Below are 57,340 nucleotides of genomic sequence, written 5' to 3' on the forward strand. Positions count from 1 at the left end.
TCCACCCATGATCGGCCGCAGGAGCCGAGAACCCGATCACGACCTTGGTACCCGGCTTGTCGTTGTCAGTGCCGCCCGCGGCCGCCGCAGGGGCGGCGGCGGAACTGGCAGGAGCCGCAGCGGGCTCGTTGCTGGTGCAGGCGCTGACGAGGGCACCCGCGCCGACGACGGCTCCGCTGACGAGGAACCCTCGCCTGGCGACGCGCTTATCCATATGACTTTCTCCTTCTGGTTTCGGGGGGTCGCGGGCCTCGGCGCGAGAAACGCGTTCCGGGCCTGCGGGCTGGGGCTGCGAGCAGGACCGCGGGCCCGAGGTCGTGGGCCTGAACCGGGCAGGCGCGGTGACCTGCCTACGTTCGCGATTCCAGGCTTCGCCGCTGCAGCAGCACCGCGATCACGATGATCAGTCCCTTGGCGATGAGCTGATCGCTGGTGTTGAGGCCGTTGAGGATGAACAGGTTGGTGATGACCGTGAAGATCAGCAGCCCGAGGATCGAGCCGATGATGGTTCCCCGGCCACCGGTGAGCAAGGTTCCCCCGATGATGACCGCGGCGATCGCGTCGAGCTCGTACAGATCGCCGTGCGTGCTGGAGCCCGTGGTCGTACGGGCCATGATGATCACCGCGGCGATGCCGCAGCACAGGCCGGACAGCGCGTACAGCGTCATCGTGTGACGCCGCACGTTGATGCCGGCGAGACGGGCGGCCTCCGGGTTGCCGCCGACCGCGTAGGTGCGCCGTCCGAAGGTCGTGCGGTTGAGCACGAGCCACCCGATGGCGACCACCAGCGCGAAGATGTAGACCAGCAGAGGCAGGCCGAGCACCCGTGTGGTGGACAGTTCCACGATGGCGCTGTTGTCCGGCTGCACGAGCTGGGTCCTGCGGTCGGACATGCGCTGCGCGAGGCCTCGCGCCGCCACCAGCATGGCGAGCGTCGCGATGAACGGCACCATCCGCCCGTAGGAGATCAGGAAGCCGTTGAGCAGTCCCGCGCCCGTGCCGACCAGGATGGCGCAGATCGCCATCACGACCGGCCCGTACGCCTGCGTGGCGAGCGTCGTCGCCCACACCGACGCGATGGCCATGATCGCCCCGACCGACAGGTCGATGCCGCCGCCGATGATGACGAAGGTCATGCCGACGGTGATGACGCCGATCGTCGAGGCCAGGGCGAGAATGCTGACGAGGTTCGAGGAGGTGGCGAAGCTCTCGGGAGTGGTCACCAGGCCGACCACCGCCAGCAGCGCCAGAGCCACCACCAGGCCGAGATGGCGGGCCTGCCCCACCCGGCCCAGCACACCGGGGCCGGAGGCGGCCGCGGTGGCCCGCGCCTGATCCTCCACGCGGGTGTGCTCGTCGGCGGGCGGCCGAGCCTCCTCGGGCGTGCGGTCGTCCTGAGATGTGCCGCCGCCGGGCGCGCGGTCGTCCTGCGGGGCCGGCTCGCCGACATCGCGCGGAGTGCCGCCGTCCGAGGCGCGTGCGTCCGTCACAGCGCGCTCCCTTCCATGATCATGTCGAGGACGCGCGGCTCGTCGAGATCGCGTGCGTCCGACTCGTGAATGACCTTGCCTTCGCGAAGGACCAGGACCCGATCGGCCAGGCCGAGCACCTCCGGGACCTCGCTGGACACCAACAGCACGCCCACTCCCTCGTCGGCCAGCCGCCGGATCACGGCGTACAGCTCGGCGCGGGCGCCGACGTCGACGCCGCGGGTCGGCTCGTCGAGGATCAGCAGCTTGCGGTCCTCGATGAGCCACCGGGCGAACACGGTCTTCTGCTGGTTGCCGCCCGAGAGGGTCCTGACCGGACGACCCGGGTCGGGGGGGCGGATGTCGAGCGACTTGACCAGGCTCGCGGCCGCGGCGTTCTCTCCCCTGCGGTCCATCCAGCCCAGCCAGGAGTACTTCGTCAGCCCGGCGATGGTGATGTTGCGGGCGACCGTCTCGTTCATCAGCAGGGCCTGTGACTTGCGCTCCTCCGGCGCGAGCCCCATGCCGAGCCGTACGGCCCGGCCGGTGCTGCCGGGCGTCACGGGCCGGCCTTCGAGGAGCACCCGCCCCGCGGCGGCCTTGCGGGCTCCGTAGACGGTCTCGACGATCTCCGACCGGCCGGAGCCGACCAGGCCCGCGAAGCCGACGATCTCGCCCGCCCTCACGCTGAACGAGACGTCGGCGAAGTGGCCGGGCAGCGTCAGGCCTTCGACCTTCAGCACCTCAGGACGGTCGTCGTGCGATCCGGGCGCGGGCCGTGGCGGGAAGACGTACTCCACTTCCCTGCCCGTCATCAGCGACACGACCGTGGAGGTCGGCGTCTCGCGCGCCGGAAGCCCGACGGCGGCCGTCCTGCCGTCCTTGAGCACGGTGACCCGGTCGCCGATCTCGCGGATCTCCTCCAGCCGGTGGGAGATGTAGACGACGGCCACACCCTGCGCGGTCAGGTCCCTGATGACGCGGAACAGGTTGGCCACCTCGTCGTGCGCGAGGGCCGCGGACGGTTCGTCCATGACGATCAGCCGGGCCTTGTGCGACAGGGCCCGCGCCATGCTGACGATCTGCTTTCCCGCCGCGGAGAGCCGCCCGACCTCGGTCGCGGGCCGCATCTCGCCGTGGCCGAGCCGGTTGAGCAGCCCGACGGCGGCCCGGTTCATGTCCCGCTTGCGCGTGAATCCGAACGCGGCGTGCTCGTGGCCGAGGAAGATGTTCTCCGCGATCGACAGCCCGTCGACCAGGTCGAGTTCCTGGTAGATCGTCGAGATGCCCGATTTGATGGCCGCGATGGGCCCGGCGAAGCGCACCGGTTCGCCGCCGAAGGTCACGGTGCCCTCGTCCGGCCGGTGCGCTCCGGCGAGGATCTTGATCAGGGTGGACTTCCCCGCGCCGTTCTGCCCGAGCAGGCAGTGGACCTCGCCCGCCCGGACGTCCAGGTCGACGCCGTCCAGGGCGCGGACGCCGGGGAACTGCTTCACGATCCCGCGCATGATCAGCAGGTCGCTCACGGGGCCTCCGAAGTGGATCGGGTGGGGGGTAGGGGTGGGGAGTAACAAGTCACGGTGCGGGAGAGGCTAGCGGGGTGGGAGAGGCGGGTGAAAGGGTCATTTTCCGGTGAATCGGGGCGGTGGCCCCGGGGGCCGGTCCCGGCACGGGCGGCTATGGGGCGGTGAAGACGTGGTCGCTGATCAGACGTGCGCCCCCGATGACCCCGGCGGCGCCGCCGAGTTCGGAGAGCACGATCGGCAGGTTCCCCGTGGCCAGCGGCAGCGATCTTCGGTAGACGACGCTCCTGATCTCCGCCAGTAGTACGTGGCCCAGTTGGGCCACGCCTCCAGCGATGATCACTAGACCGGGGTTGAAGAAGCTGACCAGGCCGGCCATCACCTGTCCCACCTGCCGTCCGCCGTCCCGGATGAGCTGGATCGCGGCCGGGTCGCCGAGGGTCGCCGCCGCCGCCACGTCCTCGGCGGACAGCTTGCCGCCGAAGGCCAGCCGTTCGGTGAGGTACGGCGACCGCGGGGCGATCCTGACCGCCTCCCTGGCGAGCGCGGCGCCGCCGAAGTAGGCCTCCAGGCAGCCGGTGTTGCCGCACGTGCAGATCGGCCCCTGGTCGTCGACCCGCATGTGGCCGATGTCGCCCGCGCTGCCCGACACGCCCCGGTAGATCTTGCCGTCGACCACGATGCCGCAGCCGATGCCGGTGCCGATCTTGATGAGCAGGAAGTCGTCGACCTGTTTGGCCAGGCCGGTGTGCAGTTCGCCGAGCGCCATGAGGTTCACGTCGTTGTCGACCATGGTGGGACAGCCGAGCTCCTGGCTGACGGCCTCCCTCACCGGGTAGCGGTCCCAGCCGGGCATGATCGGCGGCGAGAACGGCACGCCCTCGCGGAAGCTCACCGGACCGGGCACTCCGATGCCGGCCCCGTGGAGCTGGGTGAACAGCCCCTGCTCGCGGAGCTTGGCGAGCAGCTCCATCGCCACGCCGAGCACCGCCACGGGTCCCTGCCGCACCTCGCACGGCTCGCTCACGTGGCCGAGGATCTCCAGCTCGCCGTTGGTGACCGCCACGTCCACCGAAGTGGCGCCGATGTCGATGCCGGCGAACCGCATCGCGGACGACAGCTTGACCATGCCGGAGCGCCGCCCGCCGCGTGAGGCCGCCAGGCCGGCCTGCTCGACCAGACCTGTCTCGATGAGGCGGTCCAGCTCGAGGTTGAGCTTGGAGCGGGAGAGCGCGATGTCGTCCCCCAGCTCCGCGCGCGACCGGCCGCCATCGCGCAGCAGGCGCAGCAGAGCCGCCTGGTGCACGTTGTCCGGCCGTACGGGCATGCGTTTCACAGCACCTCCGGTTCGGAGTGATGTGACGCTGAAGCTAGTTCACTTCCGCCGTGCTGAAAAGCACTTTTTGATGACGATCCACAACTTTCGCTGTTATCAACAAAAGCTCGTGACCCAGGTCACCCCCGCTGTCCAACCCCTCCCCCCACCGGGGAGCCCCCGCGAACGACGAAGCCGCGCGGTCGCGGGAGACGTCCGTGATCGCGCGGCCCCTTCAGAGCATCGTCGGACGCGTGGTCAGAGCATGGCCTTCATGGAGGCGGTGGCCTGCTCGCCCAAGGTGGTCGGCCGCAGGTAGGGCTCCTCGGCGAGGATGGCCTCCCAGTTGTCGCGGATGGCCTCCACCGTCAGGTCGTCGGTCCGCCAGCCCGGCCCTTCCGCCACGAAGACGCGGGCGATGCGGCCCGCCCCCACGCTGAAGACCTCGCCGCTGGTCTCGCAGCTCTCGTGGGCGAGGAACGCGACGAGCGGGCTCACGCGGTCGGCGGTGAACCTCTCCTCGAACTCGGCCGGCAGCAGGGACTCGGTCATGCGCGTCCAGGCGATCGGCGCGATCGCGTTGGCCTTGATGCCGGCGCGGGCGCCCTCGATGCCCAGGGTCTTGGTCAGCCCCACCAGGCCCATCTTGGCGGTGGAGTAGTTGGCCTGGCCGAAGTTGCCGAACAGGCCGGCGGGCGAGGAGGTGTTGACGATGCGGCCATACTGCTGCTCCTTCATGTGCGGGAACGCCGCCCGGCTCACCAGGAACGAGCCGCGCACGTGCACGGCCAGCACGGCGTCGAACTCCTCCACGGCCATCTTGCCGAGGGACTTGTCCCGCAGGATGCCGGCGTTGTTGACCACGATGTCCACTCGTCCGAACGCGTCGCGGGCGGCCTGGACGACCGCCTCCGCGCCCTCGGGCGTCGCCACGTTGTCGGCGTTGGCGACCGCCTCGCCGCCGTTCTTGGTGATCAACTCGGCCACCTCGGCCGCGGGACCCGCGGACGCGCCGGTGCCGTCGAGCGCGCCGCCGAGGTCGTTGACCACGACCTTGGCGCCGCGTTCGGCCAGCAGGAGCGCGTGCGACCGGCCGAGACCGTGTCCGGCCCCGGTGACGACCGCGACCTTTCCGTCGAACCTGAGTTCCGACATGCCGCCCACCCCTTCGAGGGAATCCAGGAGAATAAGATTCTAGAAAGCTGATCTCAGAATATCGCGCGATGCCGTCATCCCCCAGACCCCCGCGGAACAACCCGCATCCGCACGTAGCGGATAGTGATCGGACGCGGCCGGTTCTGCTAGAGTTTCTGCCCCCCAGGGCGAGGGTCAGCGTCGACCCCTATCTCCGCACGGCCCCGTCCGAGACATGCCGGGCTGGAGGCTCGCATGCCCGCACAGCCGCCTCTCCGCGTGATCCAGTGGGCCACGGGCGCCGTGGGCGGCTACGCACTGCGCAGCCTGATCACCCGGCCCGAGTTCGAGCTCGCCGGGGTGCTCGTGTACGACCCCGACAAGGTCGGCCTGGACGCCGGCGGGCTGGTCGGACTGCCCGAGACCGGCGTCCTGTGCCACGACGACGTCGACCGCGTCATGGCCACCGAGGCCGACTGCGTGCTGCACATGCCCCTGCCCGCCGCCTACTTCGGCGGCCACTACGCCTCCGACCTGCGGACGGTCTGCGCGCTGCTGGCCTCGGGCAAGAACGTCATCACCACCACGGGGTTCATCTACCCGCAGGTGTACGGCGCCGGCGTCGTCGGTCAGCTGGAGGCCGCGTGCGAAGCCGGCGGCACCTCGGTGCACGGCACCGGCATCAACCCCGGCTTCATGAGCGACCTGCTGCCGCTGGCCCTCACCGGCCTGTCGACGCGGCTCGACCACATTTACGTGCGCGAGTCCTCCGACTACCAGGGGCACCCGTCACGGCGGATCGTCATGGACCTGATCGGCTTCGGCCGCCCGCCCAAGGACTACGCGACGACCGTGCGCCCCTTCAGGGCCGTCCAGCGCGCGCTGTTCTCCGAGAGCGTCCAGCTCGTCGCGGAGGCGCTCGGCGTCAAGCTCGACGAGGTCGAAGAGACCGACGAGTACGAGCTGGCGGCCGAGCAGCTGGAGATCACCGCCGGCGTCATCCGTCCCGGCACGGTCTGCGCCTCGCGGTGGATCTTCTCGGGGCTGGTGCGGGGACGACCGTTCATGACGGTGGAGTGCGTCTACAAGGCCGACGCCGCCAAGGTCCGCCGGTGGCCCGAGCCGGGCTTCGCCATCCACATCGAGGGTCGCCCGCAGTTCATGCTCAAGATCGACGAGATGTCCCACGGGCTGGCGGGCGCCGCCGCGCACGCGGTCAACTCGATCGCCGCGGTGTGCGCGGCCCCGCCCGGCATCCGCACCCTCCTCGACCTCCCCATGGCCACCGGCCGCAACACCACCCGCCTCCCCTGACCGGCCGGCCTCGCGGTCACGACAGGTGCTGGATGATCTGGGCGAGCAGGGCCTTCTGCGCGGTCGCGGTGGCGCGGGCGAGCCGGACGGTCCTGGCGTCCTTGCCCTCGGCGCCGGCCTTCTCGGCGAGCCGCACGCCGTAGTCGGTGTGCCGGGCGAGCGTCGTGAGCCAGAGGCGGTCGAACTCGGCGCCCGACCTGCCCTTGAGCAGCAGCAACCGGGCGGGGGACAGCATGCCCTCCATCTGGTGCACCGGCGGGTTGCCGGAGTCCGGCACCGAGAACTCCCAGGTCCTCAGCGAGCCGGCCAGCACGTCGATCTGGGCGCCCTCCTCTTTGACGATCCGGTCCGCCAGGCCGCGCACGAACGGGTCACGGCTGCGGCCTGGGACGAGCCGCGCCATCGTGATCGCCTGCCGGTAGTGCAGGATCATCTCCCGCGAGAACAGCACGTCCGTCAGGTTGTAGGGGATGGCGTAGGTCGCGGCCACCGAGACGGCACGGCCGCCGGACGCCGAGGCGCACCCGGTGAGACCGGTCACCCCGCACACGCCCAGCAACGCGGCGAGCGCGACCGCTGGAATGCCCGACGTCCTGCCCATGCTGCGTCCACCTCGCCCTTGTGCCGTTCTCACCGCGCCGCGCGCGACATCCCCACGGCTGGTTCGTACCGGGATACGAGCATTCGGCGCGCGGCGTTCACCGGAAAGGCGAAGCCGCCGGCTCGTCCGCCGGGTGCCACAGGTCTGGCTCGTCCTCCCTCGCGCCGGGGACCCGGCGGACCCGTCCCCGCGCCTCCAGGTACACCAGGTGGGCGAGGGTCTCGTTCGTGGCGGCCCTGCGCATGAACGCCGGGATCGTCTCCCACGGCCGTGACCAGGTGAGCCGGGTGGTGATGTCCCAGCACGCCGCCCCCCGCGACCCGGCCACCGCCGCCTCGATCTCCGCGAGCCGGCGGACATGGTGCGCGGTCACGTAGTCGACCCGGTCGGCGAGCTCCAGGAAGCGGAACTCGTGCGCGGGCAGCACCTCGTCCACCGCGAGATCCCTGACCGACGCCAGGGCGGCGAGGTAGTCGGCGAGCGGGTCCGGCGCCGACTGCGAGTGGACCGCGACGATCGGCGTGATCCTCGCCAGCACGTGGTCGCCGGAGAACAGCACCCGCCGGGACGGGGAGTAGAAGCACAGGTGCCCCGGCGAGTGCCCGGGAGTCCAGGCGGCGCGCAGGTCCCATCCGGGCAGGTCGAGGACCTCCCCGTCCTCGATCAGCCTGTCGGGCCCGGCCATCGTCACGTACTGCCGGATCATCTTGGACGCCCCGCTCAGCTCGTCCACGCTGACCGGCGGCACGCCGCCGCGCACGAGCTGCGCCCGCTCGCGCTCGACCAGCGCGTCGATCCTCGACTCGTCGTAGCGCTCGTGGAGCAGCGCGGCGTCCGCCTCGTGCAGGCCGATCCACGCGCCGGACGCCTCCCGGACCCGCCCGGCCAGGCCGTAGTGGTCGGGGTGGATGTGGGTCACCAGCACCGCGCGCACGTCGGTCATCGCGTACCCCGCCACGCCGAGGCCGCCGGCGAGCGCCGCGTACGCCTCCTCGGTGTTCCAGCCCGCGTCGATGATGGCGACACCGCCGGGAAGCTCCAGCGCGTACACCAGGACGTACCTCAGGGGATTGACCGGGATCGGCACCGGGATGGACCACAGCCCCGGACGCACCTGTTCGACCTCGGGCATGGCCCCGCCGAGCCAGGCGTCCCGCTGCGCCGGGTTGGCCGGGGTCACCCGCCTGCCCGGCTCGGCCGCCGCGTCCCGCGCCGCCTCGACGGCGGGCCCCGCCCCCTGCTCGCCCATTCGCGCTCCCTCCGGACTTCGACGCCTGCCGCCGGCACCGGCATCCGCGACCGGCCCGACGTCCACGATTGTGCACCGGCCACCGAATGTTGTTCTACTCGGGGGTGGTCGCCGCCGGTCTAGGCGGGCTCCGGTTCCTCTTCGCGGACGAGCTCGTGCCCGGCCCGCGGCCCGGCTCCGGCCGGCGGGAGCCGCAGGTACAGCGGGGCGGAGAGCAGCAGCACCCCGGCCGCGACCCACCATGCGGCGGCCGTGCCCGCCCTTTCCGCCAGCAGGCCGAGGCCGAGGGAGCCGGCCAGGCCGCCGAGCTGGAGCTGCAGCGAGTCGACCGACATCAGGGTGGCGCGCCGCGAGGAGGCGACCCGCTGGTGCAGCATCTCGGCGCGCATGATCTCGGCGACGGAGACCGCCGCGAACATGACGACGTAGGCGCCGCCGGCCGCCACGATGCCCGCCGTCCCGGACAGCGCCACCGAGGCCGCCAGGAAGGCCAGCGCCACCGCGCCGGCCACCGTGCCCGCGACCGCCGCCGCGACCGGCCCGCGCATCAGCCGGGCCGCCCGGGGAGCGAGCCAGGCCCCGAGGCCGCTGGCGCCGAACCCGGCCGCGGCGACGAGCGCGTACACCGAGCCACCGGATTCCACCGTGCCGGTGAGCGCCGCCAGCCTGCCCGGGGTGAGCATCTCGACGGCGCTGAGCCCGACGCCGAGGACGCACGCCATGAACACCAGGCGGCGCAGCCCGGCGCGGGTGAACGCCAGTTCAAGGCCCGAGCCGACGGTGACCGGCACGTCCCGCAGCACCGACCTGAGCGAAGGACGCGGGCGCGGCGGCTCGGGCATCGCGAAGAGCACGACGACGAACAGCACGGCCGCCGCCCCCGCCGAGGCGACCATGGAGGCGGCCAGGCCGCCGGGCGCCAGAAGCGGCAGGAAACCGCCGATGAGGGTGGCGACGCACAGCGCCGCCGACCCCATGGCCTCCCCCCTGCCCAGGCCCGGCTTGAGATCGGCCTCGGGCCCCTCGGCCGCGTGCAAGGTGTCGACGTACCAGGCCTCGGCCGGCCCGCTGGAGAGCGCACGCGCGACGCCCTTGAACACCGCCACCACGACGAAGGCCCAGAACGAGCCGGCCACGGCCATCAGGCTCATGGCCACGACGCTGAACAGGGCGGAGGCGGCGAGCACGACCCGCCGGCCGAGGACGTCGGCCAGACCGCCGGTGGGCAGCTCCAGGACCGCGGCGGCGACCGAGAAGACGGCGGTCACGACGCCCACCTGCGCGAGGTCGAGCCCGCGGGAGGTCATCAGCAGGACCATCGACGCCAGCATCAGGCCGGTCGGGAACCACGTCAGGAAGCTGACGAGCAGGTAGCGCCGCAGCGCGGCGCCGGCGGAGAGCGCGCCGCGGCCGGAGGCGGCGGGGCGGCCGGCGCTCATGCCGCGCACCCCCCGCCCGGGAAGGCCGCGGCGGCGGGGCTGTCGGCGCTCATTTGACGAACCTCCTGATCGGGAAGGCGGCGAAGTGCAGCATGACCCGCTCGGCGGCGGGGTCGGCGGCGTCGGCGGCCTCCATCTCCTTGACCATCGCCTGGACGCGCCGGTACAGGAGCTTGAGCGACGCGGGCGTGAGCCGCGCCAGGTCGTCCGACTGGCCGGCGGCGTCGATCCATTCCGGGCCCCAGGCGTCGCGCTCGCGCTCGAACGCCTCACGGTTGGCCATCAGCACCTCTGTCTGCCTGTCGCGCATGAATCCCGCGGCCTCCCGGCCCTCGGCGGTGCCGCCGATCTCCAGCTCGCTCCACGAGGTGTAGACGTGGACGGACCGCCAGCGGCGCTCGCGCGCGTCGCGCTGTTCGGGATCCTGCTCGACGAAGCCGTATCGCGCGAGCTGCCGCAGGTGGTAGCTGGTCGAGCCGGAGCTCTCGCCGAACCTCGTGGCCAGTTCGGTGGCCGTTGCCGGCCCGTCGACGCGCAGCGCGCCCAGCAACCGCACGCGCAGCGGATGGGCCACGGCTTTCAGTGCCTGCGGATCGCTCACCCGGTAGGTGTCGGAGTCCTCGCTCATATCGCAAAGATACCTTTGCAAAGCTGACTTTGCAAAGGTATCTTTGCCGTATTCGACGCGATGATCCCCTCACTCCTCGCGACCTGGATGCCTGAAACTTTCAGCGGGACGCCGCAGCGGCCGCAGACCGGCGACCGGCGACGCGGCGACCTCCGAGAGGCAGTCCGCACACCTCGGGGACCGGCGGGCGTCACACCGGTGACCGACCCCGGCCGCGCCCGATCGCGCGGCGGCCACAAGGGCGGCACCGTTCCATTGACGGTCCGGACACGCATTGGAAACATCACGGGAACCGTCGTCTTGGGAGCGCTCCCACACGCGTTCTCGCAGACGCTCCGACCTTGACACCTGGGGAAATCGCGTGATCAGACCATCCCGGCGGTGGGCGGCCTCACTGGCCGTCACCGCGGCGGCCGCGCTGGCCGCGTCCGCCCTTTCCAGTCCGGCCGCCCAAGCGTCCGGTACGAACACGACGCCCGCGAAGGCGCGGACCGCCGCCGCGAGCGCCGCCGCCCTCGACGGACCCGAGCAGATCCGCAACGGGACCTTCGACAGCGGCAGCGACCCCTGGTGGCACACCGAGAACATCACCTTCGACACCACCGGCGGGAAGCTCTGCGCCGACATCCCCGGCGGCACGATCAACCCGTGGGACGTCATCATCGGCCAGAACGACATCCCCCTGGTCCAGGGCGAGACCTACGCGTACGGCTTCTCCGCCTCCGCCGACCCGGCGAAGGTCGGCCGGGCGCTGGTGCAGTTGCCCGTCGACCCGTACACGGCGTACCTGACCGCCAACCCCGAGCTCACCCCGGACGGCGGCGACCACGCCTTCACCTTCACCTCGCCGGTCGACCTGGCCACCGGCCAGGTGGTGTTCCAGCTCGGCGGCAGCGCCACGCCATGGCGGTTCTGCCTGGACAACGTGAGCCTCAAGGGCGGCGCCGAGCCGGAGGTGTACGTTCCGGACACCGGCCCGCGCGTCCGCGTCAACCAGGTGGCCTACCTGCCGAAGGGCCCGAAGAACGCCACCGTGGTCACCGAGGCGGCCGCCGCCCTGCCCTGGCGGCTGAAGAACTCCGCCGGCAAGGTCGTCGCCTCCGGCGCCTCCACTCCGCGCGGCGTCGACGCCAGCTCCGGGCAGAACGTCCACTCCATCGACTTCGGCGCCTACACCAAGCCGGGCGCCGGTTACACGCTGACGGCCGACGGCGAGACCAGCCGGCCGTTCGACATCGGCGCCGGCGCGTACGAGACCCTGCGCTCCGACGCGCTGAAGTTCTACTACCCGCAGCGCAGCGGCATCGCGATCAGTGACGACCTGCGCCCCGGCTACGGCCGTCCCGCCGGCCACGTCGGCGTCGCGCCGAACCAGGGCGACACGACCGTCCCCTGCCAGCCCGGGGTCTGCGACTACACCCTGGACGTCTCCGGCGGCTGGTACGACGCGGGCGACCACGGCAAGTACGTCGTCAACGGCGGCATCTCGGTCGCCCAGCTGATGAGCGAGTTCGAGCGCACCAAGAACGCCCCGACGGCCAAGCCCCTGGGCGACGGCGCGCTCCGGCTGCCGGAGAGCGGCAACGGCGTCCCCGACATCCTGGACGAGGCCCGCTGGGAGCAGGAGTTCCTGCTGAAGATGCAGGTCCCCGACGGCAAGCCGTACGCGGGCATGGCCCACCACAAGATCCACGACCAGGCCTGGACCGGGCTGCCGACGCTGCCGCACCTCGACCCGCAGAAGCGCGAGCTGCACCCCGTCTCGACCGCCGCCACGCTGAACCTGGCCGCGACCGCCGCCCAGGCCGCCCGGCTGTTCGCCCCCTACGACGCGGCGTTCGCGGCCAAGAACCTGACCGCCGCCCGCAAGGCCTGGGCCGCCGCCAAGGCCAACCCCGGCCGGCTCGCCTCGCCCTCCGACGGCACCGGCGGCGGGACCTACGACGACGCCGACGTCAGCGACGAGTTCTACTGGGCCGCGGCCGAGCTGTACATCACGACCGGCGAGAAGGAGTTCAACGACTACGTGCTCGCGTCGCCGCTGCACACCGCCGACATCTGGGGCGAGCGCGGCTTCGACTGGGGCCACGTCGCCCAGCTCGGCCGCCTGGACCTCGCCACGGTGCCGAACGCGCTGCCCGGCCGCGACCAGGTGCGCGCCTCCGTGGTCGCCGGCGCGGACAAGTACCTGGCGACGCTCACCGCGCACCCGTACGGCGTGCCCTACAACCCGCCCACCTACGACTGGGGCTCCAACAACCTCGTGCTCAACAACATGGTGGTCATGGCCGCGGCCTACGACATCACCGGCACGCGCAAGTACCGCGACGGCGTGCTGCAGGGCATCGACTACATCTTCGGCCGCAACGCGCTGAACCAGTCGTACGTCACCGGGTACGGCGAGGTGAGCTCGCACAACCAGCACAGCCGGTGGTACACCCACCAGCTCGACGCCACGCTGCCGAACCCGCCCAAGGGCACCCTGGCCGGCGGCCCGAACTCCGGCATCCAGGACCCGCTCGCCGCGGAGAAGCTGAAGAACTGCAAGCCGCAGTTCTGCTACATCGACGACATCAACTCCTGGGCCACCAACGAGCTGACGATCAACTGGAACTCGCCGCTGTCGTGGGTCTCGGCGTTCGTCGCCGACCAGGGCGACGGCACCGTGAAGGCCCCCGGCACGTGCCAGGTCACCTACACCACGCACGGCCAGTGGCCCAGCGGCTTCACCACCCAGGTCACCGTCAAGAACACCGGCGGCACGACGGTGGACGGCTGGAGCCTCAAGTGGTCGTTCCTCGGCGGGCAGAAGGCCGGCCAGTCCTGGAACGCCGGGCTCACCCAGAGCGGCGCGACCGTCACCGCGAAGAACGTGTCCACCAACTCCAAGATCAGGCCGGGACAGTCGATCACGTTCGGCTTCCTCGGCACCACCTCCGGCGGCGCCAACCCCAACCCCGACCTGTTCACCCTCAACGGCGCCGCCTGCGCCTGACCCCTTCCCTTCCCGCCCCGATCGCCCCTGACCCGGCCGGCCGCCTCCCCCGGCCGGCCGGGAACGGGCCCGCAGCGGCAGGCGTTATGGTCGTGCGCATGATCGGAGCCATCTGGGTCGACGAGGCGGTCACCCTCCTGCGGCCGGACTTCCACGTCCTCGCCATCGGCGCGTACGGCCTGCGCAACGGGCCGTCCGACGAGCGTTCGCGCGCGTGGCTGGCCGAGGCGGCGGCGACCGCGGCGCGGCCCGACCACGAGAAGATCCTGGCCTGGCAGGACGCCTACCGGGCCTTCGGCGCCAAGCCACAGCGCACCCGCCCCTCGGTCGACGCGCTGGTGCGCCGGATGCCGCCTCCCGAGATCAACCTGGTCGTGGACGCCTACAACTCGGTCAGCATCCGCCATGTCCTGCCCGTCGGCGGCGAGGACCTGGCGCACTACGAGGGCACGGCAAGGCTCGTCCGGGCGAGCGGCGACGAGCCGTTCGACGCCGTCGAGAAGGGGGAGACGGTCATCGACCATCCCGAGATCGGCGAGGTGGTCTGGCGGGACGACCGCGGGGTCACCTGCCGCAGGTGGAACTGGCGCCAGTGCGTGCGCACCCGCATCACCGAGAGCACCGTGGACGCGCTGTTCCTGCTCGAGCGGCTCGCGCCGATGTCGCTGGAGGAGCTGTCGGCGGCGGAGGACGAGCTCCGCGGCCTGCTGCGCGAGATCACGCCCAGCGTGCGCGTCGAGTCACGGCTCGTGGGCCCCGCCTGAACTCCCGCCCTGTCCGCGCCGGGCCACGGCTCGTGGGCCCGCCTGTCCTTCCGCCATGTCCGCGCCCGCGCAAACCCGCCGGGCGGGCATGTGGCGACGCCGCGAGAGCGACGGTCCTGAAGGTGAGCATGGCCTCACCCCCCGGACTGACTACCTGGGCGTGACCAGTTTGAACGGTCCTGGGATGATCGGGCGTGAGCCCGGCCACAGAGCGCACACGTTACTTCTGCGGGCGAGTAGCCTTGGACAGGTTCTTCAATCAACAACGCCGATCTGCGGAAGAGGGCGATTTCCGCCGTGTCGTCTGAGTCGTCGCGGACAAACCCCATGACCAACTTTGGCCAGAACGAGTGGCTTGTCGACGAGCTGTACCAGAAGTACCTCCAGGACCCCGAGTCTGTCGACCGCGCCTGGTGGAACTTCTTCGCTGATTACAACCCCAACTCCGGCACGAGCCGCACGCAGGCGCCCGAGGGGTCCAACGGCACGACGGCCGACGCCGCAGCCGCGACCGCGACCGCACCGCCGCCGCAGCCCGCGCCGGCGAAGGCCGTTCCCCCGGCCGCCCCGACGACTCCGGCTCCTAGCGCGCAGCCCCAAAAGGCCAAGCCCGCGCCGGCCACCCCGTCCGGCGCCGAAGAGGTGCGGCTGCGCGGGGCGGCCGCCCGCACCGCGCAGAACATGGACCTCAGCCTGGCGGTCCCCACCGCCACGAGCGTCCGCGTGGTCCCAGCGAAGCTGCTCATCGACAACCGCATCGTCATCAACAACCACCTCTCCCGCGGTCGCGGCGGCAAGGTGTCGTTCACTCATCTCATCGGGTTCGCCATAGTCAAGGCGCTCGCCGCGATGCCTGACATGAACCACTCCTATGCCGAGATCGACGGCAAGCCGACGCTGATCAAGCCCGAGCACGTCGGCCTGGGCCTCGCCATCGACGTGCAGAAGAGCGACGGCACCCGCCAGCTCCTCGTCCCGTCGATCAAGAACGCCGGAACGTTCGACTTCCGCCAGTTCTGGACCGCCTACGAAGAGATCGTCCGCAAGGCCCGCAGCGGCAAGCTCGGCGTGGACGACTTCGCGGGCACGACGATCAGCCTGACCAACCCCGGCACCATCGGCACCGTCCATTCGGTCCCGCGCCTGATGCCGGGCCAGGGCACGATCATCGGCGTCGGCGCGATGGAGTATCCCGCCGAATACCAGGGCGCCTCCCCCGAGACGCTCAACCGCCTGGCGGTCAGCAAGGTCATGACGCTGACCAGCACCTACGACCACCGCATCATCCAGGGTGCGCAGTCGGGCGACTTCCTGCGCCGCATCCACCAGCTCCTGCTCGGCCAGGACGGCTTCTACGACGAGGTCTTCCAGTCGCTGCGCATCCCCTACGAGCCGGTCCGCTGGGTCCAGGACATCTCGGCCACCCACGACGACGACGTCGCCAAGTCGGCCCGCGTCATCGAGCTGATCCACGCCTACCGCGTGCGCGGCCACCTCATGGCCGACACCGACCCGCTCGAGTACAACCAGCGCAAGCACCCCGACCTGGACATCAAGTCGCACGGCCTCACCCTGTGGGACCTCGAGCGCGAGTTCGCCACCGGCGGCTTCGGCGGCAGGCCGCTGATGAAGCTGCGCGACATCCTCGGCGTGCTGCGCGACTCCTACTGCCGCACGGTCGGCATCGAGTACATGCACATCCAGAACCCCGAAGAGCGGGCCTGGATCCAGAGCATGGTCGAAAAGCCGCACGCCCGGCCGAGCCGCGAAGAGCAGTTGCACATCCTTCGCCGGCTCAACACCGCCGAGGCGTTCGAGACCTTCCTCCAGACCAAGTACGTCGGGCAGAAGCGCTTCTCGCTGGAGGGCGGCGAGTCCCTGATCCCGCTGCTCGACTCGGTGATCAGCGACGCCGCCGACGAGGAGCTCGACGAGGTCGTCATCGGCATGGCCCACCGCGGCCGGCTGAACGTCCTCGCCAACATCGTCGGCAAGTCCTACGCCCAGGTGTTCGGCGAGTTCGAGGGCAATCTCGACCCGCGCAGCGCCCACGGCTCGGGTGACGTGAAGTACCACCTCGGCGCGTCCGGCGACTTCACCACGCCCCGCGGCAAGAAGATCGCCGCGTCGGTGGTGGCCAACCCCTCCCACCTGGAGGCCGTCGACCCGGTGCTCGAAGGCGTCGTCCGCGCCAAGCAGGACCTCCTCGAGCGCGGCGAAGAGGGCTTCACCGTCCTGCCGGTGCTCGTGCACGGCGACGCGGCCTTCGCCGGGCAGGGCGTGGTGGCCGAGACGCTCCACCTGTCGCAGCTGCGCGGCTACCGCACGGGCGGCACGGTGCACGTCGTGGTGAACAACCAGGTCGGCTTCACCACCTCCCCCGCCTCCTCCCGCTCAAGCGTGTACGCCACCGACGTGGCGCGTATGATCCAGGCGCCGATCTTCCACGTCAACGGCGACGACCCCGAGGCCGTGGTCCGCGTGGGGCAGCTGGCCTACGAGTACCGCAAGAAGTTCCGCAAGGACGTCGTCATCGACCTGGTCTGCTACCGCCGCCGCGGGCACAACGAGGCCGACAACCCGAGCTTCACCCAGCCCCTGATGTACGACCTGATCGACGCGAAGCGCTCGATCCGGAAGCTGTACACCGAGGCGCTGATCGGGCGCGGCGACATCACGGTCGAAGAGGCCGAGCAGGCGCTGCGCGACTACCAGGAGCAGCTCGAGCGGGCCTTCACCGAGACGCGTGAGGCCGGCAAGAAGCCCCTGGAGCCGGGCGCGGTCGTCAAGCCGGCCCCCGACGAGGTGGTGCCGTGGTCGCACGACGACACCCCGTCCGCGATCTCCGAAGAGACGATCAAGCGGGTCGTCGAGACGCAGCTCACCCTGCCCGAGGGCTTCACGGTGCACCCGCGTCTGGCCCCGGTGCTGCAACGCCGCGGCCAGATGATCACCGAGGACGCCGTCGACTGGGCCATGGGCGAGACGCTGGCCTTCGGCTCCCTGCTGATCGACGGCCATCCGGTCCGCCTCGTCGGGCAGGACTCCCGCCGGGGCACCTTCGGCCAGCGGCACGCCGTGCTGGTCGACCGGGTCACCGGCGAGGACCACACGCCGCTGAAGGCCTTCAACCAGGGCACCACGAAGTTCTACGTCTACGACTCCCTGCTGTCGGAGTTCGCGGCCATGGGCTTCGAGTACGGCTACAGCGTCGTGCGACCGGACGCCCTGGTCGCCTGGGAGGCGCAGTTCGGCGACTTCGCCAACGGCGCGCAGTCGATCATCGACGAGTTCATCTCGTCCGGCGAGCAGAAGTGGGGCCAGCGCTCCTCGGTCGTGCTGCTGCTGCCGCACGGCTACGAGGGCCAGGGGCCCGACCACTCCTCCGCCCGCATCGAGCGGTTCCTGCAGATGTGCGCGCTGGACAACATGACGGTCGCCCAGCCGACCACGCCGGCGAACTACTTCCACCTGCTGCGCTGGCAGGTGCTGTCGAACCGCCGCAGGCCGCTGATCGTCTTCACGCCGAAGTCCCTGCTGAGGCACAAGGCGGCGGCCTCGGCGACCGCCGAGTTCACCTCCGGCGCCTTCCGCCCGGTGATCGGCGACGCCACCGTCACCCCGTCGAACGTCAGGCGCGTGGTGCTCTGCTCCGGCAGGGTCTACTACGACCTGGCGGCCGCCCGTGACAAGCAGGAGCGCACGGACGTGGCGGTCGTGCGGCTCGAGCGCATCTACCCGTTCCCGGCCGAAGAGCTGCGCGCCGAGCTGTCGCGCTACGGCGCGGACACCGAACTGGTCTGGGCGCAGGACGAGCCCATCAACATGGGCCCGTGGCCGTACCTCACCCTGAAGTTCACCGAGGAGCCCGGCCTGCTCGACGGCCGGCGGCTGCGCCGGGTGTCGCGTGCGGCCAACTCCTCCCCGGCGGCCGGCTCGCACGCCACGCACGACGCCGAGATCGAGCACATCGTCGCCGAGGCTCTCGGCTGACCGATCACGCCGGTCATCCGCATCACAGAAGTCCCCCACAGGCGTCCTGTGGGGGACTTCCCCATATGTCTGCCTATGCCATGGAGGATCGATGTATTTCACTGACAGGGGCATCGAAGAGCTGGTCGAGCGGCGCGGCGAGGAGGAGGTCGGCATCATCTGGCTGGCCGAGCGGCTGCGCGAGTTCGTGGACCTCAACCCCGAGTTCGAGGTCCCGGTCGAGCGCCTGGCCACGTGGCTGGCCCGCCTGGACGACGAGGACGACTGACGGCGACGACCTTCGCCGAACGCGATACATCTTGACTTCTCGCCAACGCGATATATCGTGTCCAGTGGAAGCATCCACAACGTCGTCGAAGGGCGAGACCATGCCCAGATGGACCATCGACAAGCCGGAGAAACTCACGTTCGAGGCGGTGAGCGAGCTGAGCGTCCGCATCGTCGCCGGCCGCCTCGCCGTGCTCGCCAGTGACGGGCCGCCGAGCCTCGAAGTGAGCGACATCGAGACGCCCCCGCTGATCGTCGAGCATGACGAGAACGGCCGGCTGACGGTGGCGTACAAGGATCTCACCTGGGACGGCATCCTCGGCTGGCTGCGGCCCGGCCGGCGCGACACCACGCTGACCCTCACCGTCCCCAAGGACTGCCCGGTCCAGGCCGGGGTGATCTCCGCCTCCGCGGTCGTCGCCGGCTTCGAGAGGCGCACCAACGTCAAGAGCGTGTCCGGCGAGATCGTGCTCGACGGCGTCAGCGGCCAGATCGAGGCCGAGACGGTGTCCGGCGCGGTCGAGAGCCGGGGGCTGGCCGGAGACCTGTCGTTCACCAGCGTCGGCGGCGAGCTCACCGTGGCCGGCGGCACGCCGCGCCGCCTGCGCGCCAACACCGTGTCCGGCCGCATCACAGCCGACCTCGCGCTGCCGCCGACCGGCCACGTCACCCTGCACAGCGTCTCCGGTGCCATCGTCGTGCGGCTGCCGGGCACCGTCGACGCCGACGTGTCGCTGCGCTCGACGTCCGGCCGGTTGAACAGCGCGTTCGCGGGCCTTGACAACAGCAACCGCCCCGGTGCCAAATCGATGTCCGGCCGGCTCGGCGGAGGCATGGCCTCCTTGTCGGCGGTCACGGTGTCGGCCGACGTGACGCTTCTGAGGAGAGACCAGTGAGCCCCGTTTTCGCCCATGGCCGCCTCCGGCTGTACCTGCTCAAGCTGCTGGAAGAGAGCCCGCGGCACGGCTACGAGGTGATCAGGCTGCTGCAGGACCGCTTCCTCGGCGTCTACTCGCCCTCCCCCGGCACGATCTACCCGCGGCTGGCCCGCCTGGAGGAGGAAGGCCTGGTCACCCACGAGGTCGTGGACGGCAAGAAGGTCTTCACGATCACCGCCAAGGGCCGCGCCGAGCTGGAGGCGCGCATGGACGAGCTGGCCGACCTGGAACAGGAGATCTCGCAGTCCGTCCGCGACATCGCCCGCGAGGTCAAGGAGGACGTCCGCGACACCGTGCGCTCCCTGCGCGACGAGCTGACCCAGATGGCCCGGGAGGTGCGCCAGACCGGCCGCGAGGAGCAGCGGGAGGCCAAGGACGAGTTCCGCACCGCCAAGGAGGACTACCGCCAGGCCTGGCGCGAGCAGAAGCAGGTGTGGAAGGAGCAGAAGCAGGAGTTCGAGCGGCAGAGGCGGGTCTGGAAGGAAGAGACCCAGCGCTGGAAGCAGGACTGGCTGCGCGGGGCATGGGGCGGCGCCTGGCAGGGGCACGGCTCACGCGACCGCGACGCCGAGCTCGGCCGCATGCTGGCCGAGTTCGTCGAGGAGATCCGCGGCGCCGCGGCGGCGTCCTCGGTGAGCGACGAGGCCCTCGCCACCGCCCAGGACGCCCTGTACGAGGCGGCCACCCGCATCCGTTCCACGCTCCGATGATGATCCTGTACGGCTTCCGCCCCCCGCTGCTCCGCCTCGGCGCCCACCCTCAGTCGTGCGCGCCGTGGAACGACCAGCCGGAAGCCGTCCAGCAGGACGAGGCCGCCGAGCAGGACGGCCTCGCCGGGCGTCTCACCCGCCCGCGGGCAGCGTGAAGACGACCTTCCCGAACACCTCACCCCTCTCCAGCGCGGCGAACCCCTCCTCGGCCCGGCCGAGCGGCAGCACGCGGTCCACGATGGGACGCACACCGGTCTGCTCCAGGAACGTGGCGAGCCGCCCGAGCTGGTCGCGCGTGCCCATCGTCGAGCCGACCACCGACAACTGCAGGAAGAAGACGCGGTTCAGATCGGCCGGCGGCACCGCGCCGCTCGTCGCCCCCGAGACGACGATGCGGCCGCCCGGCCGCAGCGATTTCAGGGAGTGGTCCCAGGTGGCCTGCCCCACCGTCTCCATCACCGCGTCGACCCGCTCGGGCAGGCGGGCTCCCGAGGCGAACACCTGGTCGGCGCCGACTTCCAGCGCCCCGGCCCGCTTGTCCTCCGAGCGGCTGGTCGCCCACACCCGATAGCCGCCCGCGCGGCCGAGCGCGATGAGCGCGGTGGCCACCCCGCCGCCGGCCCCCTGGACGAGCACGGTGGACCCGGGTTGCAGCCCGGACTTCTCGAAGAGCATCCGGTAGGCGGTCAGCCACGCCGTCGGCAGGCAGGCGGCCTCCTCGAACGAGATCGCGGCCGGCTTCGGCACCAGGTTGGCGCGCGGGACCACGACCCGTTCGGCGAACGTGCCGTCGTGGACCTCCGACAGCAGCGAGCGTCTGGGGTCCAGCGTCTCGTCGCCCTCGACCGGGGTGCCGATCACCGCGTGCACGATGACCTCGTTGCCGTCCTCGTCCACGCCGGCGGCGTCGCATCCGAGGACGATGGGGAGCCGGTCCTGACGGATGCCGACGCCCTTGAGCGTCCACAGATCGTGGTGGTTGAGCGCGGTCGCCTTGACGGTGACCACGGCCCACCCGTCGGGGGCCTTCGGCTCGGGATGCTCGCCGAGGGCGAGCCCGGCGAGAGGGTTGTCTGGGTCGGTGCTTGCGCATGTCACGGCGAACATGGCCGCACCCTACCGCCGAGATCGACCTTGTCCCGCGCTCCCACCCCTCGCGCGCGAGGCCGCGCGCCCCTGGTTCGGCTCTCCACGGGAGGAGAAACCCGTCGATATCATCGCGAAATCCCGGAAAGCCTCCCTTGGGGCCAACCGCTTCGCCACGGCGTGTTCGCCGACGCCTGCGGCGATTGTCCGAATAAGACCGCAATCACGGACAGATCATCACAATACGCATCCGCCGACACGCGCACACCACAGAAATTTCACGCTGCCACGCTGAATGGCTGATGCGGGTCGTCCGATTTTTACCCGGAGCCGCTTTCCGCGCTGTGGCAGGGCTTCCAGCGCTTGGAGCAGCCCGAACGCCGCCCGACTTATCACGAAAAATGGCCGAGTAGCCGCCTTCTGTTTTTTGCAATTACCGCGCCGCTTACGCGAATCTCCCGCATGTCGGACAACGGTATTGAGGTCGACCATGAGTAGGGTCGGACATGCAGGCGCGCCAGCATCGAGGTGCTCCTTTACTTTGAACTGCAGAAAGAAAAGGACCGCTTTATGATAGACGTCGGTCATCCACGCTCTCTCCAACGTAATGTCGGTCGTTCATGGCTGACGGCAGCTCTCACGGGCGCTCTCGCGATGGGCGCGCTCGCCGCGGCACCCGCCAGTGCGAGCGCGGTCACGGCCCCGCAGGACCTCGGCACGAAGGCGGCATCCCTGCTTCCGGCCGGGCCCGTGAAGCCCGGGTTCACCGTCACCGTGCGGCGGGCCATCGCCACGACCACGACACTCACCTCGTCACGCACCACGTCCCGGCGAGGCGACGCGGTCACCTTCACCGCCACGGTGACGGCGACCGGTACCAGCATCCTTCCGACCGGCAAGGTCGTCTTCAAGAACGGCACCGTGGAGCTCGGCACCGTCGACCTCCTGACCGGCGGCCAGGCGACCCTGACGACGACCACCCTGGCCGAGGGCACCCACGCCATCACCGCCCAGTACCTGGGCAACACCTCCTTCGACCCCAGTGGCATCGCGACGCTCGTCCATCGAGTCGAGTCCGAGAAGAAGGAAGCGGCCAAGTCCGACCACGATGACGAGTGGGACGACCAGGACGACTCCAAGCTCAGCCGCCACGACGACGAGGACGAGCGTCACTGCAGGCGCCTGAAGGACGCCGAGGACCGCCACGGCATCTCCTCGCACCACACCAAGGAGGAGTGGGAGAACCTGCGCCGCCGCTGCGACAAGTGGTGGCACGACGAGAACGACAAGACCATCCTGCTCGACAAGGGCATCCGCCGGCACATCGAGGGCTGGTTCGACCACGGCGGCGGTCACCGCGAGTACTGGGACTCCAAGCGTCACCGGTGGGTGCCCATGCACAGGCACCACGAGAAGCCCTACCACCACAAGAAGCACTACAAGAAGGAGCGGCCGCGGCCGGTCCATCACTTCGCCGTGACGGGTTGATCCACCGTCCCGGGGCCACGAGGGCCCGTCCGATCACCTGGACGGGCCCTCCGGCTCGCCTCCCGCGAACCGCGAAGAGCAGCAGCCAGTAATTCCGGGGGTCCCCATGTACGTTCGCCGCCGATCCACGCGCACCTTCGTCATCGTCGCCGCGGTCGTCGCCACGGTCCTGCTGGGCCTGGCGATGCTGGTGATCTTCACGAACTGGAAGTTCGACCGCGAGCTCGCCACCCCGCCGGCCACGCCCACCCCGGTCAAGCCCATCCCTCCGGCGAAGGTGACCGCCAAGCAGTTCGCCGCCCTGCCTCGATCGACGACGTGGACCACGATCAGCAAGGCCGGACCCGACCCGGAGCCCTACGCCGCCAATGACGGCCACGTCGTGCACCCGCGCGCCCCCAAGGTGGTCTACGCCGAACCCGGCGGCCCCGCCATCGCCGTTCTCCCCACCACCCAGCTCGACAAGCCCACCTGGCTCCCGGTGGTGGAGACGCGCCCCGGCTGGATGCGCGTCCTGCTCCCGAGCAGGCCCAACGGCTCCACCGGCTGGATCCACACCGGCGACGGCAAGACCACGGAATCGCACAGCCCCTACGAGGTGCGCATCGACCTGTCGACGCGCCGGCTGACCGTGCACGAGGACGGCCGGGAGACCGGATCATGGCGGGTCGCCATCGGCACCAAGCAGACGCCCACGCCCGTCGGCCGCACCTTCCTGCTCGCCGCGCTCTCCCCCTCCGGCGTGGACTACAGCCCGGTGATCCTGCCGCTCGGCGCGCACTCGGAGAAGCTCAAGACCTTCGACGGCGGCCCCGGCACCGTGGGCCTGCACGGCTGGCCCGACAAGAGCGTCTTCGGCCAGGCCATCTCCCACGGCTGCGTCCGCCTCCCCAAAGCCGCCCTCGACGCCGTCACCCACCTCCCCCCCGGCACCATGATCATCATCACCGACTAACCCCTCCCCTGTGGCCCCTCCGCGACGACAAGCCCGTCATTTCCGCACCCCCGGAAGATCAGCACTCCGCGATCGGTAATGCACAGAACGTCACATCGACCGACGGTCAGCAGAAGCGGCCGTCCTGCTCCCTTGCGTACTTCGTTCAGGAGACGGAGTCCGTGTGGAAGTGGACGGCTGAGCCGTCCCTTTCAGCTTCAGCGGGGGCTGCGACCGCTCGGCGGTAGGCGCCGGGGGTCACTCCGTAGCAGCGGGCGAACCAGCGGGTCAGGTGGCTCTGGTCGGTGAAGCCGGTCGCCGCCGCGGCGTCCGCCGGCGACCGCCCCTGGGCGAGGAGCCTGCGTGCCGCGCGCAGCCGGAGCTGGCGCTGATAGTCACTGGGCGACATGCCGTACATCTCGTGGAACGCGCGGTAGACGGCGAACCGGCTGCGCCCGGTGGCCGCCGCGAGGTCGTTCGCCGAGACCACGTCGCCCTCCAGGTCGTGCAGCAGCTCCCGCGCCACGCGCGCCGTACCGGCCTCCGCGGGGCCCGCCCTGCCGCCGGCGCCCGGCCACACGGCCGCAAGGTCGGACGGGCGCCGGCCCCGCCCGGCGAGGGACACCGGCACGCGCCCGCTCGCATGGCGCACCATGGCCGGCACGGCCGCGTCGAGCACCTCGTCCCGGCGCAGCGCCGTCGCCTCCCCGTCCCCGACCAGCGCCATGTGCAACCGCCGCAGGCGATCGGCCAGCAGCGGATCCGTCACCACCGGCTCGGTGAACAGCGGCAGCCCCATCCGCCTGCCCGCGGCCTCCCCCACCACCTCGGCGACCAGTTCAGGGCCGATATGCACCATGCGGTAGGTGAAACCCACCTGGTCCGCCGCGTGCCCGTCATGCGGATCGTCGGGGTTGAACACCATCACCATGCCGGCCGCGCTCGTGCGAGCGGCGCCCCGGCAGGTGAAGTTCTGTGCGCCGTCCTCCGTCACCCCGAAGGAGTACGTCTCGTGGCTGTGCCGGTGGTAGACGTGCCGAGTGAAGTGCGCGTGCATCGCCTCCAACGGCCGATCGGCGGCCCGCCAGTACCGCGCCCAGTCCCCTCCCATGCCCTCCATTCTGAAGCCCCCCGTCCCCCACCGGCCGGCCTACACCTGAGTCCCCCATAAAGACCGCTACGGTCGCCCACATCGGAAGGTCGCCGCGACCCCACCTCCAAGACCGTCACGGCGCCTCATATCGGAAGGTCGCCGCGACCTCACACCCAAGGCCGTCACGGCCGCCATATCGGGATCATCACCGCAACCCACATCCAACGCTGTCACGGCGCCTCATTTCGGGATCGTCACCGCGGCCCCGCGTCCAAGACCGTCACCGCGGCTCGCACCGGCGTACAAGACGCCGAGCCCCGGCTGTCGCCAAGCTGCTCACCATGCGTTTCGACACGAAGATCGCCATCGTCGTCCGGGAAGACCTGGCCGTCTGGCAGAAGCTCAACGTGACCGCGTTCCTGGCCAGTGCCATCGCCGCGACCTCCGAGGAGGTCATCGGCGAGCCGTACGCGGACGCCTCCGGCAACGCCTACCTCGCCATGTTCCGCCAGCCGGTCCTCGTCTACGCCACCGACGCCGAAGGCCTCGCCCGCACGCACACCAAGGCCCTCGCCCGGAGCATCCCCACAGCCGTCTACATCGAGGACATGTTCAAGACCGGCCACGACGAAGCCAACCGCGCCACCGTCCAGGCCCACCCCGCCGAAACCCTCCCCCTCGTCGGCCTGGCCCTCCACGCCCCCAAGAACCTCCTCGACAAAACCCTCAAGGGCCTCTCCCTCCACCCCTGACCGAGACAGACGCGACGGCCTCCATGCCACCTGCCGGTGACCAAGCCCGGGGTCGGAGGGCAGCGCGGTTAGGATCGGAGATCGCCATCCTCGGCGAACTCGATGCCGCCCTCCGCCTCCACTCGGCCAGGTGTGATCCGACGTGAACTTCCGCGAACCATGGCCCGCCGGCGCGGAAGAGGCCACCGCCCTCCAGTCCCGGCTGCGCCGTTCCGTCACGCGCACCGGCCCGGCCGTCCCCGAGATCCGGCGCCTGGCCGGCCTCGACGTCACCTACAGCAAGGACGATGACCGGCTCATCGCCGCCGTGGTCGTGCTCGACGCCGCCACGCTGGAGGTCCAGGACGTCGTCGTGCACGAGGCCAAGCCGAGGTTCCCCTACCTCCCCGGCCTGTTCTCCTTCCGGGAACTCCCCCCGCTCCTCGCCGCCCTGGAGAAGGTCGACCACCTACCCGACCTGCTGATGTGCGACGGCCACGGCATCGCGCACCCCCGCAGATTCGGTCTCGCCTGCCATCTCGGCGTGGTGACCCAGATCCCGACGATCGGCGTAGCCAAACAGGCACTCATCGGCACGTACGAGGAACCGGGACCCTCGAAGGGAGACCGCTCACCCCTCACCGACCAGGGAGAGGTCATCGGAAGCGTCCTCAGAACCGCCGCCCAGGTCAAACCGGTCTTCGTGTCGATCGGCCACATGATGAGCCTGGAAGTCGCATGCGAGGTGACCCTGAACAGCACCCCGCGCTACCGCATCCCCCAGCCGATACGCCTCGCCGACCAGACCTCCCGCCGCACCCTCAAATCGCCACAAACGTACCTGGTCTCCGACCCGAGGCCGCCCGACGGCTACCAGTCACGACCGGCATAACCGTCAACGTAGCGGTCGAAGGGGCCAAAACGCGCTGAGTCATCCATCAGTAGATGCGTGCAGGTGCCAGACATCCGTCCAGAAGACCAGTTCCGTTTCAGCCGCGCCCGTCGGGTCCACGGCGGCCCGGGGTTCTCCGAGCAGGTCGTACTCGGTGACCCATTGACCGCCCGGGGTGCCGGCGAGCCCGTTGGAGGTGTCCTCGACCTGGACCGATCACCAGTGGGTCTTGCCCCAGCCCAGGTTGCCTGCCGGGACGTCCCACGTGGTCCTGCCACCCAGGCCGCTGATCTCACACCAGTCCCAGGTCCCGGACGGACCCGATGCCCCGAGCAGACCTGGAACCAGTACAGGACGTGACGACACCGACCCCCGAGGTCGCGTACGCGCCCAACGTCGGGGTCAGCGAGCCGACCAGCGGGAATGTGACTCATGTCCCGACCCTCGTCAACCTCTTGAATTGCGCATCGGGGTGTCAGAAGCCGAAGACGGCGCCGGTGACGGCTTTCAGTTCGCAGCGGTTGCCGAAGGTGCGTTCGTAGGACAGGCGGCTGCTGTCCCACAGGCCGGCGCCGAAGACGGTGACGGGGTCGTACTCCTTGGTGCAGTTGGCGTCCGGGGAGACGTGCAGCTCGTTCAGGTCGGCAGAGACGCGTTCGAGTTGCTTGCAGGCGTCGGCGGCCTTCGGGTGGCCGCCGGAGGGCGGGCCGCATTGGAGGAGGACGGCCTTGTCGGCGGGGGTGGGCGACTCGCCCCTGGCGACCGTCAGCAGGAGCACGCGGCTCACCCCCTTGGCCGGCGCCTCGCGGATCGCGGATCCGAAGGCGGTCTCCTCGATCGGGACCCGGGGGATGGTCTCGGCGGCCGGGCCCGCCGGGAGCTGCCGGGGGATGGCGGCGGTGTCGGTGGTGGGCGTCGGCGACAGGGCCGCCGCTGCGCCGAGGAGCAGGACCGCGCAGGTCAGGCCCGTTGCGAGGCGTCGCATGCGTTTCCCCCGATCTTTCTCGCGATGGTGGCGGTCGGCGTCCTCCCGCCCTTTGGGTCGAACGTTCTCGTCATCTGTGGCGCCGCAATCCCGCCCGGGGGTGCCGTCATGCGCTCAGGCAGCGTGGCGAACCGTCCTGAGAGCCGAGCGACAAGCCGAATGCGACGCACCAGATATCTCTCCGGTTCCACCGGTTTCATAACAACCAGGTAACACACCGGTCGTTTTGTCCCATTTGGGGGTCAGTGGCCAAGATCGTCGCAGTACGGTCGTCAGGTCTCTTTACGTACGCATGGGTCCTTCCCGGGCAACCCATGACATAGAAGGAGTTCAATGAACACCCGAGCAAAGCGCCTGATCCTCCCTCTCGGTGGCGCCCTCATCGCCACCGGCATGATCGGCGCGACCCTCACCACCACCGCCAGTGCCGAGACCAAGCCCACCCCGGTGAAGTCCGGCAAGCTGGCGAACAACGGGACCGACGCGAAGGCCATCGCGGGCGCCTGGACCCCCAGCAAGCTCAAGGCGGCGACGCACTACAACGAGGACTCCTCGCTGTCGGCGAAGCTGAAGGCGAGCACGAGCAAGGCCTCCGCCGACGGCAAGGCCGGCTCCATCGCCCCGACCGGCGACGGCGACAAGACCGCCGGAACGTCGAAGAACGTCAACCTGCCGACCAACGTCGGCAAGGTGTTCTTCCAGGTCGACGGCAAGCCCTACTGGTGCTCCGGCACCTCCGTCCAGTCGAAGTACCACAACCTGGTCGCCACGGCCGGGCACTGTGTGTACGACACGGACAAGAACAAGTACGTCGACAACTTCGTCTTCATCCCCGGCTACTACCAGGGCAAGGCGCCGTGGGGCATCTACGTCGGCGCGAAGGTCAACCTCCACAGCGACTTCACGGTCTATGAGGACTACGACTTCGACTACGCCTTCGTCAACGTCTACGACGGCATCAAGCAGACCGGCGAGAAGACCGTCGACAAGGCGACCTTCGACGCCTACAAGGGTCCCAAGTGGGCCAAGGACGTCGAGATCACCAAGGACGAGTACCAGAAGAAGGTCGACGAGAAGGGCGGCGAGACCGCCGACGCCTGGTCCAAGTCGACCGGCTCCGAGACCGTCCTTCCCTGGGGCGCCGCCGGCGGCCAGAAGGTCCTGAAGGAAGTCACCAAGGACGAGTACGACAAGGCCCCCGCGGCCAACGCCAAGGTGAACTACGCGAAGGCGCCGGCCAAGACCGCCACGGAGTTCGTGGACGAGGTCACGTACAACAAGTACACGGGCCCCGGCTACAAGAAGATCGTCGACTCGGCCTACACCATCACCCATTACTACGTGAAGTACTGGGTGAAGAAGGCGACCACGGTCAAGTACTACAAGACCGTGTTCACCATCAAGACCTTCGTGGCCGCGGGCCGTCTCGGCGACAACGTCGGCGGCCAGGGCTTCACCTGGAACCGCAGCACGAAGGCGAAGCAGTTCAGCTTCGGCTACCCGACCGCTTCGCACCTCGACGGCAACAAGGCCTACACCGGCGAGACCATGAAGTGGTGCTACGGGCAGACGGCCGCCGCCCCGGCCGTGTCCAAGTACAAGGCCGAGGAGCAGCTCGCCATCAAGTGCGCCTTCACCCCTGGCGCGACCGGCGGCCCGTTCCTCATCGTGTACAAGAACGCGAACCGGACCGGCTACCTCAACGGCGTCGTGAGCCTGACTCTCGACACCGACGGCAACGGTCGCTACGACCACATCACGACGCCGTACTTCAACAGCGACACCTACGGCGTCTACAAGGCCGCCGCGAGCCTGTGGACCGGGAAGCTTACGACAAGCTGACCGATCTTAGGGCATGGTAGGGGGCACGGGCGCATGTCCGGCCCCCTACCGGGGCAGTCCGTCGATCGCCGGCCACTCCCCATAACGAAGTGAACCCAGGTCAGCCAAGTACAGTGCCGTTCAGCAAATGATCTGGAAAAATCGCCCTTCACTGCTGTCCGCTGACGACTGACCCTTGGAAGGTACGAAATGCCCCCCCGTGCGAGACGGTTCGCGCTCACTCTCTGCGGCGCACTGGCTGCCGCGAGCGTGATCCTGTCCGCGGGCCCGGCATCGACCGGAGCGCTGGCCGCGGCCCGTTCCGCGCCCGCCGGCATCACGTCCGTCCCCTTGGCGCAGAGCGACACCGACATGCAGAGGGTCGTCGAATGGTGGACGCCCGACCGGCTGAAGCGCGCCAGCAGTTACGCACCCCAGACCTCCGCCGCCGCTCCCGGGACGCCCGCCCCCAGCGCGAGCACCGCGCCCAGCGCGAGCACCGCGCCCAGCGCGAGCACCGCGCCCAGCCGGGCCGCCGGCGCGAAGGGCGCCGGCGCCGCTTCCACGGTGACCACGGCCGCCGCGAAGGCGGACACGACGTCCAAGGCTCCGGCCGCGACCACGGCGGTGCCCGGAACCGTCCCGCTGAAGGCCGCCCCGAAGACGGTGAACTCCCGCAACGTCAACCTGCCGCTCACCGTGGGCAAGGTCTTCTTCCGCAACGGCACCACCGAGTACTGGTGCTCGGCGTCGTCCGTGCACTCGAAATACGGCAACGTCGTCGCCACCGCGGGCCATTGCGCGTACGACGTGAAGAACGGCAAGCCGGTCGATTACTGGATCTTCATCCCGTCCTACGCCGATGGGCAGACGCCGTTCGGCATCTACGTCGGGCACACGCTGTACCTCAACGACACCTACGCGGCCACGGGCGACTTCGACTTCGACTACGCCTTCGTCACCGTCCACCGGGGCTACAAGTGGGAGCCCGACTACGACGCGAACGGCGCCCCCAAGAAGGACGCCAAGGGCCTGCCGACGTACAAGCGCGTCGACACCGGCGTGATGGAGACCAAGGTCGGCGGCCAGGGTTTCGCCTGGAACAGGGGATACACCGTCGCCGCGTACGCCTTCGGCTACCCCGCCGGCCCGCATCCGAACGGCACCAGGCCGTTCGACGGGCGGACCATGCAGTCCTGCCTCACCCGCGCCACCAGGAAGATCTCCACGGAGAAGTGGGAGCTCAACGGCGGCGTGCTGTTCCGAGGGTGCGCGTTCACGGCCGGCGCGAGCGGCGGCCCGTGGGTGATCAAGTACAGCGGCACCAAGCGCATCGGTTACCTCAACGGCGTCAACAGCCTGACGTGGGACCTTGACGGCGACGGCCGCTCCGACGGCGTGTCCTCGCCGTACTTCGACAAGGCCACCTACCTGGTCTACTCCTACGCCTCCCGGCAGAAGACCAGCTGATCCCGCGTCCGCGGAGCGCGTCGAGGCAGCACCTGTGGCCATCGGCACCCTGAACGTCTCGGGTGGTGGAGAGCAGCCCCAGGTTGGTCCGTTCCATCCCCGACCCAGTTGAGAAACGGGCGTTTTGTCTGTTTCGCCGCGCCCGCGAGCCCCTTAGACGTGACCACCCACCCATTCGGCTCCCTCGGTTCCGTGTGATGTGCGTCACACCGGCAGCTCTCCGGTCAAGCCCTGGTTGACTCCCGCCACATGCGCACCAAAGGTCTCAAACCTGGTCTCATCTGGGCGAATGCGCGCGAGTCACAGAGATCCTGACATCCGCTGTCTGCTCGCACGACGATCACAGAAAGATCACGCAGGACGAAGCCCACAAAATCATCACGTTCCGGGTTACCGCCATCAAGATCTTCTCTGTATCTTCATGGCTATCCCTTTACTGACGCATGGGGCGCAGGAAGCGTTCCACGCCAGCCCAAGGAGTTTCCTTGAACACCCGAGTCAAGCGTCTCGCCCTCCCGCTCGGTGGCGCTCTCGCCGCCACCAGCATGATCGGCGCCACCCTGGTCACCTCCGCCAATGCCGCCACCGCGCCGCAGAAGAAGATGGTGTCCCTGGCTTCCGCCAGCAACGCTCAGAAGATCGCCACCTACTGGAAGTCCAACGGTGGCGCGAACCTGAAGGCGGCCGCGCAGTTCACCGGCGCCGAGCAGACCAACCAGAAGATCAAGCTTGGTGGCGGCGACGCCGCTCCTGACGGCAAGGCCGGCTCCATCCTGCCGACCGGTCAGGAGAAGGTCACCCCGACCAAGGTGAAGAACGTCAACCTGCCGAAGACCATCGGCAAGGTCTTCTTCACGGTGGGCGACAAGGAGTACTGGTGCTCCGCGTCCTCCGTGCAGGCCAAGTACCGCAACCTGGTCGCCACCGCCGGACACTGCGTGTTCGACGAGGGTGTTCAGAACGGCGCGCTCGACAACTGGGTCTTCATCCCGGGCTACTACCAGGGCAAGACCCCCTGGGGCATCTACGTGGGTAAGGCCGCCTACACCCACTACGACTTCGCCGTCTACGAGGACTACGACAGCGACTACGCTTTCGTGACCGTCTACAACGGCATCGCCTACGCCGGCGAGAAGCAGGTCACCAAGAAGACCTTCGACGAGTGGGGCGGCTACAAGTACGCCAAGGACGTCGAGATCACGGAGAAGGAGTACAAGCAGCTCGTCGACGAGTTCGGCAAGGACGCTCCGGTCTTCGCGAAGGCCGACCCCGACGCCGAGAAGGTCGTGCCCTACAGCACTCCGCTGGGCAAGACCCCCGCGGGCGAGGTCAAGCTGTACACCAAGGAAGTGACCAAGGACGAGTTCGCGGCTGCCGGCAACGGCAACCACAACTTCAACCAGGCCAACTACAAGAGCTTCCCCCAGGTCAAGGCTGACGTCGTGACCAAGGAGCAGTACGACGCCTACACCGGCAAGGGCTACAAGAAGATCGTCGATGGCGCTTACACCATCGAGCACTACTTCGTCGAGTACAAGGCGATCGTCTCCCCGGGCGCCGTCAAGTACTTCAAGACGGTCTACTTCATCGAGTACTACAAGGACGCGGGTCGCCTGGGCGACAACGTCGGTGGCCAGGGCTTCACCTGGAACCAGAAGGTCGGCCAGCCGGTCTACGCCTTCGGCTACCCCGCGGCCCCGCACCCCGACGGTGACAAGCCGTTCACCGGTGTGACGCCGAAGTGGTGCTACGGCAAGACCTTCGCTGCCGCCGCGGCCGCGAAGTTCAAGGCCGAGGCCCAGATCGGTCTCAAGTGCTCCATGACCGCCGGCTCCTCCGGTGGCCCCTGGATCCTCAAGTACAGCAGCACGAAGCGTCTCGGCTACATCAACGGTGTCACCAGCCTCATCGGCGACGCCGACACGAACGGCCGCATCGACTTCGCGACCTCGCCGTACTTCGACACCGAGACCTACTCGATCTACAAGTCGGCCGCCAACCTCTGGTCCGGCTCGATCGTGACCAAGGACGGCGACGTCGTCACCAAGGCCTGACGTTCTAGCCAGCTAGAGCAGAGCAGTCCAGTAGTTTCTTAGCGGGGCCCGGCATTCGTGCCGGGCCCCGCTTCGCGTTGTACGGCGCCGGCCGGTGCCGAACCTGTCCCGACCAAGCGAACTCGTTCCCGCGCAGAATCCGTCCAGCCGAGCGAGCTCGTCCCCCGGCGGTGTAGATCGCAGATGGCGAACGGGCTGTGGAGACCACCTACGAGGCGCTTCTGTGGCGGACCCGGTCGCGGGGTCCCGGAGCCCCGCCCAGCTCGCCACGTGAGCTCGAAGGCGTCTCGGAGAGGGTCGAGTGCCTTCGCAGGGCGCTTAGACGTAGCGAGACCCTGATTCGGCTCCATCTGGTTGATGTGATCTGCGTCACACCCATCGACATCCCGGACGTAACCGACCACTTACGTCACAACCGAACCAGCCACTGCCAAGCCCCTCTGATCTGCGACTAAGGGGCGATCTTGGGCGACCGCAGAGGGATGACTCACCTGACTGCGGGGTTACGAAAAGGTCACGCCCGGGCGAAGGCCAAAATTCCCCCCGAAACGGCCCCACAGCTCAAGATCTACTCGCTATCTTCATGGCTATCCCTTTACTGACGCATGGCACGCAAGATGCGTTCCACGACAGCCCAAGGAGTTTCCTTGAACACCCGAGTCAAGCGTCTCGCCCTCCCGCTCGGTGGCGCTCTCGCCGCCACCAGCATGATCGGCGCCACCCTGGTCACCTCCGCCAATGCCGCCACCGCGCCGCAGAAGAAGATGGTGTCCCTGGCTTCCGCGACCAGCGCTCAGAAGGTCGCCAACTACTGGAAGTCCAACGGTGGCGCGAACCTGAAGGCGGCCGCGCAGTTCACCGGCGACCAGCAGGTGTCGGGCAAGGTCAAGCTCGGTGGCGGCGACGCCGCTCCTGACGGCAAGGCCGGCTCCATCCTGCCGACCGGTCAGGAGAAGGTCACCCCGACCAAGGTGAAGAACGTCAACCTGCCGAAGACCATCGGCAAGGTCTTCTTCACGGTGGGCGACAAGGAGTACTGGTGCTCCGCGTCCTCCGTCCAGGGCAAGTACCGCAACCTGGTCGCCACCGCCGGACACTGCGTGTTCGACGAGGGTGTTCAGAACGGCGCGCTCGACAACTGGGTCTTCATCCCGGGCTACTACCAGGGCAAGACCCCCTGGGGCATCTACGTGGGTAAGGCCGCCTACACCCACTACGACTTCGCCGTCTACGAGGACTACGACAGCGACTACGCTTTCGTGACCGTCTACAACGGCATCTCCTACGCCGGCGAGAAGCAGGTCACCAAGAAGACCTTCGACGAGTGGGAAGGTTACAAGTACGGCAAGGACGTCGAGATCACGGAGAAGGAGTACAAGCAGCTCGTCGACGAGTTCGGCAAGGACGCTCCCGTCTTCGTCAAGGACTCCGCCTCCGAGAAGATCGTTCCCTGGACGACCCCGAACGCCGTCACGGCGACCAAGGAAGTCACCAAGGACGAGTACGACGCCGCCGCCAACGTTCCGGCCAACCAGAACTTCCACCAGGCGCCCGAGCTGACCGAGAAGAAGATCGTCAGCAAGGAAGAGTACGACGCCTACAACGGCAAGGGCTACAAGAAGATCGAGGACAGCGCGTACACCATCACGCGCTTCTTCCTCGTGTACAAGGTGGAGAAGACCTCGACGGTCAAGTACTACAAGACGGTCTACTTCATCGAGTACTACAAGGACGCGGGTCGCCTGGGCGACAACGTCGGCGGCCAGGGCTTCACCTGGAACCAGAAGGTCGGCCAGCCGGTCTACATCTTCGGCTACCCCGCGGCCCCGCACCCCGACGGTGACAAGCCGTTCACCGGTGTGACGCCGAAGTGGTGCTACGGCAAGACCTTCGCCGCCAAGGCCGCCGCCGCGTTCAAGGCCGAGGCTCAGATCGGTCTCAAGTGCTCCATGACCGCCGGCTCCTCCGGTGCGCCGTGGATCCTGAAGTACAGCAGCACGAAGCGTCTCGGCTACATCAACGGTGTCTCCAGCCTCATCGGCGACGCCGACACGAACGGCCGCATCGACTTCAGCACCTCGCCGTACTTCGACACCGAGACCTACTCGATCTACAAGTCGGCCGCCAACCTCTGGTCCGGCTCGATCGTGACCAAGGACGGCGCTGTCGTCCAGAAGGCCTGACGTTCTCAGAATTAGGAACGGCAGACCCGAGCTGTAAACCGCAGGGTCCGGCATTCGTGCCGGGCCCTGCGGCCTTTTGTGGGCCCATCTCCGTCGTTCCAGCTGTTCACGGTGGAGACGGCGGAGCACCGAGACGGCAGCGATGGCGTGATTTACGTCACATCACGCGAAACGTGTACTCCAGCCCCTCGCCTCGCGCACACGGCTTTGGACCGTTTCCACCTGTGCGAGCCCGGCCCGGCGGATCCGTCCCGGACGTCCCGCCGGACCCTCCGGACCAGCCAGATCGACGTTCTGTTGAGTCTTACGACTCGTTTCTCATGATCAGCCCGATAGGTTGCCTACTGTCCCTTTTGGGATCAGTGGGGCAGGAGTCATCTTCTGCGGCAGAACAAGGAGTCTCATTGAACACCCGAGTCAAGCGATTCGTGCTCCCTCTCGGCGGCGCCGCCGTCGCCGCCGGCATGATCGCGGCATCCCTCACCACCGGCGCGAGCGCCTCCGCGGCGGCCGAGCCGGCCGCGGACAGCATGGCCACCACCACCGCGGCCCTGGAGACGGTGAAGTTCTGGGCGGCCGACGGCGGCAAGGCCCTCAAGGCCGCCACCAAGTACACCGAGGACGCCTCGGTGAAGGGCAAGATCCGCCTCGGCGGCGGCGACGCCGCGCCCGACGGCAAGACCGGCGTCGTGCCGCCGATCGGCCAGGAGAAGGTCGTCCCGACCAAGGTGAAGAACGTCAACCTGCCGCGCACCATCGGCAAGGTGTTCTTCCGCCTGGACGGCCACTTCTACTGGTGCTCCGCTTCCTCCGTCCAGGGCAAGTACCGCAACCTGGTCGCCACCGCCGGGCACTGCGTGTACGACACCGACGCCAACCGCGACACCCTCGACCACTGGGTGTTCATCCCGGCGTTCTACCAGGGCAAGGCGCCGTTCGGCATCTACGTCGGCAAGTCGGCCTACACGCACTTCGACTTCGCCAACTACGAGGACTTCGACAGCGACTACGCCTTCGTCACCGTGTACAACGGTGTCGAGCCGTGGACCTGGAAGGACACCGGCCGCCTCGGCGACAACGTCGGCGGCCAGGGCTTCGCCTGGAACCAGAAGATCGGCCAGACCGTGTACGCGTTCGGCTACCCCGCCGGCCCGCACCCCGACGGCGACAAGCCCTTCACCGGTCTGACGCCGAAGTACTGCTACGGCAAGACCTCCGCGGCCGGGACCGTCTCCGGCTTCAAGGCCGAGGCGCAGATCGGGCTGAAGTGCTCCATGACCGCGGGCTCCTCCGGCGGCCCCTGGATCACGCAGTACAGCAGCACCAAGCGCGTCGGCTACATCAACGGCGTGACGAGCCTGGTCGGCGACTCCGACGCCAACGGCCGGTTCGACTTCGCCACCTCGCCGTACTTCGACAGCGAGACCTACTCGATCTACAGCGCGGCCGCGAACCTGGCCTCGGGCAAGATCGGCAAGTGAGCTCGCGTGACCTCCGCGTCCCTTGAGCGTGAGGTGACGTTCCGCACCCCCTGAGCAGGGTGCGACGAGGGCCCGGCTTCGGCCGGGCCTTTCGTTTTGTCAACCTCACCATTCAGTGAGGGTTTGCTTACTTAATATCCCATTACATGGTTTATGTCCGATTATCCACACTGCTCATACGGCCTAAGTAAAGAAATGACATAGGCTCAAGTTATCCCCTTTGGGACGCATGGGACATAAGTGATGTTCCTTGTCAGAACAAGAGGAGCTTTATGAGTATCCGAGCAAGACAGCTCATCCTCCCTCTCGGTGCCGCCATCACCGCCACCGGCATGATCGGCGCCGCTCTCACCTCGTCCGCCGGGGCCACGGCCAAGCCCCAGCCGACGAACGTCTCCCTCGCCTCCAGCAAGGCCAAGGCGAGCGAGACCGCGAAGTTCTGGAGCGCGAACGGCGGACGGCAGCTCAAGGCCGCCACCCGCTACTCCAACGACTCCTCCGTCAACGGAAAGGTCAAGTTCGGCGGGAGTGACGCCAAGCCCGACGGCAAGACCGGCGTCGTGCCGCCGATCGGCCAGGAGAAGGTCACCCCGACCAAGGTGAAGAACGTCAACCTGCCGCGCACCATCGGCAAGGTGTTCTTCCGCGTCGACGGCAGGCCCTACTGGTGCTCGGCGTCCTCGATCCAGTCGAAGTACCACAACCTCGTCGCGACCGCGGGGCACTGCGTGTACGACACCGACCGCAACCGCGACACCCTGGACCGCTGGGTGTTCGTCCCGGCGTTCTACCAGGGCAAGGCGCCCTACGGCATCTACGTCGGCAAGTCGGCCTACACGCACTTCGACTTCGCCAACTACGAGGACTACGACAGCGACTACGCCTTCGTCACGGTCTACAACGGCATCGACGCACGCACCTGGAAGGACCGCGGCCGCCTGGGCGACAACGTCGGCGGCCAGGGCTTCGCCTGGAACCAGAAGATCGGCCAGTCGGTCTACGCGTTCGGTTACCCCGCCGGCCGGCACCCTGACGGCGACAGGCCGTTCACCGGTGTCACGCCGAAGTGGTGCTACGGCACGACCAAGCCCGCGGGCGTCACGGCCGCCTACAAGGCCGAGGCGCAGATCGCGCTGAAGTGCTCCATGACCGCCGGTTCCGCGGGCGGCCCGTGGATCGCCAAGTACAGCAGCACCAAGCGGCTGGGCTACGTCAACGGCGTGACGAGCCTCATCGGCGACTCCGACGGCAACGGCCGTTATGACTTCAGCACCTCGCCGTACTTCGACAGCGAGACCTACGCCGTCTACCGCAAGGCCGCCAACCTCTGGTCCGGCCCCATCCGCTGAGCGCCTTCCCGCGCTGGGCGGACGGCAAGGGCGTGACCGCGCCGCTCACCGAGCGGCAGGGCACGCCCCGCGCCGAGCACGCGGCAGGGCGCCGTCATCGCCCGACCGGCCCGGCCCCAGGACTCCTGGGGCCGGGCCGGCCTCGTTCCCGGCCGCTACGCCGCCGGGGCCAGTTCTCTGCTGCGCCGCACCAGCGTGGCCACCTCGGGCTCCTTGCTCAAGGGCGCGAGCCGCCGTCGCAGGTCGGCGACATAGGACCTGGTGCGCACGGACGAAAGGCCGGCCGCGAGGTCGAGGGCGGAGCCGCCCACATGGCAGGCCTGCTCGACATCCCCGCAGATGGCGTGCGCCGAGGCCAGCAGGGACAGGTTGAACATGCGCCCCCGCACGAAGCGTCCGTCCATGTCGAGGGAGCGGCGCGCGTACCGCACGGCCTGCGCCCCGTCACCGAGGTCGCGGAAGCAGTGGGCGTACTTGGCCGCCAGATACGCCTCGTCGAAGTAGCGGATCCACTCGGGCTCCTCCTCGGGGCTGCGCCGGTCGAAGGCCAGGTCGGCCTCGTGCAGCGCGAGCGCGCACGCCGCGCCGTCGGAGAGACCCGCGTGGGCGTGGGCCTCCAGCACGTAGGCCTCGGCCAGCAGGGACGGGATCTCCGCCCGCCGGGCCGACACCTGGGCGGCCCTCGCGAGATCGAGGGCGTGCCTGGGACGGCCTATATATATGGCCTGGTGCGCCATGCCGGCGAGGATCTCGCCGCCGAAGCCGTGGTCGCCCGCGCCGCGCGCCAGGCTGAGCGCCTGGATGAGGTGGCGCTGGGCGAGCCCGTGCTGCTCCATGTCGTAGGCCATCCACCCGGCCAGCCGGGTCACCCCGGCCGCCGCCGACGCCAGCGCCCTGCCGGTGGCCTCGCCATAAATGCCGTCCTTGAGCAGCGGCGCGACGGCCGAATCGAGATATCTGACGACCGCCGGGCGCACCCGGCCGCCGCCGAAGCGGTTGTCCAGCTCGCCGAACGAGCGGGTGACCTCGCGGATCGCGGCGATGTCGTGGGCGCCGACCTTGCGTACGCCGGAGGCGTGGGGCTTGTCCTCGCCGGACAAGGTGAGCCATCGCAGGGCTCCCGACGAGCCCGCCCCGACGGCGAAGGCGGAGTCGAGGAGGAACCTGCGCCGCTGCAGGTCCGCCCTCCATAGTGCTGTCACGGTCTCGACACCCTCCTGCCACGTATGTGGGAATTCCTGGCCGAGGTCGAGGGGCGTGGCTCCCCCCGCCATACCGAGGTCCTCCGAGGTGTAGGGCCGACCGAGCCGCAGAGCGAAGATCTCGGCGAGGAGCGCCGGCACCGGGTCGCGCGGCTGCTGGCCGTCGATCCAGCGCGACACCGAGCTGTGGTCGTACCTCAGGCCGGTCAGGCCCCGCGCGGCTCCGAGGTCGTTGAGCCTGCGGGCCAGCCCCTTGTGGGAGAAGCCGGCCTCGGCGATGAGGTGCCGAAGAAGGAGGTTGTGCTCGCGTCGCATCGCTCTTTCCCCAAGGAGGATCACGGCGGATCGGTTGTCGGCGCTCCGCCGCGAGCCCTGCTGCGCGCGCTCTCGTGCGCGACTGCCACCCCGGCCGGTAACGGAGGGTTTTTGTTATAGCACGATGCGTGACTCGGTGTGGGAATTCCCAAGACTTGACCCTAGGAGCGATACCTCATGACGAAGCGGCGTCATTTCGGAGGGGATGTTCGACATGGCATGCCGGCGGAACGCGAAGGGCGCCGGGACGCCGTGCACGATGGCGTCCCGGCGCCCGGGAGCGCTGGAGTCCTCCGGCGCAGGAGCGCGGGAGCGTTCGGACGGACTTCTTCCTGGAGCGCGGCGGCGCGCTCGCGCGGGCTACGCGCGCGCGACGCCGTCGAGACGGGCCTGGTCGGCGACGGCGGCGACCACCGCGGGGGCGACGCGCCGGTCGAACGGGCTCGGGATGACGTAGTCCGCCGACAGGTCGTCCCCGACGACGGCCGCGAGCGCGTCGGCGGCGGCGACCTTCATGTTCTCGGTGATCGTGGAGGCGCGGACGTCCAGGGCGCCGCGGAAGACGCCGGGGAAGGCGAGCACGTTGTTGATCTGGTTCGGGAAGTCCGACCTGCCGGTGGCGACCACCCGCGCGTGCCGGCGCGCCACATCGGGGAGCACCTCGGGCGTCGGGTTGGAAAGGGCGAAGACGATGGAGTCGGCGGCCATGGTCGCCACGGCCCGCTCGGAGATCGTCGAGCCCGACAGGCCGATGAAGACGTCGGCGCCGGCCAGGGCCTCTTCGGTGGAGCCGGTGTGGCCGCCGCGGTTGGTGTCCCTGGCGAGGGCCTCCTTGTAGGGGTTCAGCCCTTCGCGGCCCTGGTAGATCATGCCCTTGGAGTCGGAGACGGCGATGTCGCCGATGCCGGCGTTCAGCAGGATGCGCGTGACGGCCACGCCCGATGCCCCGGCGCCGGCGACGACGGCGCGCAGGTCGGAGAGCGAGCGCCCGGTCAGGCGGGCGGCGTTGCGCAGCGCGGCCAGCACCACGATGGCGGTGCCGTGCTGGTCGTCGTGGAAGACCGGGATGTCGAGCAGCCCGCGCAGGCGGTTCTCGACCTCGAAGCAGCGGGGGGCGCTGATGTCCTCCAGGTTGACGCCGCCGAACGACGGCGCCAGCCGGACCACCGTCTCGACCAGGGCGTCCACGTCGGTGCAGTCGAGGCAGATCGGGACGGCGTCCACGTTGCCGAACTCTTTGAACAGCAGCGCCTTGCCTTCCATGACCGGCATGGCGGCGGCGGGGCCGATGTCGCCCAGGCCGAGGACGGCGGTGCCGTCGGAGACGACGGCGACGACGTTGGAGACCCAGGTGTACTCGGAGACGAGTTCGGGCTGGTCGGCGATGGCGGTGCAGACCCTGGCGACGCCCGGTGTGTAGGCGAGGGACAGGTCGTCGGCATCGCGGACCGGGACGGTGGAGCGGACCTCGAGCTTGCCGCCGCGGTGCATCGCGAACGCGGGATCGAGATCAAGGGCTTCAAGAGAAGTGGTGAACGGCGTGACTGCCACAGCGACCCCTGTGTCTAAGGACGGATTCCTTCTGTAGACGCCGCAGGCGAACGAAGGCCCAGGCTTCTGTAGCCGCCCGGCGGCCGTCGTCGTTGACGGTCGTCCTTGGAGGGGGTACGGGGGTCACCCGTTGCTTGATTGTGCCACATGTCGAGACGCCTGCCGATGGCCGCGGCGCCACGATTCCGTGCACCACATCCGCCGTTCAGACGCATCAATCCGGACATATCGCTATTTCTCCCCCTGTTTGAGACTCATACCCGGACGTTCCCGTCGTGATTCCCCCGGCCGTACCCGGCAGCTCGAAAACCCTTACCCGTACGGCTTTCCAGGCCACCCCACCTTGACGCGTGTAATACTCGGTAAGCCGAACCGTCTCTTACCGCTCCGGGGCCGACGTGGATCTGACCTCCTATGCCGAGCTGGCGGTGCTGCTGGTCAACAGCGAGGACGCCCTCGACTCCCTGGAAGGGGCGCGGCGCTTCCTCACCGAGGCCGGGCGAGGGCGGCAGGCGAGCCGCCTCACCCGCGCCGACCTCGAGGCACTGCGCGAACTGCGGCGTGAGCTCGCCGGGGTGTTCGCGGCGGCCGCGCGCCACGACGAGAACGGAGCCGTCGACCGGCTCAACACACTGCTCGTCAGGCACTCCGTGCGCCCGCAGATCTCCCGCCACGACGGGCAGCGCTGGCACCTGCACCTCACCGAGGGCGGGCGGCTGTCCGACGAGTACGCCGCCGGGGCGGTCATGGGGCTCACCACCCTGGTCACCGATCTCGGCGTCGACCGTCTCGGCGTCTGCCAGGCGGCGCCGTGCCGCCGGGCCTACCTCGACACCTCCTCCAACCGGTCACGCCGCTACTGCTCGGAACGCTGCGCCACCCGCGCCAACGTGGCGGCCTACCGCGCGCGCCGCCGCCACCTGAGCGGCCACGGCGCCTGACCCGGCAGGGCCTCTCTCCCCCACCACCCTTGCCACGAGCCTCACGCCGTCAGGCGCGTCACCGCGGGCGCGGGCCGCCCCGCAGCGGCCAGTAGCGCAGCACGACCCGGCCGACCAGCAGCGCGGGCGCGACCGCGCCGAAGTCCCAGCTGTCCTTGCGACCGGGCGCCCGCTGGTTCTCGCTCTCCAGCCACCAGCCGTCGCCGTCCCGCCACGCCGCCCGCTTGACGATCATCCGCGCGGGCTCCGCGGGCAGCCGGGCGACGACCAGGTCGCCGGGCCTGATCCGCGCGTCACGCCGTACGACGAGCCAGTCGCCCGGCCGCAGGACGGGCAGCATCGACTCCCCTTCGACGCGGACCCTCATGAACCACATCCCCCTCAGCTTCCGCGAATCAAGGCGAGTAAGTTGGGAACCCGATAGTGCTGTCTGTTATCAGCATCAAGGAAGGAAACCGATGCTCGCACGACTGCTGCGGCCGGGCCATGTCGCCTCCGCGCACTGCGACCTCCCCTGCGGGATCTACGACCCCGCGCAGGCTCGCATCGAGGCGGAGTCCGTCAGGGCGATCATGCAGAAGTACGCCGACAACGACGATCCCGTGTTCCGGGCCCGCGCTCTGTCGATCAAGGAGGAGCGCGCCGAGCTGGTCAAGCACCACCTGTGGGTGCTGTGGACCGACTACTTCAAGCCCCCGCACCTCGAGCAGTACCCCCAGCTCCACCAGCTGTTCTGGGAGGCGACCAAGCTCGCCGGCGCCGCCGGCGCCAAGGGCACGGTCGACGTGGGCAAGGCCGAGGACCTTCTCGGGAAGATCGACGATATCTCGAAGATCTTCTGGGAGACCAAGGCCGCCTGAGCCTTGCGCAACCCGTTCTCTGGCCTCGCGCGGCGGTTTCCGCGTGAGGCCAGAGGTCTTTCGCGCCCTTGTGAAAACGCCAGGGCACCGGTATGTCAAGGAATGGGCAGCGGGACGTCAGGCAGACCTGCCGCAATTCCCCAAGATCACGACTATCGGCGCGTCCCAGTCCTGCACCATGGGGCACGGGGCGGTAAGTTGCTAATCAGCAGCTCTGTGCGAGGAGGAACGTGACCGACGAGACAGCGACGCGCGCGGACGACATCCCCGGTGGCATCTCGGGGATCCGTGACGCTGTGAGCGTGCGCCTGCCCGCCGCCAGCGCATATCTGTCCGTGCTCCGCACGGCGACCGCCGGGCTGGCGGCACGGCTCGACTTCACGCTGGACGAGATCGAAGATCTTCGCATCGCGGTCGACGAGGCCTGCGCCATGCTGCTCGGCCACGCGGTGCCCGGCACCGACCTGATCGCCGAGTTCGAGCTGACCGGTCAAGAGATGATCGTCCGAGTCGAGGTGAGCACGGTCGGCCAGGCCGAGCCCAAGCGCGACGACTTCGCGTGGATGGTGCTCACCGCGCTCGCCGACGACGTCGACGCCGTGACCGACACCCCCGATCGCATGGCGATCGTGCTCCACAAGCGCCGAGGGTCTGCGAGGCTGTCGTGACCGAGAGGACCCGGGCCGTGGCCGGCAGTGACAGCACCGTCCCCGACAGGGTGCGGGCACGCGGGCTGTTCGGCGAACTGGCCGAGTTGGCCCCCGACGACCCACGCCGCCAGCGCATCCGCGACGAGCTCGTCGAGCTCCACCTTCCTCTGGTCGAATACCTCGCCCGGCGCTTCCGCAACCGGGGCGAATGGCTGGACGACCTGACCCAGGTCGCCACCATCGGCCTGATCAAGTCGATCGACCGGTTCGACCTCGAGCGTGGCGTCGAGTTCTCCACCTACGCCACGCCGACCATCGTCGGCGAGATCAAGCGGCATTTCCGCGACAAGGGCTGGGCGGTGCGGGTGCCGCGCCGCCTGCAAGAGCTCAAGCTCTCGCTGACGAAGGCCATAAGCGAGCTGTCCCAGCGCCAGGGCCGGGCCCCGACCGTGGCCGAGCTGGCGGCCCATCTGCAGATGTCCGAGGAAGAGGTGCTCGAGGGCCTCGAGTCGGCCAACGCCTACTCGACGGTCTCCTTGGACGCCCCCGACTCCGGCGACGACGACGCGCCCGCCGTGTCCGACTCGCTCGGCATCGTCGACGAGTCCCTCGAGGGCGTGGAGTACCGCGAGTCGCTGAAGCCGCTGCTCGAACGCCTGCCGCCTCGCGAGAAGCGCATCCTGCTGCTGCGGTTCTTCGGCAACATGACGCAGTCGCAGATCGCCACCGAGCTGGGCATCTCGCAGATGCACGTCTCGCGCCTGCTCGCCCGCACCCTGGCGCAGCTCCGCGAGGGCCTCACCGCCGAAGACTGAGCAGGCCGCAAGACCCGGCGGCGAACACCGCACCGACCCGAGGACCCGGGCCGGCGAGCACGGCGAGCGCCGTCCGCCGGTCCGGTCACTCTTCGATCATGGCGCGTGTCGTGGCGGGCGCCAGCAGCGCGACGAGCCCGGCCAGCGCGGCCAGGCCGAGGAGCACGCCGATGACCACCTGGTCCGACTGGATCAGCGAGACGGCGACCGGCAGGGCGAAGATCTGCGTGACCACGCCCGGCGCCCGGCTCCACCGGGCCGCCTTAAGCGCGCCCCTGGCCACCCACAGCAGCGCGGCCCCGGCGAGGACGCCGAAGGCCGCGACGATGATCGAACTGCTGACGTCGGCGGGGGTACCGATGATCGTCTCGACTCCGACGTAGCCGCCGAGCACGACGGCGGTGGCGCCCTCGACCGCGAGGATGCTGGCGGCGACGGTCAGCGTCACCGGACGGTTCGACATATCCGGTCACCCTACTTGACCCAGGTCGCGGGTCCTCGACCGGTGGATACGCTGGGCGGCATGCGCGCACTCCTCCTCATCAACCCCGCGGCGACGTCGACCAACCGGCGCACGAGGGACGTCCTCATCCGCGCCCTCGGCGCCGCCGTCGACCTGTCGGTGGAGGAGACCGGCCATCGCGGGCACGCCACCGTGCTCGCGGCCACCGCCCGCGAGAAGGGGTTCGACGTCGTCGCCGTCCTGGGCGGCGACGGCACCGTCAACGAGGTGGTCAACGGCATGGTGGACGGCGACCGTCCAGGACCGGCGCTGATCGTGCTCCCCGGCGGCAGCGCCAACGTCTTCGCCCGGTCGCTCGGGCTGCCCAACGATCCGGTGGAGGCGACCGGCGCGGTGCTGGAGGCCATCCGCGAGGGCCGCCGCCGCACGGTCAACCTCGGCCAGGCGATCTGGGAGGACGGCGTGATGGGCGACGAGCCGTCCGGTGAGGAGCCCGCGCCCGCCGGACGGCAGGGACGCGACCGCCGGTACTTCACCTTCTGCGCGGGTCTCGGGTACGACGCCGAGGTCGTGCGCGCGGTCGAGGGCCTGCGGGGCGCCGGGTACAAGGCGTCCCCGAGCCGCTATGTCAACACGACGTTGCGGCACTACCTCATCACCGACCGCCGCCATCCCGCGCTGCGGCTCGAACGCCCGCACCAGCCGGACATAGACGGCATCTTCCTGGCGATCATCTCCAACACCGCCCCGTGGACCTACGTCGGCAGCCGCCCGATCAACCCCACGCCCTGGGCCGGGTTCGACACCGGTCTGGACATGCTCGGGCTGCGCAAGATGGGCATCATCACCATGTACGGGCTGACCCGGCAGATCATCGGCGAACGGCTCGGCCTGCCCCGCGGCCGCGGTCTGGTCCAGTTGCACGACGAGGAGGAGTTCACGCTGGTCGCCCGGCGCCCCACGGCCTTCCAGCTCGACGGCGACTATCTGGGCGAGCGTGAGCGAGTGACCTTTCGATCCATCCCAGCTGCGTTACAAATTTTGGTCTAATCGGTACAAGCCCGTCACAGTGTGATGCATCCGACATCCATAACCGGCAAAACGTTCTCCCAAACCTCTTGCGTGACCTGGGCACGACTGAAAAGCTCGTCGTGACGTCGGAACGTAGGACCTTTGAGAGTCGACCACGCCCTCGGAGGTCTGCGTCCACGACGGAACTTCCCGGTCCCCACCCTCAGGTCCGGGCAAACGTTCGCCCTGGTTAGTGAAATTGTTCACAAACATCCGTCAGTCTCCGGACGGAGCCGCGAGCTCCACCTACGAAGGAGTGGAACGCATGGACTGGCGCCACCGCGCTGCCTGCCGTGACGTGGACCCCGAGCTGTTCTTCCCGATCGGCAACACCGGCCCGGCACTCATGCAGATCGAAGAGGCCAAGCAGGTCTGCCGAAGCTGCCCGGTCAGCGACCCGTGCCTGAAGTGGGCCATCGAGTCCGGCCAGGACGCCGGCGTGTGGGGCGGCCTCAGCGAGGACGAGCGTCGTGCGCTCAAGCGCCGCACCGCTCGCGCCCGCGCCCGTGCGGGCGTCTGAACCGCCACGCACCTCCTGACCCACGCCCCGCCACTCGCATCCCCCATCCGCACTTCCGGTCCGCCCCAGCGTCGCGGCGGACGGAACCAGGACACGCCGGCGTCGTCACGCACGATCGCGGCGTACGGAACCAGGAACGCCCGGCATCGCCACGCGCGATGGCCGGGCGTAGCAGTCTAACGGGACCTGTCCCGCCGAGCCGCCGCCCCGCACACCGGCGGCGCCGGGGACGGCCCGAGCCGCCGGCCGCTACGCCGGCAGCACCGGGATGGTCACCGAGACCTCGGTGCCCCCGTCCTTGCCGGGCCTGACGGCCAGCCGGCCCGACAGCTCGCCGACGACCAGCGTGCGGACGATCTGCAGCCCCAGACTGGTCGACGCCTCCAGCTCGAACCCCTCGGGAAGTCCCTGGCCGTCGTCGGCCACGACCACGTCCAGCCGCTCCTCGGTGCGTGACACGATCACCTTGACGGTGCCGCTGCCGTACGCGAAGCCGTGCTGGACGGCGTTCTGCAGCAGCTCGGTCAGCACCATGGCCACCGGGGTGGCGATCATCGCCGGCAGCACGCCGAAGCACCCCACCCGGCGGACGACCACGTTGGCCGCCGACACCTCGCCCGTCATCACGATGACGCGGTCGGCGATGTCGTCGAAGTCGACGATCTCCTCGGGCGTGTGGGACAGCGTCTCGTGCACGATCGCGATGGACCCGACCCGCCGCACGGCCTCCTCGAGCGCCTCGCGGCCCTCGGGCACGCGCAGCCGGCGCGCCTGGAGCCGCAGCAGCGCGGCCACCGTCTGCAGGTTGTTCTTCACCCGGTGGTGGATCTCGCGGATGGTCGCGTCCTTGGTGAGCAGCTCGCGCTCGCGGCGGCGCAGCTCGGTCACGTCCCTGACCAGCACCAGGGCGCCGATGCGCCCGCCGCCCACGATCAGCGGGATCGCGCGCAGCTGCACCACGATGGCCCCCGCCTCCACCTCGGTCTCGCGGGGCGTGCGCCCGCTGGCCACCAGCATCAGGTCTTCGTTGATGGGCTCGCCCGAGTAGCACAGCGTGGCGGTCGTCTTGCCGAGCTCGGTGCCCACCAGGTCGGCGTGGAGCCCGAGCCGCCGGTAGGCCGACAGCGCGTTGGGGGAGGCATAGGTGACCCGCCCGGCCCGGTCGAGCCGCAGCAGGCCGTCCCCGACCCTCGGGGAGCGCACCAGGATGGGGCCCTCGTCGGGGAAGGGGAAACGGCCCTCGGCGACCATCTGCGCCAGGTCGGACGCGCTCTGCAGGTAGGTGAGCTCCAGCCGCGAGGGGGTGCGCGCCGACGACAGGTTGGTGGACCGCTGGATGACCGCCACGAAGTGGTCGTCGCGCCGCACCGGGATGGTCTCCTCGCGGACGGGCACGCCGCTGGACCAGTCGGGGTCGCCCTCGCGGCAGATGCGGTGCTCGCGCCACGCGGTGTCGATCAGCGGGCGCTCGCCGGCCGCCACGATCGAGCCGACCACGTCGTCGTGGTAGACGGTCGGACCGGTCGTCGGGCGCATCTGGGCCACGGCGACCCATGCGGACTCGTCGCGCAGCGGGATCCACAGGATGAGGTCGGCGAAGGACAGATCCGCCAGCAGCTGCCAGTCGGAGACCAGCGAGTGCATCCACTCGAGATCGGCGGGATCGCAGGTGGTGTGACGGGCCACCAGTTCGCTCAGAGTCGGCACCTGTGCATCATGCGTGCTAACCCCGCCTCAAAGCGAATCGCGGGTCACCGCACTGGGAAGATTCCCTTAATGGAGCACACAGCAGTGCCCGCTCACCCCGTGGAGCACCCGATGGACATGGTCGCAGGCATGGCCGGCGGCGAGGGTCGCCCAGGCGAGGCGACGCCGCCCGACCCCCTCGCCCGGCTGCGCGCCGCCACCGCGGCCCGCCGGGCCGCGGGGCTCGGGCGCGTGCTGCGCCCGCGCACGCCCGACCACGACGGCCTGATCGACCTGGCCTCCAACGACTACCTGGGGCTCGCCCGCGACGAACGGCTGGCCGAGGCCGCCGTGCGCGCGGCCCGCGAGTGGGGCACGGGCTCCACCGGGTCCCGGCTGGTCACCGGCACGACGACCCTGCACGCCGATCTGGAGGACCGGCTGCGGGCCTTCACCGGCGCCGCGCGCGCACTGGTGTTCTCCTCCGGGTACCTGGCCAACCTCGCCGCGGTCGCGACGCTCGGCGCCGGCGGGCTGGTGGTGAGCGACGCCGGCAACCACGCCTCGATCATCGACGGGTGCCGCCTGTCCCGGGCGCGCGTCGCCGTCACCCCGCACAGGGACGTCGACGCGGTGGAGAAGGCCCTCGCCGACCGCTCCGAGGAGCACGCCCTGGTCGTCACCGACGCCGTCTTCTCCGTCGATGGCGACCTCGCCCCTCTGCGTGAGCTGCACGAGGCGGCCGTCCGGCACGGCGCGCTGCTGCTCGTGGACGAGGCCCACTCACTCGGGGTGACCGGCGAGCGGGGGCAGGGAGCGGTGCACGCGGCCGGGCTCGCAGGTTACCCGTCGGTTGTGATAACCGTCACACTGTCCAAGGCGCTCGGCGCACAGGGCGGGGCCGTGCTGGGGGCGCCCGAGGTGGTGGAGACCCTGGTCGACACGGGTCGCCCGTTCATCTTCGACACCGGCCTCGCCCCTTCCTCGGCGGCGGCGGCGCTCGCCGCGCTTGATATCGTGAACGCCCATCCTGACCTGCCAGGACAGGCGCGTCGGCACGCGGCGGCACTCGCCCGCGCGTGCGCCGATCGCGGTCTCGCGGCCACCGATCCCGCCGCGGCCGTCGTGCCGGTCGTGCTCGGCCCTCCGGAGGCCGCGCTGCGCGCCGCCGCGGTCTTCGCGGAGCACGGAGTGCGCGCCGGGTGCTTCCGTCCGCCGTCGGTGCCGCAGGGCCGCTCTTGTCTGAGATTGACCGCCCGGGCCAATCTTGGTCCGGATGATCTCGCGGTGATCGGACGCGCGCTCACCGCGGTGGCCGAGATGAAGGTGAACGTGTGACGGAAGACTCCCCCCGAATTCCCAAGTACTACGACGTCAAGCGGAACTTGCTCGAACTCACCAAGTCTCTGCCGGCCGGTGCGGCCCTGCCGCCCGAACGTGCCCTCGCCGTGCGCTTCGAGACCTCCCGCACCACCGTGCGGCAGGCGCTCACCGAGCTGGTCGTCGAAGGACGGCTGCTGCGCATCCAGGGAAAGGGCACCTTCGTCGCCAAGCCGAAGGTCGCCCAGGTTCTGCAGCTGACCTCCTACACCGGAGACCTGCGGGCGGTGGGCCTGGAGCCGGACACCAAGATCCTCGAGATCAACTACATCACGGCCGACGAGACCCTGGCCCGCCGCCTCGGCATCAACCCCGGCGGGCGCGTGCTGCGCATCCACCGGCTCCGCCTGGCCAACGGCGAGCCGATGTCGATCGACACCACCCACCTGTCCGCGCGGCGCTTCTCACGGCTGCGACGCGAGCTCGAGATGCACTCCTCGCTGTACGAGACCCTGCACAACGCCTACAACGTCCAGCTCACCGACGCTGAAGAGACCATAGAGACCGTGCTGGCCACCCCGTACGACGCACAGGTGCTCGGCGTGGACGTGGGCCTGCCGATGCTGCTGCTCACCCGGCACGCCTTCGACGCCGAGGGCCACCCTGTCGAGTGGGCGCAGTCGCTGTACCGGGGCGACCGCTACAAGTTCGTCACGCGACTGCACAGGCCGCCCGCGCCAGGGTTCTAAGGTTGGGCCGGTGAGCATCCTCGTGGTCACCGGCACCGACACCGGAGTGGGCAAGACCGTGGTGACCGCCGCCGTCACCGCCCTGGCGCTGGGACGCCAGGCGTCCGTCGCCGTGGTGAAACCCGCGCAGACAGGCGTGGCGACCGGCGAGGCGGGAGACCTGGACGAGGTCATCCGGCTGACCGGGGCGACCACGACCTTCGAGTTCGCCCGCTTCCCGCACCCGCTGTCCCCCGCCGCCGCGGCACGCGTCTCCGGCATGCCCCCCGTCTCGCTCGCCACCGTCGCCGAACGCGTCGCCGAGCTGGCGGGCACCCATCGCCTGGTCGTCGTCGAGGGCGCGGGAGGGCTGCTGGTGCGCTTCGACGAGGACGGCGCCACGATCGCCGACCTCGCCCGTCTCGTGCACGCTCCCGTGCTGCTGGTGGCCAGGGCCGGTCTCGGCACGCTGAACCACACCGCGCTCACCCTGGAGGCGCTCGCGGGGCGCGGGCTCGACCTGGCGGGCGTGGTGATCGGGTCCTGGCCCCGCGACCCCGGGCTCGCCGAGCGCGGCAACGTCACCGACCTCGAGACCCTGGCCGCCCGGCCGCTCGCCGGCGCGCTGCCCGAGGGCGCCGGCGCGCTCGGCCGCGCGGCCTTCGCCCGGGTTGCCCACGATGGGCTCGGTCCCCTCCTTGGTGGGGGGTTCGACCCTTCCAGGTTCCGGGAAACCCTTAGTCTGTGACGCAACCGACGAGGGAGCAGCGAAGCCGATGAGCAAGGACATCCTCGACATCGCCCGGGTCCAGGTGCTCGAACAGGGCAGGGGGCTGTCCGCCGGGCAGGCCCTGAGCTGCCTGGAACTGCCGGACGACCGCCTGCCCGAGCTGCTGGCGCTCGCGCACGAGGTCCGCATGGCCTGGTGCGGGCCTGAGGTCGAGGTCGAGGGCATCATCTCCCTCAAGACCGGCGGCTGCCCCGAAGACTGCCACTTCTGCTCCCAGTCCGGCCAGTTCACCTCCCCCGTCCGGTCGGTGTGGCTGGACATCCCCTCGCTGGTCGAGGCGGCCGTCGAGACGGCGGCGACCGGCGCCAGCGAGTTCTGCATCGTGGCCGCCGTACGCGGGCCCGATCAGCGGCTCATGAGCCAGGTCCGGGAAGGCGTCAAGGCGATCCGCGAGGCCGTCGAGATCAACGTCGCCTGCTCGCTCGGCATGCTCACACAGGAGCAGGTCGACGAGCTGGCCGAGATGGGCGTGCACCGCTACAACCACAACCTCGAGACCGCCCGCTCCCACTTCGGCAGCGTGGTGACCACCCACACCTGGGAAGAGCGGTGGCAGACCTGCGAGATGGTCCGCGAGGCCGGCATGGAGCTGTGCTGCGGCGGCATCATCGGCATGGGCGAGAGCAAAGAGCAGCGCGCCGAGTTCGCCGGCCAACTCGGCGAGCTGCGGCCGGACGAGGTGCCGCTGAACTTCCTCAACCCGCGCCCCGGCACGCCGTTCGCCTCCTACCCCCTGGTCGAGGGCCGCGAGGCGCTGAAGACCATCGCGACGTTCCGCCTGGCCCTGCCGCACACCATCCTGCGCTACGCGGGCGGGCGCGAGCTGACGCTCGGCGACCTCGGCACCCGCGACGGCATGCTCGGCGGCGTCAACGCCATCATCGTCGGCAACTACCTCACGACGCTGGGCCGCTCGCCCGAGCAAGACCTGGAGCTCCTGGTCGACCTGAAGATGCCGATCAAGGCGTTGTCGAAGGCTCTGTGACCTCCCGCCGCTCCCGATGATCAGCGGAGATGGGGCTTCGAGGATTGACGGGGGCGAGAACAGGTAGGTTCACCGCATGGAGTCTGCAAAGCACGCCGGCGACGTCGCGGTCGCCGTCTCACGAGCTTACGGTGCCGAGGTCATGTTCACGCTCTCGGGCGGCCACGTCTTCCCCCTGTACGACGGGGCCGTCCACGAGGGCATGCGCATCGTCGATGTGCGGCACGAGCAGAGCGCGGTGTTCGCCGCCGAGGCCACCGCCCGGCTGACCCGGCAGCCCGGCCTGGCCGTGCTGACCGCCGGTCCGGGCATCACCAACGGCGTCAGCGGCGTCGCGACCGCCCACTTCAACGGCTCGCCCGTCGTGGTGATGGGCGGCAGGGCCCCCGCGTCCCGATGGGGCTCCGGCGCCCTCCAAGAGATGGACCACCCTCCGCTGTTCGAGACGATCACCAAGCTCGCCTTCACGGCGGGCGGCGCCGACTCGATCGGCCAGGACGTCGAGATGGCGTTCCGCACGGCCGTCGCCCCGCACCGCGGCCCGGTGTTCCTCGACTTCTACATGGACCACCTGTTCTCCCCCTCGCCGGCGCACCAGGCCGAGACGATGACCCCGTCCCCGCTGGAGCCCGACGCCGACGCCCTGGCCACGATCGCCCGGCTGATCGCCGAGGCCGAGCGCCCGCTGCTCGTCCTCGGCTCCGACGTGTGGATGGACCGCGCCGAGGAGGCCGCGCGCGACTTCGCCGAGGCCTACCGCCTGCCGGTCATCCCCAACGGCCAGGGGCGCGGCATCCTGCCCGCGGGCCACGAGCTGCTCGCCACCCGCGCACGCGGCATCGCCTTCTCCCAGGCGGACCTGGTCATCGTCGCCGGCACCCCGCTCGACTTCCGCCTCGGCTACGGCTTCTTCGGCGGCAGGGACGGCGTCCCGCTGGCGAAGGTCGTCCACCTGGCCGACGCCCCCTCGCAGCTGGCCACGCACGTCGGCACGGCCGCCTCGGCGGCCGGCGACCTGTCGGTGCTGTTCTGGAGCCTCAGCACGGCCTGCTCCGAGGCCGGGGTGTCCCCCGCCTCGCACGCCGACTGGGTCACCACGCTGGCCGAGGCGTCCGCCGCCGCCATCACCGGCGACGCCGAGTTGCTCGAGTCCGACGCCGACCCCATCCACCCGATGCGCATCTACGGCGAGCTCAACCGCATCCTCGCCGACGACGCCGTGGTCATCGGCGACGGCGGCGACTTCGTCTCCTACGCCGGCAAGTACATCGAGCCGCGCAAGCCCGGCTGCTGGCTGGACCCCGGGCCGTACGGGTGCCTCGGCACCGGTCTCGGCTACTCCATCGCCGCCCGCCTCGCCCGGCCGTCCTCTCAGGTCGTGCTGCTGCTCGGCGACGGCGCCGCCGGGTTCTCGCTGATGGACGTCGACACGCTGGTCCGCCACAACCTGCCGGTCGTCATGATCTGCGGCAACAACGGCATGTGGGGCCTGGAGAAGCACCCGATGCAGATGCTCTACGGGTACGACGTGGCGGCGGAACTGCGGCCCGAGACCCGGTACGACCAGGTCGTCACCGCGCTCGGCGGCGGCGGCGAGCTGGTGACCTCCCCCAAGGAGATCGGGCCCGCGCTGCGCCGCGCCTTCGACTCCGGCGTGCCCTACATGGTGAACATCGCCACCGACCCCGAGATCGCCTACCCCCGCACCACCACCGGCATCTGACCCTCGGCCGAGCCGTCGAGGCGGCCGGCGCGCGGCGTGACGCGAGCCGGCCGGGCGATCGAGGCCGGCCGGCCGGGGGCGGTCAGGAGGTGGCGGTGACGCTGGGGCTCGGCGTCGGCGAGGGAGACTCGTTCGGGTCCCCGCCGCAGGGGATGCCCTGCTCCACGACGACCGTCACCACGCGGTCCACGGCCCAGGAGGTGCCGGCCTGGGGATTCTGGTCGACCACGCGGCTGCAGCCCTCTGAGCTCGGCTCACCGCTGATGTCCACCTTGGCCTTGAAGCCGGCGGCCCGCAGCTTGGTCAGCGCGTTCGCCTGCAGCAGGTTGATCACCGCGGGCACGACCTTCTTGGCCGTCGGCGCCTTGCTGATCGTCGCGGACGGCGACGGACTGCGGGGCCTGGAGGCACTGGGCGACGGCGAGGGCTTGGTCGGACTCGGCGAAACGGACGGCTCGGCGTGCTGCGAGCCTGCCACCGTGGGCCGGGGGGAGGACCGGGGCGGGCGCGTCGTCCCCTTCTTGCCGGGTGAGGCGCCGGCGGTGGTGGCCTCGACGGTCGGCGTGGTGGCCACACCGGCCGCCGACGCGTTGGGGGTGTTGGCGACCTGGTTGTACATGACCGCCCCGCCGCCGCCGAGCACGGCTCCGGCGGCGATGACCCCGACGATCAGTGCGGCCTTGCCGCGCTTGGGGGCGGCCGCGCGGCGGCCACGGGCGCCCCGCTGAGGCGGCGGCGGGCCCGCGGCCACGGTGACCGGAGGCGCGTGCGCGCCGGTCGAGTGTGCCGGGCCGGGGAGGATGTAGGCGGGGGGCGGCGCGGTGGACGGCCCGCGCTCGGCCTCGCCCCAGCCGGGCGAGTTCATGCGCACCCCGGTCTCCGGGGAGGCCATCTGATGGGGATGCCCGGCCGTCGTCGCCATGCGCTGGGAGGAGATCATGCCGGTCAGCCCGGACACCGCCGCCGAGGTCCCGGTGTCCTCGCGCATGGCCCGCCGCGCGGCCACGCTCATCTCGGCGGCGCTGTGCCAGCGGCGCGCCGGGTCCTTGACCAGGGCCCGCTCGACGAGATGCCGCACGGCGGGCGGGACGTCGGGCGGCAGCGGCGGCGGGTCCTCGCGGATGTGCTTGAGCGCGATGGTGACAGGGGTGTCGCCGTCGAAGGGCCGGTGGCCCGCCAGGCACTCGTAGGCCACCACGCCGAGCGCGTACAGGTCGACGGCCGGGGTCACCGGCTGCCCCTCGGCCTGCTCGGGCGCGCAGTAGGCGGCCGTGCCGAGCACCATGCCGGCGTCGGTCAGCCGGTGGCCCATGTCGGCGCGGGCGATGCCGAAGTCGGTGAGGACGAGCGAGCCGTCCGGGCGCACCAGCAGGTTGCCCGGCTTGACGTCGCGGTGCACGATGCCCCTGTCGTGCACCGCCTGCAGCGCCGAGGCCGCCTGCGCGATGAGCTCCATCGCCGGCTCGGGGCCGATGCGGGTGAGCCGGGTGAGCAGCCGGTCCAGCGGCTCGCCGTCGACGAACCGCATGACCAGGTAAGCGGTCGGCCCGTCCCCCGGGACGTCGCTGACACCGTAGTCGTAGACGTCCACGACACCGGGGTGGTTGATCGTGGCCATGGCGCGCGCCTCCCCCTGGAAGCGCGCGGCGAAGCCGGGATCGTCCATGCGGCCGGGTAAAAGCACTTTCACGGCGACGGTGCGGGCGAGGACGGTGTCCTCGCCCCGCCACACCTCGCCCATGCCGCCGGCACCGAGACGGACGTCCAACCGGTAACGTCCCGCCAGCGTGGTCCCTTGGGCAACCATCTCTCCCCCGTTAACCCCAATCCGTCCAACCCGACGTCACCCCAGAGTTCTCCAACCAAGCGGATTTGTGTCGCGACAAGGTCACGCTGGAATCACAAAACCCTGTGGCCGTACAACTCGCGCCGGGGTGTCAGCGAGTTGTCACGCCGTGTTCGACGCAGCGGGCGGACCAGCCCCGCGGCGTCACCTGCACGACCAGCCGGCGTCGGCACGCCGGACAGAAGCGAGGTGGCTCCATGAGCCGTGCTGCATGGCATGCGGAGTGGTCCTCGTCTCCCGCGAGACGTCCGCAATGGTCGCAGTAAGGGCTCACGCCAAGAGCGTATTCCATCGTTCCCCGCCAAGGCCGCCAACCGGCGAAGGTGGTGCGAGACCGCGCGAACAGGATGCCGCCGGACACCCCACAGCCCCAGCGACACACCAATAGGCTTGCCCGCATGACGATCGCTCCAGGGCTGCGCGCCGAGGTTCTCATCATGGTCGAGAAGGAGGACACAGCGATCAAGGTGGGCAGCGGCGATGTGCCGGTTCTCGGCACGCCGCGGCTGCTGGCGATCGCGGAGGAGGCCACCGTGCGGGCCCTCCGCGACCATCTCGCCCCCGGACAGACCTCTGTGGGCACCAAGGTGACCCTGGAGCACCGCGCGGCGAGCCCTGTGGGCACGCACGTGATGGTCGTCGCCGAGCTCGTGCAGGTGGACGGCAGGCGCCTGGTCTTCGAGGTCGTCGCCGAAGAACGCGAGCGCACGGTGGCGGTCGCCACCATCGAGCGCGTCGTCGTGGACCGCGAGCGCTTCCTGTCCGGGCTCACCCGCTGACGGCCGGCGTCACTCGATGACGGCGATCAGGTCCCCCTCCTGGATGACGTCGCCCTCGGCCACCTTGAGCTCGCTCACGACGCCGGAGTCCTCGGCGATCACGGGGATCTCCATCTTCATCGACTCGAGGATGACCAGCGTGTCGCCCTCGGCGACATTGTCTCCCTCAGCGACGATGATCTTCCAGACGTTCGCCACCATCTCGGCACGTACTTCCGCCACCGGAACTCCCCTCATCTAGTGATCTACTTCGTCAGAAGGCTGTGCTCATCGTCGCATTTCCCCGGGCGACCATGGCGACCGCCCTGCGCGCCCTTTCCGGCTCAGGAGCGCATGCGGGTGACGAGCCCGGTGTCGTAGTCGCCGCTGGAGAACTCGGCGTGGTCCAGAAGTTCGGCGCAGAACGGCAGGTTGTGCTTGGGCCCTTCGAGGCGGAAGGCCGCCACGGCTTCCCGGGCCCGGGCCAGCGCCTCCTCGCGGTCGGCGCCATGGACGCACAGCTTCGCCATCAGGGGATCGTAGAACGGGGTCACGGTGTTTCCGGCGACATATCCCGAATCAACGCGGATGCCGGGTCCGGCCGGCTCCTCCCATACGTCGATCTTCCCGGGGCCCGGGAAGAACCGCTTGGGATCCTCCGCGTAGACGCGAAGCTCGATGGCGTGCCCCCGCGGCGTCACGGAGGTGAAGGAGACGGGCTCCCCCGCCGCGACGCGCACCTGCTGCTCGACCAGGTCGATGCCCGTGACCAGCTCGGTCACCGGGTGCTCCACCTGCAGCCGGGTGTTCATCTCCAGGAACACGAAGTCCTGCCGGTCGGTGTCGACCAGGCACTCGACCGTGCCCGCGCCGCGGAAGCCGACGGTCTCGCCCGCCCGCACGGCGGCGGCCAGCATGCGCTCGCGCAGCTGCGGCGTGACGCCGGGCGACGGGGACTCCTCGACGACCTTCTGGTGACGTCGCTGCACCGAGCAGTCGCGCTCGCCCAGCGCCACCACGGTGCCGTCCGCCAGCCCGAGGATCTGCACCTCGACGTGACGCGCCCGCTCGATGTAGCGCTCGAGCAGGATCGCCGGCCCCGCGCCGGCCCCACCCTCGCCGCCGCCGAAGCGCTCGGCCGCCCGTACGGCGGTCTCGAAGGCCCTGGCCAGGGCGTCGTCGTCGCGGGCGACGCCCATGCCGATGCCGC

General features: G+C 69.8%; 51 protein-coding genes and 1 pseudogene (1 of these 52 cut by a window edge). 30 read left to right on the forward strand and 22 right to left on the reverse strand.

Translation table 11 applies throughout. The annotated features are described in order from the left end of the window. From ACFO60_RS35255 to ACFO60_RS35275, 5 genes and pseudogenes are all read right to left on the reverse strand, one after another. Window positions 1–214 (reverse strand): annotated as a pseudogene (locus ACFO60_RS35255) (sugar ABC transporter substrate-binding protein); the annotation flags it as partial. 136 nt (window positions 215–350) lie between these two features. Continuing rightward, a complete protein-coding gene (locus ACFO60_RS35260) occupies window positions 351–1,490 on the reverse strand; it encodes an ABC transporter permease (RefSeq protein ID WP_380849785.1) in 1,140 nt (379 codons plus the stop codon). Continuing rightward, window positions 1,487–2,995, reverse strand: a complete 1,509-nt coding sequence (locus ACFO60_RS35265) for a sugar ABC transporter ATP-binding protein (RefSeq protein WP_380849788.1) — start codon at window positions 2,993–2,995, stop codon at window positions 1,487–1,489. Before ACFO60_RS35265 ends, ACFO60_RS35260 begins: the two co-directional genes overlap by 4 nt. Window positions 2,996–3,146: 151 nt before the next feature. Then, window positions 3,147–4,319, reverse strand: a complete 1,173-nt coding sequence (locus ACFO60_RS35270) for an ROK family transcriptional regulator (RefSeq protein ID WP_380849791.1) — start codon at window positions 4,317–4,319, stop codon at window positions 3,147–3,149. A gap of 246 nt (window positions 4,320–4,565) precedes the next feature. Then, window positions 4,566–5,462, reverse strand: a complete 897-nt coding sequence (locus ACFO60_RS35275; protein WP_380849794.1) for an SDR family oxidoreductase — start codon at window positions 5,460–5,462, stop codon at window positions 4,566–4,568. 234 nt (window positions 5,463–5,696) lie between these two features. Between ACFO60_RS35275 and ACFO60_RS35280 the strand changes: the two genes are divergently transcribed. Then, window positions 5,697–6,755, forward strand: a complete 1,059-nt coding sequence (locus ACFO60_RS35280; RefSeq protein WP_380849797.1) for an NAD(P)H-dependent amine dehydrogenase family protein — start codon at window positions 5,697–5,699, stop codon at window positions 6,753–6,755. Between the two features lie 16 nt (window positions 6,756–6,771). On the opposite strand, the gene ACFO60_RS35285 is transcribed toward ACFO60_RS35280, so the two are convergent. The 4 genes from ACFO60_RS35285 to ACFO60_RS35300 form a co-directional block, all read right to left on the reverse strand. Then, the gene (locus ACFO60_RS35285) at window positions 6,772–7,356 is read right to left on the reverse strand and encodes a DUF305 domain-containing protein (protein WP_380849800.1); all 585 of its coding nucleotides are present in this window, start codon (window positions 7,354–7,356) and stop codon (window positions 6,772–6,774) included. A gap of 97 nt (window positions 7,357–7,453) precedes the next feature. Next, window positions 7,454–8,605: an MBL fold metallo-hydrolase gene (locus tag ACFO60_RS35290; protein ID WP_380849803.1), complete on the reverse strand. Its 1,152-nt coding sequence runs from the start codon at window positions 8,603–8,605 to the stop codon at window positions 7,454–7,456. A 119-nt stretch (window positions 8,606–8,724) separates the two neighbouring features. Beyond that, on the reverse strand, window positions 8,725–10,044 hold the full coding sequence (locus tag ACFO60_RS35295) for an MFS transporter (RefSeq protein ID WP_380849806.1): 1,320 nt from the start codon (window positions 10,042–10,044) through the stop codon (window positions 8,725–8,727). 49 nt (window positions 10,045–10,093) lie between these two features. Then, on the reverse strand, window positions 10,094–10,672 hold the full coding sequence (locus tag ACFO60_RS35300; protein WP_380849809.1) for a winged helix-turn-helix domain-containing protein: 579 nt from the start codon (window positions 10,670–10,672) through the stop codon (window positions 10,094–10,096). 361 nt (window positions 10,673–11,033) lie between these two features. On the opposite strand from ACFO60_RS35300, the gene ACFO60_RS35305 reads away from it, so the two are divergent. The 7 genes from ACFO60_RS35305 to ACFO60_RS35335 all read left to right on the forward strand — a co-directional run bounded on the left by ACFO60_RS35305 (window position 11,034) and on the right by ACFO60_RS35335 (window position 20,494). Then, window positions 11,034–13,667: a glycoside hydrolase family 9 protein gene (locus ACFO60_RS35305; RefSeq protein WP_380849812.1), complete on the forward strand. Its 2,634-nt coding sequence runs from the start codon at window positions 11,034–11,036 to the stop codon at window positions 13,665–13,667. Window positions 13,668–13,765: 98 nt separating this feature from the next. Beyond that, window positions 13,766–14,431: a B3/B4 domain-containing protein gene (locus ACFO60_RS35310; protein ID WP_380849814.1), complete on the forward strand. Its 666-nt coding sequence runs from the start codon at window positions 13,766–13,768 to the stop codon at window positions 14,429–14,431. Window positions 14,432–14,728: 297 nt separating this feature from the next. Further along, complete coding sequence (locus tag ACFO60_RS35315; protein WP_380849816.1) at window positions 14,729–18,424, forward strand: multifunctional oxoglutarate decarboxylase/oxoglutarate dehydrogenase thiamine pyrophosphate-binding subunit/dihydrolipoyllysine-residue succinyltransferase subunit; 3,696 nt, start codon at window positions 14,729–14,731, stop codon at window positions 18,422–18,424. A 91-nt stretch (window positions 18,425–18,515) separates the two neighbouring features. Then, window positions 18,516–18,692 (forward strand): DUF6104 family protein, encoded by a 177-nt coding sequence (locus ACFO60_RS35320; protein WP_380849819.1) that lies wholly within the window; start codon window positions 18,516–18,518, stop codon window positions 18,690–18,692. 100 nt (window positions 18,693–18,792) lie between these two features. Continuing rightward, window positions 18,793–19,587: a DUF4097 family beta strand repeat-containing protein gene (locus ACFO60_RS35325; protein WP_380849822.1), complete on the forward strand. Its 795-nt coding sequence runs from the start codon at window positions 18,793–18,795 to the stop codon at window positions 19,585–19,587. Continuing rightward, on the forward strand, window positions 19,584–20,339 hold the full coding sequence (locus ACFO60_RS35330; protein WP_380849825.1) for a PadR family transcriptional regulator: 756 nt from the start codon (window positions 19,584–19,586) through the stop codon (window positions 20,337–20,339). The genes ACFO60_RS35325 and ACFO60_RS35330 overlap by 4 nt, the downstream gene beginning before the upstream one ends. Next, on the forward strand, window positions 20,336–20,494 hold the full coding sequence (locus ACFO60_RS35335) for a hypothetical protein (protein ID WP_380849828.1): 159 nt from the start codon (window positions 20,336–20,338) through the stop codon (window positions 20,492–20,494). The genes ACFO60_RS35330 and ACFO60_RS35335 overlap by 4 nt, the downstream gene beginning before the upstream one ends. On the opposite strand, the gene ACFO60_RS35340 is transcribed toward ACFO60_RS35335, so the two are convergent. Both ACFO60_RS35340 and ACFO60_RS35345 read right to left on the reverse strand, forming a co-directional pair. After that, entirely contained in the window at window positions 20,472–21,446 is a 975-nt protein-coding gene (locus ACFO60_RS35340; RefSeq protein WP_380849831.1) for a zinc-binding dehydrogenase, read from the reverse strand. The two genes, ACFO60_RS35335 and ACFO60_RS35340, sit on opposite strands and share 23 nt — an antisense overlap. 216 nt (window positions 21,447–21,662) lie before the next feature. Then, on the reverse strand, window positions 21,663–22,013 hold the full coding sequence (locus tag ACFO60_RS35345; protein WP_380849834.1) for a hypothetical protein: 351 nt from the start codon (window positions 22,011–22,013) through the stop codon (window positions 21,663–21,665). 66 nt (window positions 22,014–22,079) lie between these two features. On the opposite strand from ACFO60_RS35345, the gene ACFO60_RS35350 reads away from it, so the two are divergent. After that, complete coding sequence (locus ACFO60_RS35350) at window positions 22,080–22,913, forward strand: Ig-like domain-containing protein (protein WP_380849837.1); 834 nt, start codon at window positions 22,080–22,082, stop codon at window positions 22,911–22,913. A 106-nt stretch (window positions 22,914–23,019) separates the two neighbouring features. Then, on the forward strand, window positions 23,020–23,868 hold the full coding sequence (locus ACFO60_RS35355) for a L,D-transpeptidase (RefSeq protein ID WP_380849840.1): 849 nt from the start codon (window positions 23,020–23,022) through the stop codon (window positions 23,866–23,868). A 145-nt stretch (window positions 23,869–24,013) separates the two neighbouring features. Here ACFO60_RS35355 and ACFO60_RS35360 read toward each other — a convergent pair whose 3' ends face one another. Next, entirely contained in the window at window positions 24,014–24,958 is a 945-nt protein-coding gene (locus ACFO60_RS35360) for an AraC family transcriptional regulator (protein ID WP_380849843.1), read from the reverse strand. Between the two features lie 323 nt (window positions 24,959–25,281). Between ACFO60_RS35360 and ACFO60_RS35365 the strand changes: the two genes are divergently transcribed. Next, window positions 25,282–25,692, forward strand: coding sequence for a DUF2000 family protein (locus tag ACFO60_RS35365; RefSeq protein ID WP_380849846.1), 411 nt, complete (start codon window positions 25,282–25,284; stop codon window positions 25,690–25,692). 142 nt (window positions 25,693–25,834) lie between these two features. Next, window positions 25,835–26,563 carry a deoxyribonuclease V gene (gene nfi / locus ACFO60_RS35370; RefSeq protein WP_380849849.1) on the forward strand — a complete coding sequence of 243 codons (729 nt, stop codon included), beginning with the start codon at window positions 25,835–25,837 and terminating at the stop codon, window positions 26,561–26,563. A 475-nt stretch (window positions 26,564–27,038) separates the two neighbouring features. Here nfi and ACFO60_RS35375 read toward each other — a convergent pair whose 3' ends face one another. After that, complete coding sequence (locus tag ACFO60_RS35375) at window positions 27,039–27,548, reverse strand: SSI family serine proteinase inhibitor (protein WP_380849852.1); 510 nt, start codon at window positions 27,546–27,548, stop codon at window positions 27,039–27,041. Between the two features lie 333 nt (window positions 27,549–27,881). On the opposite strand from ACFO60_RS35375, the gene ACFO60_RS35380 reads away from it, so the two are divergent. The 6 genes from ACFO60_RS35380 to ACFO60_RS35405 all read left to right on the forward strand — a co-directional run bounded on the left by ACFO60_RS35380 (window position 27,882) and on the right by ACFO60_RS35405 (window position 37,906). Then, complete coding sequence (locus ACFO60_RS35380) at window positions 27,882–29,390, forward strand: trypsin-like serine peptidase (protein ID WP_380849855.1); 1,509 nt, start codon at window positions 27,882–27,884, stop codon at window positions 29,388–29,390. A gap of 189 nt (window positions 29,391–29,579) precedes the next feature. Beyond that, entirely contained in the window at window positions 29,580–30,839 is a 1,260-nt protein-coding gene (locus tag ACFO60_RS35385; protein WP_380849858.1) for a trypsin-like serine peptidase, read from the forward strand. Between the two features lie 485 nt (window positions 30,840–31,324). Next, the gene (locus tag ACFO60_RS35390; protein ID WP_380849861.1) at window positions 31,325–32,893 is read left to right on the forward strand and encodes a trypsin-like serine peptidase; all 1,569 of its coding nucleotides are present in this window, start codon (window positions 31,325–31,327) and stop codon (window positions 32,891–32,893) included. Between the two features lie 647 nt (window positions 32,894–33,540). Next, a complete protein-coding gene (locus ACFO60_RS35395; RefSeq protein ID WP_380849864.1) occupies window positions 33,541–35,076 on the forward strand; it encodes a trypsin-like serine peptidase in 1,536 nt (511 codons plus the stop codon). A 404-nt stretch (window positions 35,077–35,480) separates the two neighbouring features. Continuing rightward, window positions 35,481–36,557: a trypsin-like serine peptidase gene (locus tag ACFO60_RS35400; RefSeq protein WP_380849867.1), complete on the forward strand. Its 1,077-nt coding sequence runs from the start codon at window positions 35,481–35,483 to the stop codon at window positions 36,555–36,557. A gap of 272 nt (window positions 36,558–36,829) precedes the next feature. Continuing rightward, entirely contained in the window at window positions 36,830–37,906 is a 1,077-nt protein-coding gene (locus ACFO60_RS35405) for a trypsin-like serine peptidase (protein ID WP_380849870.1), read from the forward strand. A gap of 155 nt (window positions 37,907–38,061) precedes the next feature. On the opposite strand, the gene ACFO60_RS35410 is transcribed toward ACFO60_RS35405, so the two are convergent. Next, window positions 38,062–39,423, reverse strand: a complete 1,362-nt coding sequence (locus ACFO60_RS35410) for a hypothetical protein (RefSeq protein WP_380849873.1) — start codon at window positions 39,421–39,423, stop codon at window positions 38,062–38,064. A gap of 360 nt (window positions 39,424–39,783) precedes the next feature. After that, window positions 39,784–40,914 carry an NAD(P)-dependent malic enzyme gene (locus ACFO60_RS35415; RefSeq protein WP_380849993.1) on the reverse strand — a complete coding sequence of 377 codons (1,131 nt, stop codon included), beginning with the start codon at window positions 40,912–40,914 and terminating at the stop codon, window positions 39,784–39,786. Between the two features lie 458 nt (window positions 40,915–41,372). Between ACFO60_RS35415 and ACFO60_RS35420 the strand changes: the two genes are divergently transcribed. After that, window positions 41,373–41,915 (forward strand): CGNR zinc finger domain-containing protein, encoded by a 543-nt coding sequence (locus tag ACFO60_RS35420; protein ID WP_380849876.1) that lies wholly within the window; start codon window positions 41,373–41,375, stop codon window positions 41,913–41,915. Between the two features lie 58 nt (window positions 41,916–41,973). Here the strand turns inward: ACFO60_RS35420 and ACFO60_RS35425 are convergent, their stop codons facing one another. Further along, window positions 41,974–42,291: a S24 family peptidase gene (locus ACFO60_RS35425; RefSeq protein WP_380849879.1), complete on the reverse strand. Its 318-nt coding sequence runs from the start codon at window positions 42,289–42,291 to the stop codon at window positions 41,974–41,976. Window positions 42,292–42,373: 82 nt separating this feature from the next. On the opposite strand from ACFO60_RS35425, the gene sodN reads away from it, so the two are divergent. The 3 genes from sodN (at window position 42,374) to ACFO60_RS35440 (ending at window position 44,240) form a co-directional block, all read left to right on the forward strand. Further along, a complete protein-coding gene (gene sodN / locus ACFO60_RS35430) occupies window positions 42,374–42,775 on the forward strand; it encodes a superoxide dismutase, Ni (RefSeq protein ID WP_380849882.1) in 402 nt (133 codons plus the stop codon). A 230-nt stretch (window positions 42,776–43,005) separates the two neighbouring features. Next, entirely contained in the window at window positions 43,006–43,443 is a 438-nt protein-coding gene (locus tag ACFO60_RS35435; protein ID WP_380849885.1) for an anti-sigma factor, read from the forward strand. Beyond that, complete coding sequence (locus ACFO60_RS35440; protein WP_380849888.1) at window positions 43,440–44,240, forward strand: RNA polymerase sigma factor SigF; 801 nt, start codon at window positions 43,440–43,442, stop codon at window positions 44,238–44,240. The genes ACFO60_RS35435 and ACFO60_RS35440 overlap by 4 nt, the downstream gene beginning before the upstream one ends. Before the next feature lie 85 nt (window positions 44,241–44,325). On the opposite strand, the gene ACFO60_RS35445 is transcribed toward ACFO60_RS35440, so the two are convergent. Continuing rightward, a complete protein-coding gene (locus ACFO60_RS35445; protein ID WP_380849891.1) occupies window positions 44,326–44,703 on the reverse strand; it encodes a hypothetical protein in 378 nt (125 codons plus the stop codon). 60 nt (window positions 44,704–44,763) lie between these two features. Here ACFO60_RS35445 and ACFO60_RS35450 point away from each other — a divergent pair, with 60 nt between their 5' ends. Next, a complete protein-coding gene (locus tag ACFO60_RS35450; protein ID WP_380849894.1) occupies window positions 44,764–45,753 on the forward strand; it encodes a diacylglycerol/lipid kinase family protein in 990 nt (329 codons plus the stop codon). Window positions 45,754–46,039: 286 nt separating this feature from the next. After that, the gene (locus ACFO60_RS35455) at window positions 46,040–46,294 is read left to right on the forward strand and encodes a WhiB family transcriptional regulator (RefSeq protein ID WP_380849897.1); all 255 of its coding nucleotides are present in this window, start codon (window positions 46,040–46,042) and stop codon (window positions 46,292–46,294) included. 249 nt (window positions 46,295–46,543) lie between these two features. Here ACFO60_RS35455 and ACFO60_RS35460 read toward each other — a convergent pair whose 3' ends face one another. Next, the gene (locus ACFO60_RS35460; RefSeq protein ID WP_380849900.1) at window positions 46,544–48,001 is read right to left on the reverse strand and encodes a sensor histidine kinase; all 1,458 of its coding nucleotides are present in this window, start codon (window positions 47,999–48,001) and stop codon (window positions 46,544–46,546) included. Between the two features lie 111 nt (window positions 48,002–48,112). Between ACFO60_RS35460 and ACFO60_RS35465 the strand changes: the two genes are divergently transcribed. The 5 genes from ACFO60_RS35465 (at window position 48,113) to ACFO60_RS35485 (ending at window position 53,526) form a co-directional block, all read left to right on the forward strand. Then, window positions 48,113–49,318: an 8-amino-7-oxononanoate synthase gene (locus tag ACFO60_RS35465; RefSeq protein WP_380849903.1), complete on the forward strand. Its 1,206-nt coding sequence runs from the start codon at window positions 48,113–48,115 to the stop codon at window positions 49,316–49,318. Then, a complete protein-coding gene (locus tag ACFO60_RS35470; protein WP_380849906.1) occupies window positions 49,315–50,049 on the forward strand; it encodes a GntR family transcriptional regulator in 735 nt (244 codons plus the stop codon). Before ACFO60_RS35465 ends, ACFO60_RS35470 begins: the two co-directional genes overlap by 4 nt. 10 nt (window positions 50,050–50,059) lie before the next feature. Further along, on the forward strand, window positions 50,060–50,776 hold the full coding sequence (gene bioD / locus ACFO60_RS35475; RefSeq protein ID WP_380849909.1) for a dethiobiotin synthase: 717 nt from the start codon (window positions 50,060–50,062) through the stop codon (window positions 50,774–50,776). Window positions 50,777–50,804: 28 nt separating this feature from the next. Continuing rightward, complete coding sequence (gene bioB, locus ACFO60_RS35480; protein WP_380849912.1) at window positions 50,805–51,803, forward strand: biotin synthase BioB; 999 nt, start codon at window positions 50,805–50,807, stop codon at window positions 51,801–51,803. Between the two features lie 76 nt (window positions 51,804–51,879). Next, window positions 51,880–53,526 (forward strand): acetolactate synthase, encoded by a 1,647-nt coding sequence (locus ACFO60_RS35485; protein WP_380849915.1) that lies wholly within the window; start codon window positions 51,880–51,882, stop codon window positions 53,524–53,526. Window positions 53,527–53,608: 82 nt separating this feature from the next. On the opposite strand, the gene ACFO60_RS35490 is transcribed toward ACFO60_RS35485, so the two are convergent. After that, the gene (locus ACFO60_RS35490) at window positions 53,609–55,333 is read right to left on the reverse strand and encodes a serine/threonine protein kinase (protein ID WP_380849917.1); all 1,725 of its coding nucleotides are present in this window, start codon (window positions 55,331–55,333) and stop codon (window positions 53,609–53,611) included. A 130-nt stretch (window positions 55,334–55,463) separates the two neighbouring features. Then, window positions 55,464–55,811 (reverse strand): biotin synthase auxiliary protein BsaP, encoded by a 348-nt coding sequence (gene bsaP / locus ACFO60_RS40885; protein WP_465269895.1) that lies wholly within the window; start codon window positions 55,809–55,811, stop codon window positions 55,464–55,466. Between bsaP and ACFO60_RS35495 the strand changes: the two genes are divergently transcribed. Further along, complete coding sequence (locus tag ACFO60_RS35495; protein WP_380849920.1) at window positions 55,771–56,151, forward strand: thioesterase family protein; 381 nt, start codon at window positions 55,771–55,773, stop codon at window positions 56,149–56,151. The two genes, bsaP and ACFO60_RS35495, sit on opposite strands and share 41 nt — an antisense overlap. A 9-nt stretch (window positions 56,152–56,160) precedes the next feature. Here ACFO60_RS35495 and ACFO60_RS35500 read toward each other — a convergent pair whose 3' ends face one another. Beyond that, window positions 56,161–56,373, reverse strand: a complete 213-nt coding sequence (locus ACFO60_RS35500) for a biotin/lipoyl-binding carrier protein (RefSeq protein WP_380849923.1) — start codon at window positions 56,371–56,373, stop codon at window positions 56,161–56,163. A 101-nt stretch (window positions 56,374–56,474) separates the two neighbouring features. Further along, on the reverse strand, window positions 56,475–57,340 hold the 3' portion of the coding sequence (locus ACFO60_RS35505) for an acetyl-CoA carboxylase biotin carboxylase subunit (RefSeq protein WP_380849926.1). The gene runs 490 nt beyond the window's last position; only the last 866 of its 1,356 coding nucleotides appear in the window; its start codon lies beyond the right edge, outside the window — the gene reads right to left on this strand; the stop codon is at window positions 56,475–56,477.

The organism is Sphaerisporangium dianthi (assembly GCF_042654065.1).
Classification (GTDB): Bacteria; Actinomycetota; Actinomycetes; order Streptosporangiales; family Streptosporangiaceae; genus Sphaerisporangium; species Sphaerisporangium dianthi.

Bases quoted from the DNA above. Each gene is read 5' to 3' on its own strand.
- ACFO60_RS35280 (WP_380849797.1), top strand. From the start codon at position 5,697: ATGCCCGCACAGCCGCCTCTCCGCGTGATCCAGTGGGCCACGGGCGCC.
- bsaP (WP_465269895.1), bottom strand. From the start codon at position 55,811: ATGATGAGAACCTCGGCGCGCAGCCCTGGAGCGATCGTCATGCGGGCA.
- sodN (WP_380849882.1), top strand. From the start codon at position 42,374: ATGCTCGCACGACTGCTGCGGCCGGGCCATGTCGCCTCCGCGCACTGC.
- ACFO60_RS35410 (WP_380849873.1), bottom strand. From the start codon at position 39,423: ATGCGACGCGAGCACAACCTCCTTCTTCGGCACCTCATCGCCGAGGCC.
- ACFO60_RS35465 (WP_380849903.1), top strand. From the start codon at position 48,113: ATGGACATGGTCGCAGGCATGGCCGGCGGCGAGGGTCGCCCAGGCGAG.
- ACFO60_RS35415 (WP_380849993.1), bottom strand. From the start codon at position 40,914: ATGCACCGCGGCGGCAAGCTCGAGGTCCGCTCCACCGTCCCGGTCCGC.
- ACFO60_RS35360 (WP_380849843.1), bottom strand. From the start codon at position 24,958: ATGGGAGGGGACTGGGCGCGGTACTGGCGGGCCGCCGATCGGCCGTTG.
- ACFO60_RS35405 (WP_380849870.1), top strand. From the start codon at position 36,830: ATGAGTATCCGAGCAAGACAGCTCATCCTCCCTCTCGGTGCCGCCATC.
- ACFO60_RS35455 (WP_380849897.1), top strand. From the start codon at position 46,040: ATGGACTGGCGCCACCGCGCTGCCTGCCGTGACGTGGACCCCGAGCTG.
- ACFO60_RS35375 (WP_380849852.1), bottom strand. From the start codon at position 27,548: ATGCGACGCCTCGCAACGGGCCTGACCTGCGCGGTCCTGCTCCTCGGC.
- ACFO60_RS35340 (WP_380849831.1), bottom strand. From the start codon at position 21,446: ATGTTCGCCGTGACATGCGCAAGCACCGACCCAGACAACCCTCTCGCC.
- ACFO60_RS35490 (WP_380849917.1), bottom strand. From the start codon at position 55,333: ATGGTTGCCCAAGGGACCACGCTGGCGGGACGTTACCGGTTGGACGTC.
- ACFO60_RS35445 (WP_380849891.1), bottom strand. From the start codon at position 44,703: ATGTCGAACCGTCCGGTGACGCTGACCGTCGCCGCCAGCATCCTCGCG.
- bioB (WP_380849912.1), top strand. From the start codon at position 50,805: ATGAGCAAGGACATCCTCGACATCGCCCGGGTCCAGGTGCTCGAACAG.
- ACFO60_RS35350 (WP_380849837.1), top strand. From the start codon at position 22,080: ATGGGCGCGCTCGCCGCGGCACCCGCCAGTGCGAGCGCGGTCACGGCC.
- ACFO60_RS35320 (WP_380849819.1), top strand. From the start codon at position 18,516: ATGTATTTCACTGACAGGGGCATCGAAGAGCTGGTCGAGCGGCGCGGC.
- ACFO60_RS35310 (WP_380849814.1), top strand. From the start codon at position 13,766: ATGATCGGAGCCATCTGGGTCGACGAGGCGGTCACCCTCCTGCGGCCG.
- ACFO60_RS35425 (WP_380849879.1), bottom strand. From the start codon at position 42,291: ATGTGGTTCATGAGGGTCCGCGTCGAAGGGGAGTCGATGCTGCCCGTC.
- ACFO60_RS35485 (WP_380849915.1), top strand. From the start codon at position 51,880: ATGGAGTCTGCAAAGCACGCCGGCGACGTCGCGGTCGCCGTCTCACGA.
- ACFO60_RS35450 (WP_380849894.1), top strand. From the start codon at position 44,764: ATGCGCGCACTCCTCCTCATCAACCCCGCGGCGACGTCGACCAACCGG.
- ACFO60_RS35385 (WP_380849858.1), top strand. From the start codon at position 29,580: ATGCCCCCCCGTGCGAGACGGTTCGCGCTCACTCTCTGCGGCGCACTG.
- ACFO60_RS35300 (WP_380849809.1), bottom strand. From the start codon at position 10,672: ATGAGCGAGGACTCCGACACCTACCGGGTGAGCGATCCGCAGGCACTG.
- ACFO60_RS35380 (WP_380849855.1), top strand. From the start codon at position 27,882: ATGAACACCCGAGCAAAGCGCCTGATCCTCCCTCTCGGTGGCGCCCTC.
- ACFO60_RS35295 (WP_380849806.1), bottom strand. From the start codon at position 10,044: ATGAGCGCCGGCCGCCCCGCCGCCTCCGGCCGCGGCGCGCTCTCCGCC.
- ACFO60_RS35495 (WP_380849920.1), top strand. From the start codon at position 55,771: ATGACGATCGCTCCAGGGCTGCGCGCCGAGGTTCTCATCATGGTCGAG.
- ACFO60_RS35335 (WP_380849828.1), top strand. From the start codon at position 20,336: ATGATGATCCTGTACGGCTTCCGCCCCCCGCTGCTCCGCCTCGGCGCC.
- ACFO60_RS35325 (WP_380849822.1), top strand. From the start codon at position 18,793: ATGCCCAGATGGACCATCGACAAGCCGGAGAAACTCACGTTCGAGGCG.
- ACFO60_RS35285 (WP_380849800.1), bottom strand. From the start codon at position 7,356: ATGGGCAGGACGTCGGGCATTCCAGCGGTCGCGCTCGCCGCGTTGCTG.
- ACFO60_RS35345 (WP_380849834.1), bottom strand. From the start codon at position 22,013: ATGACCGACGTCTATCATAAAGCGGTCCTTTTCTTTCTGCAGTTCAAA.
- ACFO60_RS35270 (WP_380849791.1), bottom strand. From the start codon at position 4,319: ATGCCCGTACGGCCGGACAACGTGCACCAGGCGGCTCTGCTGCGCCTG.
- ACFO60_RS35290 (WP_380849803.1), bottom strand. From the start codon at position 8,605: ATGGGCGAGCAGGGGGCGGGGCCCGCCGTCGAGGCGGCGCGGGACGCG.
- ACFO60_RS35365 (WP_380849846.1), top strand. From the start codon at position 25,282: ATGCGTTTCGACACGAAGATCGCCATCGTCGTCCGGGAAGACCTGGCC.
- ACFO60_RS35355 (WP_380849840.1), top strand. From the start codon at position 23,020: ATGTACGTTCGCCGCCGATCCACGCGCACCTTCGTCATCGTCGCCGCG.
- ACFO60_RS35275 (WP_380849794.1), bottom strand. From the start codon at position 5,462: ATGTCGGAACTCAGGTTCGACGGAAAGGTCGCGGTCGTCACCGGGGCC.